Genomic DNA, 55978 nt, shown 5'->3' on the forward strand with positions numbered 1-55978 from the left:
CCCGGCTTTGTGGCTGGATATTATCTGGCCACTCAAGGGAGAAAAGAGTAGAATGCGCGGTCCAAAATGCACGACCCATAGCACTAACTAGAGCGCCATGAGCAAAAAACTTCATATCAAAACCTGGGGCTGTCAGATGAACGAATACGATTCATCCAAGATGGCCGATCTGCTGGATGCCAGCCACGGCTACCAGCTTACCGAAGAAGCAGATCAAGCCGATGTACTGTTGCTTAACACCTGCTCCATTCGCGAGAAGGCCCAGGAGAAGGTCTTTCATCAGCTCGGGCGCTGGCGTCCGCTTAAAGAAGCCAACCCCAAGCTGGTGATTGGCGTGGGTGGCTGTGTGGCCTCTCAGGAAGGGGACGCCATTCGCGCCCGCGCACCTTTTGTGGACATTGTATTCGGCCCGCAAACCCTGCACCGGCTGCCAACCATGATCAAATCCGTGCTGGAAGGACGCGGTGCCCAAGTGGATGTCGAGTTTCCCGAAATCGAAAAGTTCGACAATCTGCCCGAGCCCAAAGCTGAAGGCGCAACTGCCTTTGTCTCCATCATGGAAGGCTGTTCCAAATATTGCTCCTTCTGCGTGGTGCCTTATACCCGCGGCGAGGAAGTCAGCCGCCCGCTGGACGATGTTCTCTATGAAATTGCCCAGCTTGCCGAACAGGGTGTACGGGAAGTCAACCTGCTCGGCCAGAACGTGAACGCCTACCGGGGCGACACCTTTGATGGTGAAATCTGCACTTTTGCCGAACTGCTGCGGCTGGTCGCCGCCATCGACGGTATCGACCGTATCCGCTACACCACCAGCCATCCCATTGAGTTCACCGACGACATTATCGAGGTGTACAAGGACACCCCGGAGGTGGTCAGCTTCCTGCATCTGCCGGTGCAAAGTGGTTCGGATCGCATTCTTACCCTGATGAAGCGCCCGCACACTGCCCTTGAGTACAAGTCCAAGATCCGCCGGCTGCGGGCTGCTCGCCCCGATATCACCATCAGCTCCGACTTTATTGTGGGCTTCCCCGGTGAAGAGGCAGACGACTTTGAAAAGACCATGAAACTCATTGAGGACGTGGGCTTTGATATGAGCTTCAGCTTTATTTACAGCCCGCGCCCCGGTACCCCGGCCGCCGATCTGCCCGATGATATCTCGATGGATGAGAAAAAAGAGCGGCTGTATCGCTTGCAGAGCACCATTAATAACCAGGCTCAGCTGATCAGCCGGCAGATGCTCGGCTCCACCCAGCGTATCCTGGTAGAAGGCCCGTCCAAGCTGAACCCCATGGAACTGCGTGGCCGCACCGAAAACAACCGGGTGGTAAACTTTGAAGGCCCGCACAGCCTGATTGGCGGCTTTGCTGATGTGGAGATCACCGAAGTGATGCCTCACAGCCTGCGGGGTAAATTCCTGCACGGTGAAGACGGCATGGATCTGCGAACCCAAGTGTCTCCCCAGAGCATTCTGGCCCGCCGTCCCGATGGCGTGCCCGACAACACCGGTGTGGCAACCTTCACCCCTTAACAGCAGCCGTAAGCTATCGGCTTAAGCGGTAAGGCAGACAGTATTGACTGCCATCACCGGGCTTTGTCCAGACCATATCATCATATTCAGTTATGATGATGGACAAACCCGGTGATGTCATCAGACTACCGATAGCACTCCAGCAGGAGTGTGTTTGTTTTAGCGTCAAGCTTACGGCTTACAGCTTAGAGCTTTTTTGGCAACAGGAGTTACCTTGACAGCCAACGTCACTCATCTGGATCTTGAACTGCAACCCGCCGACGGCCAACGCCTGGCCAGCCTGTGCGGCCCCTTTGACGACAACGTCAAACAGCTGGAACGTCGTCTGGGGGTGGAAATCAATCACCGTGATGAGCATTTTCAGATTGTCGGCCCGGAACGTCTGGCCCGGGTAGCCAACGACATCATCACCCGCCTCTATGTGGAAACCCAGTCGATCAAGGGACAGCCTGTGCCCGATATTACGCCGGAGCACATTCATCTGGCCATCAAGGAAAGCCAGGTACTGGAACAGGACGACGAGGAAGAAGCCAGCAGCGGCTATCGCTACGGCAAGGAAGTGGTGATCAAGACCAAGCGGGGTCTGATAAAGCCCCGCAGCCCGAATCAGGCGCACTATGTGGCCCATATTCTCAGCCACGACATCACCTTTGGTATTGGCCCGGCCGGTACCGGTAAAACCTACCTGGCGGTGGCGGCGGCGGTCGACGCGCTGGAGCGTCAGGAAATACGCCGCATTCTGCTCACCCGCCCGGCAGTGGAAGCGGGCGAAAAGCTCGGTTTTCTGCCCGGTGACCTGAGCCAGAAGGTGGATCCTTATCTGCGTCCGCTTTACGACGCCCTGTTTGAAATGCTGGGCTTTGAGCGGGTGGAGAAGCTGATTGAGCGCAATGTGATTGAAGTGGCCCCGCTGGCCTATATGCGTGGCCGCACCCTGAATGACGCCTTTGTGATCCTGGATGAAAGCCAGAACACCACGGTGGAGCAGATGAAAATGTTCCTTACCCGTATCGGCTTTAATTCCAAGGCCGTGATCACCGGCGATATCACTCAGATTGACCTGCCACGCAATGCACGCTCCGGTCTGCGCCATGCCATTGAGGTACTGAGCGGCGTCGAAGGACTGTCGTTTAACTTCTTCCGTGCCGAAGACGTGGTCCGTCACCCGGTAGTGGCCCGCATTGTACGTGCCTATGAGGCCTTTGATGACGCACAGAAACGTCAACAGGAGAGCAACAAGCCCCTCCATGGAGAGTCGCAATCATGACCCTGTGGCTGGATCTGCAAATCGCCTGTGATGAGGCCCCCGGCCTGCCGGCAGAACAGGATATTGAAACCTGGCTTGCCGCGGCCCTTGACGGTGAACGCGATGAAACCGAAGTGACCGTACGCCTGGTGGATGAGGCCGAAAGCCAGGAGCTTAATCGGGACTACCGCGGCAAGGACAAACCCACCAACGTGCTGTCGTTTCCCTTTGAAGCGCCCCCCGGCGTGGAGCTGCCGCTACTTGGCGATCTGGTGATCTGTCGTCAGGTCGTGGAGCGGGAAGCAGCCGAGCAAAACAAGCCCTTGCAGTCCCATTGGGCCCATATGGTGGTACATGGTTGCTTGCATTTACTCGGGTTTGACCATATTAAGGATGATGAAGCCGACATCATGGAAGCCAGAGAGATCCGTATTCTGGCCCGGCTGGGCATGGATAACCCCTATCAAGACGACGAAGGTTAACAAGTGAGCGACGACAATTCACACTCAGACAACGGTTCGTCCGCAAAGAAAAACTGGCTTGAACGACTGGGCCAGATGTTTCAGGGCGAACCGAAGAACCGGGAAGAACTGGTTGAAGTGATCATGGACGCAGGTGAACGGGATCTTATCGATCAGGACACCAAAGACATGATTGAAGGCGTACTGGAAGTCAGCGAGCTCAGGGTTCGTGACATTATGATACCCCGCTCCCAGATGGTAACGGTGGAGAAGTCCCAACCGGTTTCCAGCTTCCTGCCCATGATTATCGAATCGACGCATTCCCGCTTTCCGGTGGTGAATGAAGACAAGGATCATATCGAAGGCATTCTGCTGGCCAAGGATCTGCTGCCTTACGGCTTTGGCCTGACCGCAGAAGACTTTTCCATCGATAAGATATTACGCCCGGCGGTCGTGGTGCCCGAGAGCAAGCGCCTCGACAAACTGCTGAAGGAATTTCGCGAAGAACGCTATCACATGGCCATTGTGGTGGATGAGTTCGGCGGTGTTTCCGGCCTGGTCACCATTGAGGATATTCTCGAGCTTATTGTCGGCGATATTGAAGATGAGTTCGACGCTGAAGAAAGCGCCGAAATCCGTCAGATCAGCAAACGGGTGTTCTCGGTCGCGGCGCTCACCGACATTGAAGACTTCAACGATTTCTTCAATACCGATTTCAGCGACGAAGAAGCCGACACCGTGGGGGGCCTGGTCATGCATGCCTTTGGTCACCTGCCCGGCAAGGGCGAACAGCTGGAACTGGGTGGGTTTGTATTCAAGGTCGCTCATGCCGACCGTCGACGTCTGCTGCAATTACAGGTTAAGATACCGGACAATCAGGAAACCTCCTCTTCGGAACCGGTATAAGTGCTTAAACTGCTGCCAATATTCGGGGCCCTGCTTTGCGGGGCCCTTGGCGTTCTGGCCTTCAGCCCCTTTGACTTCTGGCCTCTGGCCCTGGTGTCACTGACCGGCCTGTTCGCCCTGACGCATCACTGTTCGCCCGCCAGCGCGGCCCGTCGTGGTTTTGTCTGGAGTCTGGGTCTCTATCTGCCCGGCCTGTGGTGGATCCACAACAGCATGACGATATTCGGCGGCCTGCCGCTGCCGGTTGCCTTTGTGCTGGTGGCATTACTCGCTGCCTATCTCAGTCTTTATACCTCGCTGGCACTCTGGCTGTCACACCGTCTGGTGGCCTCTCCCCGGGCCCGGCTGTTGTGGGTACTGCCGGTATTGCTGATTGCTGCCGACTGGCTGCGGGGTTGGGTGCTCACCGGCTTTCCCTGGTTGTGGTTTGGCTATTCTCAGCTCGATGGCCCGCTGGCGGGCCTGGCACCGGTGTTTGGGGTGCAGGGGATCAGCTGGCTGCTAACCTTTACTGCTGCCGTACTGTGGTGGCTGGGGCGCGAACGGCGCTGGCGTGCAGCCCTCTTTGCCAGCCTGCTCTGGGTTCTCAGCGTGGCCAGCCAGCAACTGCAGTGGGTCTCCCCCACTCAGCTCTTACGGGTGGCACTGATACAGGGCAATATCGAACAGTCATTAAAATGGATTCCGGGCCAGCTGGAGCTGAGCCTGAAGCGTTACCTGGATCTGACCCGCCCGGCAGTAAATGCCGATGTGGTGATCTGGCCCGAGTCGGCGCTGCCAGCCTCGGAGCAGCAACTCGCCCCCTGGCTGAAACAGGTGGATCAGCTCATGTTTGAGCGAGGCCAGAGCCTGATTACCGGCCTGGTATCACGCCCCGAGGACGGCGAAGTTTATAACGCCGTCCTCGGTCTTGGCAGTGGCCAATACCAGACCGGCCAGAGCAACCGTTACTACAAGCAACAACTGGTCCCCATCGGCGAGTTTGTACCCTTTGGTAATCTGCTGCGACCGCTGGCCCCCTTTTTTAACCTGCCCATGTCGTCTTTTTCCCGGGGTGAGGCCGGCCAGCCCGACCTGCACGCCGCCGGACAGAATATGAGTGTGGCCATCTGCTATGAAGTTGCTTTTCCCGGACTGGTACGCGACAACATGAAACCGGATACCGACTTCCTGCTCACCGTCTCCAACGACACCTGGTTTGGCCGCTCCATTGGCCCCTGGCAACATCAGCAAATTGCCCGCATGCGCGCGCTGGAGCTGGGCAGGCCCATGATAAGGGCCACCAATAACGGCGTCACGCTGGTCACTGATGAAAAGGGCCGTATCAGCGCCAGCCTGCCACAATTTGAACAGGGGGTACTGACCACGGAGGTCATTGGCATGAGTGGCCTGACCCCTTATGCCCGTTTTGGCAACGGCCCTTTGCTGGGGGTACTGGTCCTCAGTCTGCTGATCGCGCTGCGCTGCCGCCAGCCGGAAACCCGGCTGGCCATGGCACAACGACAACTATTTAAATAATCCGGTTCCGGCCCCCGGCCGGACTTTCCGGGCGGCAAGCCTGACAACGCTCATCACCGCCACGGAAAGAAGTGGCTCGTCTCTGTTCAGGGCGTGAGCGGATGGCGAATAAAGGTATGGTGGTTACACTCCAGACAGGTGCTCAACACCTCAGGGTGGGTAACTTCATGACGATGAGCACACAGGGCACAGTCGTAAAGACCGGGACCCACGACTTCGCCGGCCTGATATTCACCATGGTGAGCCAGATCTTCGCCCAGCTCCTGCCATTCCAGCTGACTTTTATCGGTCATTCCTGACAGCCAGCCCCATACGGTTTCACTGATACGCCGGTAAAACAGACTATCTCTAAAACTGCCTTTTTCCTCGCCAAACGCAGCAAGATCCCGTTTTACGTATTCGGCAATCAGTGCCAGTTCATCCTTGGTCAGGTCGCCGGCGGCTTCCATATAAGCCTGGGTTTTTTCCACCGCCTCACGCAGCGTGGTGTTTTCAGCCATTTCCCACTGGCGCTGCAGCTCTTCTACAAAGGCGTCGTACCCTTTTTTATGCTTATCTTCTTTCTCGCTCATGACAGTGTCCTCACAGTCAGTGCCGGGGCCGTGCTATTGTTGCCGGCTACCCCCTAAGGTATTCTATGCCGATTTATCGCTGGTGTTACCACTCATTTACGGAGCCGGACGTCATAATGCAAGAGCAATACAACCCCCAGAATATCGAACCCCAGGTGCAACGTCACTGGGACGAACAGCAGACCTTCAAGGCCACAGAACAAGCCGGCAAAGACAAGTTTTATTGCCTGTCAATGTTCCCCTACCCTTCTGGTCAGCTACATATGGGGCACGTCCGTAACTACACCATAGGCGACGTTATTTCCCGCTATCAACGACTTCAGGGCAAAAACGTGCTCCAGCCCATTGGTTGGGACGCCTTTGGTCTGCCCGCCGAAAACGCCGCCATCAACAACAAGACGGCTCCGGCCCCCTGGACCTACGAAAACATCGACTACATGAAAAACCAGCTCAAGCGATTGGGTTTTGGTTACGACTGGAACCGTGAGCTGGCTACCTGCACCCCGGAATATTACCGCTGGGAACAATGGTTTTTCACCAAGCTGTATGAAAAAGGTCTGGTATACAAAAAGACCTCTTCCGTTAACTGGTGCCCCAACGATGAAACCGTGCTCGCCAACGAACAGGTCGATGACGGTTGTTGCTGGCGCTGCGACACCCCGGTTGAGCAAAAAGAAATTCCTCAGTGGTTTATCAAGATCACCGACTACGCCGACGAGCTGCTGCGCGATATCGATGAGCTGGAAGGCTGGCCCGAGCAGGTGAAAACCATGCAGCGCAACTGGATTGGTCGCAGTGAAGGTGTGACCCTGCGCTTTGATGTGGCCGGCAGCGACGACAGCTTTGAGGTTTACACCACCCGTCCGGACACCCTGTTTGGCGTGACCTATGTAGGAATTGCAGCCGGCCACCCGCTGGCCGCTAAAGCCGCCGAAAACAATCCGGAGCTGGCTGCCTTTATCGACGACTGCAAACACAACAAGGTCGCCGAAGCCGAGATGGCCACCATGGAGAAAAAAGGCATGGCCACCGGCCTGATGGCAGTACACCCGCTGACCGGCAAGCAGGTCCCGGTGTGGGTCGCCAACTTTGTGCTGATGGACTACGGCTCCGGCGCCGTGATGGCAGTACCCGCCCACGATCAGCGCGACTATGAGTTCGCCGGCAAATATGGCCTCGACATCGTTCCGGTGATCAAGCCCGCCGATGGCAGCGAGCTGGATGTAAGCAACGACGCTTACACCGAAAAAGGAGTGCTTTTTGACTCCGGTGAATTTAACGACATGAACTTTGAGCAGGCGTTTGACGCCATTGCCGCCACTCTGGAAAAGAAAGGCCTCGGCAATAAAACCGTGAACTTCCGCCTGCGTGACTGGGGCGTAAGCCGCCAGCGCTACTGGGGTGCACCCATTCCCATGCTCAACCTGGAAGACGGCTCCGTGGTCGGAGCCCCCGAAGACACTCTGCCGGTAGTGCTGCCGGAAGACGTGGTGATGGATGGCATTCAGAGCCCGATCAAGGCCGATCCGGAATGGGCCAAAACCACTTATAACGGCCAGCCGGCCCTGCGTGAAACCGACACCTTCGACACCTTTATGGAGTCATCCTGGTATTATGCCCGCTACTGCAGCCCGAACTACGACCAGGGCATGCTTGATGTAGAAAAGGCCAACTACTGGCTGCCGGTGGATCAGTACATCGGCGGCATCGAACACGCCTGTATGCACCTGCTGTACGCCCGTTTCTTCCACAAGCTGCTGCGTGACACCGGACTGGTCGAATCTGACGAGCCGTTCAAGCGTCTGCTGTGTCAGGGCATGGTTCTGGCCGATGCCTTCTATTATAACGACGACAAAGGTGGCCGGGTCTGGGTAAGCCCGCTGGACGTGACCGTTGAACGGGACGAAAAAGGCCGGATCAAAAAAGCCGTGGACGCCAAAGGGCGCAAGCTTGTGCACACCGGCATGACCAAGATGTCCAAGTCCAAGAACAACGGTATCGATCCCCAGGTCATGGTCGACAAGTACGGTGCCGATACCGTGCGCCTGTTTATGATGTTTGCTTCTCCCGCCGACATGACACTGGAGTGGTCCGACTCCGGTGTGGAAGGTGCCCAGCGTTTCCTCAAGAGGGTATGGAAGCTGGTATTTGAGCACCAATCCCACGGCACTGCACCTGCACCGGACTTGGCCAGCCTTAATGCCGCCCAGAAGACCCTGCGCCGGGAAGTACACAAAACCATCAGCAAGGTGAGCGATGACATCGGCCGCCGACAGACCTTCAACACCGCCATAGCCGCCATTATGGAGCTGCTTAACCATCTGGCAAAAGTGGACATGAGCGATGACCAGAACCGCGCCCTGCTGCAGGAAGCGCTGGAAGCCGTGGTGGTGATGCTGCACCCGATTGTGCCCCACACCTGCTTTGAGCTGTGGCGCGCCCTGGGCCACAAGGATATCGATCACGCCGCCTGGCCAGAGGTTGATGCTGATGCCCTGGTGGAAGACGAGAAGCTGGTCGTCGTACAGGTAAACGGCAAGGTGCGTGGCAAGATCACCGTGCCAGCCAATGCCGATAAGGATGCCGTAGAAGCTGCTGGCAAGGCCGATGAAAACGTGGCTCGCCATCTTGACGGTAAGACGGTGCGCAAGGTTATCTATGTGCCTGGCAAGCTGCTGAATATCGTGGCGAACTAACCGCCATGGTCGTCACCCCGCCTGCGCGGAGGTGACGACCATGAAAGCGCCGTGACGGTCCCAGAACCGGCACGGCGCTTTCATCTGTTTCGGCTTATGGCTTAACGCTGTTTTTAAGGAGTAGTTATGCTCTCTCGAATCAAGGCCATCGTACTGTTGTCACTGACCCTGATACTGGCCGGTTGTGGCTTTCAGTTGCGGGGTGGTGAGAATCTGCCGCCGGAGCTGCAGCGACTGGTACTGAACGGGGATGATAAAACCCAGTTTTACCGACTGGTGTCGGCCCGTCTGCTGCGAGCCGATGTAGTGCTGGTTGAAAACGATGGCGACACTCCCGTCCTGACCATTACCGGGGTCGCTCAGGGCAACACCACTGCCTCGGTTAAACCATCAGGCGATGCGCTGGAATACGCCATGCGATTTGGCACTCGTTTTACCCTGGACATGCCCGATGAGCCGCGCCAGGTATTTAACGTGGCCTTTAACCGCAGCTTTCTCGACAAGTCGGCTCAGGCACTGGCGTCCAGCCGGGAACAACAACAACTGCGCGAGCAGATGGAACATGAAGCCGCCGAACAGATTGTGCGGCAACTGAGCCGTCTGTCGTTCTGATGCGTCTTTATCCCGAACAACTGGGCAAACACATAAAAGCAGGGCTGGCGCCCTGCTATTTCGTTTATGGTGACGAACCTTTACTCAAGCAGGAAGCGCTGGATGAACTACGCCGGGCTGCCCGGGCACAAGGTTTTGATGAACGCCACAAGTTCGACGCCGACGAGGGCCTTGACTGGGATTCCATTTTCGATGCCAGCCAGAGCCTGAGTTTATTCAGCAGCCGGCAGATCATCGAGCTGGTACTACCGGAGAAACTGGACAGAACCGCGTCTGACCGGCTCAGAGAGCTGCTGCAACAGTGCCATGCTGATCTGCTGTTACTGATAAGTGGCCCCCGCCTGAATCAGCAACAGCAGAAAACCGCCTGGTACAAGGCACTGGCAGAAGCCGGGCCGGTGGTACCGGTATTTACCCCTGACGCCCGCCATCTGGCCCGCTGGCTGGAGCTGCGTCTGCGCCGTCATCAGCTGTCCGCCGAGCCTGATGCCCTTCACTGGCTGACACTGGCCTTTGAAGGCAACCTGCTGGCCGCTGCCGGCGAGATCGAAAAACTGGCGCTGCTTGATTTGCCCCAGCCACTGACCCTGGCAGAGCTACAACAACAGGTTCAACCCCATTATCATTTCAATCCCTTTCAACTGCTGGATCCGCTGTTACAAGGCAAGGTAAAACGAGGCTGCCGCATCCTGCAGCAATTACGCCAGGAAGGGATTGAAGCAGGCATGCTGTGCTACCTGCTGAGCAAAGAGCTTAACACCCTGCAACAGCTTCAGGCCGCCATGGCAGACGGCCAGTCCTTTCAGCTGGCCGCCGGCAAGCTGCATGTGTGGTCCAGCCGACAGCCATTGATGCAGGCCGCCTTAAACCGGCTGCGGGGGCCTAAAATAGCCGCGTTATCCCGCATGCTGGCTGCCGCCGATGCCGCCGTGGCTACCTTTGATGACGACAACGCCTGGCGCTGGCTGCAAGCCCTGTGCGTTGGTTTTCTCGACGATAAAGAACCCGTAATATTGCCATGACTGCACCCATCGGATTACTGGGGGGAACCTTTGACCCCATTCATATTGCTCATTTGCGCACCGCCATTCAGGCCAGAGAGCAACTGGGCCTGAGTGAAGTCAGACTGATGCCCAATCATATTCCTCCTCACCGCGCCACCCCCGACAGCGCTCCGGAGCACCGTCTGGCAATGACCCGGCTGGCGGCGGCGGCAACACCGGGGCTGACAGTGGACCAACGGGAGCTTAACCGAATCACTCCCTCCTATACGGTAGACACCCTGATTGAGCTGCGTGCCGAGTTGGGCCCCTCTCGGCCACTGTGTTTTATTATGGGCATGGACTCCTTGTGCAGTCTGGATAAATGGCACCGTTGGCAGGAACTGCTTGACTACGCCCACCTGGTGGTCAGCCACCGCCCGGGCTGGACGCCCGAACTGAACCCCACCCTGGCCGCTCTGTATAACAACCATGGCACACAAGACAGAGAAGCCCTGCACCTGGTTTCCGGCGGCCATATCTTTCTGCTCGATAACCCCGAGCTTGAGGTATCGTCCACCCAGATACGGGATTACATCCGGCGTGGGAACAATCCGCAATATTTATTGCCGGATGCGGTGGCGAACTATATTCGACAACAAGGACTCTATAGCGGCAGCATGGTATAATTTACGGTTATTTCATTAAGGAGAATTCGCTCTTGCAAGACAAAGAAATGTACGACTTCATCGTCGACAAACTGGATGATCTAAAGGCCCGTGACATTCGGGTACTGGATGTCACCGATAAATCCACCATCACCGACTGCATGATTATCTGTTCCGGCAACTCCAGCCGCCACGTCAATTCCATTGCCGATCACCTGGCTACCGAGGCCAAGCATGCCGGTCTGAGCCTGCTGGGTATTGAGGGCCAGGATGCCGGTGAATGGGTGCTGGTTGATCTGGGCGATGCCATTGTGCACGTGATGCAGGAAGAAACCCGCGACTTTTATCAGCTGGAAAAACTCTGGGGTGGCAACACCGTCGGAGCCATGGCCGGATGAAGCTGCAGTTGGTGGCGGTCGGCACAAAAATGCCGGCCTGGGTAACCACAGGCTTTCAGGAATATCAGCGTCGCTTTCCCCGGGATATGCCGCTGGAACTGATCGAGATTACCGCCGGTAAGCGAGGCAAAAATGCCGATATTGACCGCATTCTGCATAAAGAAGGCGAACAGATGCTGGCCGCCATCAACAAATCGGCCCGCATTGTGACTCTGGATATTCCCGGCAAGCCCTGGACCACGGAGCAACTGGCAGAGCAACTGACTCGCTGGCAACAGGATGGCCGCGATGTCGCCATCCTGATTGGCGGTCCGGAAGGACTGGCACCGGCCTGTAAAGCGGCCGCCGAGCAAAGCTGGTCGCTTTCACCCCTGACCTTGCCACACCCCCTGGTAAGGGTTTTGGCTGCGGAAAGCCTCTACCGAGCCTGGAGCATCAACAACAACCATCCGTACCACCGGGAGTAAACCGTGGCCAGATCCCGGGTAAAAATGCGCGACCATGTCGCCGAGTCTTCTCTGCACTGGCGGCGTACCCTGGTGTCGTTTATCGCCATTGTCTTGCTGATGGCGGGATTGTTTACCAATCTTTATCACCTGCAGGTCAATGAGCATCAGAGCTACCAGACCCGCTCCAACGACAACCGCATCAAGGTAGTGCCTATCGCTCCTACCCGGGGGCTGATTTACGACCGGAATGGCGTACTGCTGGCAGAAAACCGGCCTATTTACAGCCTGGAAATCACACCGGAAAAGTCCGCCGACCTGGAAGCCACAGTCGATGAGCTGATAGTCCTGCTGAACCTGGATCCGGCACTGAAAGAACGCTTCTTTCATGATGTGCAGCGTAACCGCCGTTTTAACCCGGTGGTACTGGTCAGTCGCCTGGATGAGGACCAGGTAGCCCGCTTCAGCATTAACCAGCACAAATTCCCCGGAGCCTCCATTGAGGCTTACCTGAAGCGCTTTTACCCCTACCGGGATACGTTGACCCACGTGCTGGGCTACATGGCCAAAATTAACGACCGGGACGTAGAGCGGCTGAAGGAAGACAACAAGCTGGCCAACTACGCCGCCACCAGGGATATCGGCAAGCTGGGGGTTGAGCGCTATTACGAAGACTTGCTGCATGGCCATGCCGGCTTTCAGGAAGTCGAAGTCAACAACCGCGGCCGGGTGATCCGCACCCTGCGCTATGAGCCGCCGGTGCCAGGCAGCGATATTTACCTGAACCTGGATATCCGACTGCAGCAACAGGCCCAGACATTGCTGGCGGAAAAACGGGGGGCCATTGTGATGATGACGCCTGAAGATGGCCAGGTACGCGCACTGGTATCCAACCCCAGCTATGATCCCAACCTGTTTGTACACGGCATCAGCAGCCCCGACTACAAAGCGCTGCTGCAAAACCCCGATCGGCCGCTGATCAACCGTGCCAGCCAGGGCATTTATGCGCCCGCTTCCACGGTGAAACCCATGCTGTCGATCATGGCTCTGAATGAAGGGGCCATCACCCCCTCAACCCGCTTTTTTGGCGGACCCTATTTCCAGATCCCCAACACCAAGCGTAAATTCCGCGACTGGCGACGCTGGGGCCATGGCTGGATGGACGTCTACAGGGCCATTGAAATTTCTGCCGATACTTTCTTTTATGACATCGCCTACCGGCTCGGCATTGATACCATGAATGATTACATGACCCGCTTTGGCTTTGGGCAGAACTCGGGTATCGATCTGCACGAAGAAGCGACCGGCACCATGCCATCCCGGGACTGGAAACAACGCCGCCACAAGCAGCCCTGGTATCAGGGCGATACCATTTCCGTCGGCATCGGCCAGGGTTACTGGACGGCGACACCACTGCAACTGGCCCGGGCCACCTCCATCATGGTGGATCATGGCGATACCGTACATCCACGTCTGCTGAACGCCATTGTTATCAATAATAAAAAGGTCGAGATGCCGATCAGCCACGGTGAGCCAATCACCCTGAAGCAGGATAATCACTGGAACGTGGCCCTTACCGGCATGTGGCGCGTCATCAACGGCAAGGAAGGCACGGCACGCCGCGCCTTTGCCAAGACACCCTATGTCGCCGGGGGCAAATCAGGTACCGCCCAGGTGTTCAGCCTGGCGGAAAACCAGCAATACGACCACAAAAGCCTGCGCGAACACCTGCGCGACAATGCCCTGTTTATCGGGTTTGCGCCCTATGACAACCCGGAAGCCGTGGTCTCGGTGGTACTGGAGAACGCCGGCGGCGGCAGCTCTCAGGCCGCCCCTCTGGCCAGGGCCATGCTGGACGCCTTCCTGCTGCCCGATACCTCCACTACCGATGAGGAAGTCATCGCCCATGAATAAGCACCGTCGCACCCTGGGGGAACGCCTGCATCTGGACTGGCCACTGCTGGCCGGTGTGCTGCTCTTGCTGTGCTCAAGCCTGGTTATCCTTTACTCCGCCAGCGGTGAGGATCTGCATACGGTTACCCGTCAGTGCATGCACATTGGCTTATCCCTTACCGTTATGGTGGTGCTGGCTCAGTTTCCTCCGGGTTTTTATGCCCGCTGGGCACCACCGGTCTTTATTGCCGGGGTCATTTTGCTGGTGCTGGTACTGGTTGTGGGGGATGTCGGTAAAGGGGCTCAGCGTTGGCTGGAGGTAGGTTCCTTTCGCTTTCAGCCTTCGGAAGCCTTAAAACTGGCCATGCCCATCACCATCGCCGCCTATATCAGCCGTTATCCTCTACCTCCCAGCCTGCTGCATGTGGGCGTGGCGTTTGCTCTGGTGCTGGTGCCAACCCTGCTGATAGCCAAACAGCCTGATCTGGGTACCTCTCTGCTGGTGGCCGCATCGGGCTTGTTTGTGATCTTTCTTGCCGGTCTGCCCTGGCGTCTAATCCTGCTGGCACTGGCCGGAATGGCGGCCTTTTTACCGGCACTCTGGTATTTCCTGATGCACGATTATCAGAAACGACGGGTGCTGACTCTGCTGAACCCCGAAAGCGACCCGCTGGGTGCCGGATATCATATTATTCAGTCAAAGATTGCCATTGGTTCCGGGGGCATTTGGGGCAAGGGCTGGCTGCACGGCACTCAGTCTCAGCTGGAGTTTTTACCCGAGCGCCATACCGACTTTATTTTTGCCGTCCTGGCTGAAGAGTTCGGCTTGGTGGGAGTCACGCTGCTGATCCTGTTATATCTGTTTGTGATCGGCCGTGGCCTGCAGATTTCGGTGCAAGCTCAGGGCGCCTTCCCCCGGTTGCTGGCCGGCGCAGTGACGCTCACCTTTTTCGTGTATGTCTTCGTGAATATCGGCATGGTCAGCGGCCTCCTGCCGGTCGTGGGGGTTCCGCTGCCACTTATCAGTTATGGCGGTACCTCCATGGTGACACTGATGGCCGGATTTGGCATTCTCATGTCCGTATGTACTCACAAACGCCTGTTGGCAAAATAACAAACAAGGAACCAAGCAATGCGCCTCGCTCTTCTTTCAGCGGCAGTGTGGTTATCAACGTCTGTGTCGGCGGCTCCGACCGTCACCGAGCAGCAGCAATGGCTGGAGGAGCTGGCCGGTAAATTTGAGCTGAGTCAGGACGCGCTGAATCAGGCCATTGCCGGAGCGACCTATCAGCAATCCATTATCGATGCCATGACCCGTCCCGCCGAGGCCAAGCCCTGGCACGATTACCGCCCTATTTTTCTCACCGATAAACGCATTGAGCAGGGTGTAGCGTTCTGGAAGGAACATGAAGCACTGCTGGCCCGGGCCGAGCAGGAACTGCAGGTACCGGCCCAGATTATCGCTGCCATTATCGGGGTGGAGACCTACTACGGCTCCCATATGGGAACACACAAAGTACTCGACGCACTCTACACCCTGGGTTTTCACTACCCGCCCCGGGGTACCTTTTTCCGTTCCGAACTGGGCCATTATCTGAAACTGGCCGAGCAGCAGGAATGGTCTCTGGATGAACAGAAAGGCTCTTATGCCGGCGCCATGGGCATGGGTCAGTTTATCTCCTCCAGCTACCGGCATTATGCGGTGGACTTTAACGACGACGGCCATATCAACCTGTTTGAAGCCACCGACGCCATCGGCAGCGTGGCCAATTATTTTCATGAGCACAAATGGCAGTTTGGTGATCCCGTTGTTCACAAGGCCAGTGTCGCCGACACCGACGCGGCCGATGCCCTGGTCTCTTCCGCTCTGGAACTGAAGCACAGCTGGGCCGAGCTGGCCGCGGCAGGCATAACCACCGAGGATGAGCTCGCAGCAGACACACCGGTTAAATTAGTGAAACTCGACGGTGCAGACGGCCCCGAATATTGGGTGGTACGCCATAACTTTTATGTAATTACCCGTTATAATCGCAGCCCGCTCTATGCCATGGCGGTGTATCAATTGAGTGAAGAGATCAGGCAGGCCTATGAACAACAACGCTAACCTTCTGCGGACAAGACTGCTGCTGCCTCTGGCTGCTGCACTGGTGCTGGCAGCCTGCAGCAGCCAGCCCGATGCTCCCGAACCTTCCGAGCAGGCGCAGGACGACAGTTACGACCGGGAAACTGCCGGCGGCCGTTACTCTCTGCGCCAGGACAAGGCTCCGGGAGAAATGCCAGACATGTCTCACGTCAAGGATGCGAAGCCCCGTTTTGAGCCATACAGTCGTCAGGGCAACAAAAACTACAATGTCTGGGGCCAGGACTATGAAGTATGGCGTGACGTGGAAAACTACCGGGATGAAGGCATGGCATCCTGGTATGGTGCCAAGTTCCACGGCTATCACACCTCAAACGGTGAGGTATATGACATGTATACCATGACAGCAGCTCACAAGAACCTGCCGTTACCGTCTTTTGTAAAGGTGACCAACACCGACAACGGCAAGCAGGTCATTGTGCGGGTGAATGACCGCGGGCCCTTTCACGGTGGCCGCATTATCGATCTGTCTTATGCCGCGGCCTGGAAACTCGGCATGCTGGGCAAGGGCACGGCGCCTGTGAAAGTAGAGCTGATCAAAACAGTCCCCACCAAAGCAGAAGCGCGCCAGGCTGACAAGGCCGCCGGCCGCCATATTCAGTTGCTGGCCACCCGTTCCGGCGACAAGGCAAGAGCGCTTGCCGCCCGTCTGAGCAAAGAGTATGGTTTCCCGGCACGGGTAGAACAGCGTTCCGAATGGTATCGTCTGCAGATGGGACCCATTCCAGCCACCCAGACAGACAATATTCTTGCCCGTTTGGTTGCTGAAGGATTTGAACAGGCATACCTCCTGAACTAAATAACCCGATTTTCATCTTAAAACGGCAATCAACGCCATTCATTATTTAAACAAAAGGTCTGATTTACCTTATGCGTACGGTCAATACTCTGCCTACTCTTGCCATTGCCGGCCTGATGTCTTTTGCCGCACAGGCACAAAACACCATTTCCATGATCCCCGAACCCCCGGCCATTGCCGCCAAGGCCTATGTCCTGATGGACTATGCCAGCGGCCAGGTACTGGTGGCAGAAAATGCCGATCAGAAGCTGCCGCCGGCCAGTCTGACCAAAATGCTCACTTCCTACGTACTGGGTCAGGCCCTGGAAGAGGGCAAAGTCAAACGAGATGACATGGTGACGATCAGTGAAGCCGCCTGGGCCCAGAACTTTCCCGGCTCTTCGGTCATGTTTCTCGAAGTTGGCAAGGAAGTCAGCGTTGATGACCTTAACCGGGGCATTATTATTCAGTCCGGCAACGACGCCTCCGTCGCGATCGCCGAGCACCTGGCCGGCAGCGTCAATTCTTTTGCCGACCTGATGAACTCCTGGGCGGCCCGCCTTGGCATGAATGACAGCCACTTTGTGACACCTCATGGCCTGCACAGCGATGAGATGTACACCACCGCCCGGGACATGGCCAAGCTGGGTCAGGCGCTGATCCGCGATGTGCCCGAGGAGTATGCCATCTATGCCGAGAAATCATTTACCTACAATGGCATCACTCAGCACAACCGTAACTCCCTGCTGTGGGATCAGTCCCTGAGCGTGGACGGAATTAAAACCGGCCACGTCAATGCCGTAGGCTATAACCTGGTATCGTCAGCCACCAAAGACGAGATGCGCCTGATTGCCGTCATCATGGGTGCCGAGAGTGAGCGTACCCGGTCGGCTGAAAGCAAAAAGCTGCTGACCTATGGTTTCCGCTTTTACCAGACGCTGACTCCCTATGAAGCGGGTAGCAAACTGGTGGATCAGCAAATATGGATGGGTGACAAAAACACCGTCGCGCTGGGCGTGAACAAGCCGGTCGCGGTCACTATACCCCGCGGCCAGGCCCAGAACCTGCAGGCCGACTTCACCCTGGATCAGGCGCTGAAGGCACCGCTGGCGAAGGACGAACAGGTAGGTACCCTGCATCTGAAACTGGGTGACAAAGAAGTGGCCACCGTTCCTCTGGTCGCCCTTGAAGACATTGAACAGGGTGGCCTGTTCAGCCGTCTTATTGATTACATTACCCTGCTGATCCAGGGTCTGTTCAAATAACATGAACTCAGGGGCCGAGCTGTACCGGCCCCTTCCCTGCCTGATTTCCCCCACCTGGAAGTTGCCGGTTTCGGATTAACCGTTTTTATGTTAGAAATGCGACATGGGTTGTGAAAATTTACACCATTCCCAATTGAATACTGCTGTTTCAAAGGTTGCCATGAATACCAAATTTGATGAGTTGCTTGAGTTTCCCTGCCGTTTTCCATTCAAGATTCTGGGCCTGGCCGATGAGCGCCTGCCCGATCTGGTCGTGGAAGTGCTGCAGCAGCACGCCCCCGGCGACTACAGTCCCAAGGTGCGTCCCAGCAGCAAGGGCAATTACCATTCTGTCAGCGTGAATGTCATGGTGCAGAGCAAAGAACACGTTGAACTGCTTTATACTGAGCTTGGCAATATCGAGCTGGTTAAATACGTGCTCTGAGGACACTTCATGCAGCAGGACAAACTCACCATCCGCAACTGGGGACTGGCGTCTTACGAGCATGTCTGGCATACAATGCAGAATTTCACCGACATGCGCGATCAAAGTACCGGTGATGAATTCTGGCTGGTTGAGCACCTTCCGGTGTTTACCCAGGGGCAGGCAGGCAAGGCCGAACACGTACTGAACGCCGGTGATATTCCGGTGGTTCAGGCAGACCGAGGTGGTCAGGTCACCTACCATGGTCCCGGTCAGCTGGTGCTTTATCTGCTGCTTGATGTTCGCCGCAAAAAACTCGGCGTACGCAACCTGGTGACGGCCATGGAAGAATCCATTGTTGCATTGCTGAAAGAATATAACGTCGAGGCCTATGCCAAACCCGATGCACCGGGCGTTTACGTGGGCGACAGCAAGGTTGCTTCTCTTGGCCTGCGGGTTCGGCGGGGCTGCTCCTTTCACGGCCTGGCGCTGAACGTCAACATGGATCTGAGCCCGTTTCTGCGCATTAACCCTTGTGGTTATGCCGGTATGGCTATGACCCAATGCAGCACCTTGGGTGGCCCTCAGACCCTCGACGAAGCCCAGTCCCGCCTGGTGCCCCTGCTGGCCAGCCGGCTGGGCTATCAACATCTCTATTACACCACAGAGAAAGTATCATTATGAGTAAACCCGTACGCGTCGAACCCGGCGTAAAACTGCGCGACGCCGACAAAATGGCCCTGATCCCGGTCAAGTTCATGCCAGAGCAAGAAGAAGAAGTGCTGCGCAAGCCGGAGTGGATGAAGATCAAGCTTCCTCCCAGTAACCAGCGCATACAGGGTCTCAAAAACATCATGCGCGAGAACAACCTGCACTCGGTATGTGAAGAAGCATCCTGCCCCAACCTGGCAGAATGCTTTAACCACGGCACCGCCACCTTTATGATCCTGGGTGCCATCTGTACTCGCCGCTGCCCCTTCTGCGATGTAGCCCATGGCCGCCCGCTGCCGGTTGATCCGGAAGAGCCCGCCAAACTGGCCAAAACCATCAGGGAACTGGGCCTGAAATATGTGGTGATTACCTCGGTAGACCGGGACGATCTGCGCGATGGCGGTGCCCAGCACTTTGCCGACTGTATCAAGGCCATTCGCGAGCAAAGCCCGAATACCAAAATTGAAATTCTGACCCCGGATTTTCGTGGCCGTATGGACACCGCGCTGGAGATCCTCAAGGATACGCCGCCGGATGTGTTCAACCACAACCTGGAAACCGCGCCACGCCTGTACCGGGTAGCCCGCCCCGGAGCCGACTATAAGTGGTCACTGGAGCTGCTGCGCCGCTTTAAAGAAATACACCCACAGGTAGCCACCAAGTCCGGTCTGATGATGGGCCTTGGCGAAACCAATGAAGAAATCGTGGAAGTGCTCAAGGATCTGCGCGAGCACAATGTCACCATGCTGACGCTGGGCCAGTATCTGCAGCCCAGCCGTCACCATCTGCCGGTGAAGCGCTATGTGCCGCCCGCCGAGTTCGATGAGCTGAAAGACGTTGCCGACAGCATCGGTTTTACCCATGCCGCCTGCGGCCCCTTTGTGCGCTCGTCCTACCATGCCGATCTTCAGGCACAAGGCGTGGAAGTGAAGTAAGCCTTCCCCATTAAAAAAGGAGCCTTGCGGCTCCTTTTTTTGTGCCTGGCTCACGCCTGCCGTCGGGCAGCCACGGCCTCGGCCAGCTGTGCCAGCATCCGCTCGGTGTCTTCCCAGCCGATACAGGCGTCGGTAATGCTCTGACCGTAAGTCAGCTCACCATCGTCCTGCAGATCCTGACGCCCTTCCACCAGGTGGCTTTCTACCATTACCCCCATGATGGCCTGCTGACCGGCAGCGAGCTGGCTGCATACATCTTCCGCCACCACCATCTGGCGCTGATATTGTTTGCTGCTGTTGGCATGGCTGAAATCGATCATCAGCTTTTGCGCCAGACCGGCTTTCTTCAGCCCTTCACATACCGCAGCCACATGAGCCGCACTGTAATTCGGCTCCTTGCCGCCGCGCAGAATGATGTGGCAGTCCGGATTACCGGCGGTAGAAACGATCGCCGAGTGGCCATATTTGGTGACGGACAAAAAGTGGTGCGAGGCACTGGCAGCACCAATGGCATCGGCTGCCACCTTGATGGTGCCGTCGGTACCGTTCTTGAAGCCGACCGGACACGACAACCCGGAAGCCAGTTCACGATGCACCTGTGACTCGGTAGTACGGGCACCAATTGCTCCCCAGCTCATCAAGTCTGCCAGATATTGCGGCGTGATCATGTCGAGGAACTCGCTGGCAGTGGGCATGCCCATGTCGTTCAGATCCAGCAGCAACTTGCGGCCGATGCGCAAGCCGTCATTGATCTGGAAGCTGTTGTCGAGATAGGGATCATTGATCAGCCCTTTCCAGCCAACGGTGGTGCGTGGTTTTTCAAAATAGACCCGCATCACCACTTCAAGCGTATCCGCATAGCGTTCACGCAGGACCTTCAGCCGCTGACCATACTCAATGGCCGCCTGAGTGTTATGGATAGAGCAGGGCCCGACCACGACCAGCAGACGATCGTCCTGCCCGGCAAGAATACGGTGAATGGCCTCGCGGGATTCAAATACCGTCGCCGAGGCAGTATCGGTGGCCGGATATTTCTCCAGCACCGCCACCGGCGGTAACAGTTCTTTGATTTCATTAATGCGGATATCGTCGGTCTGAAAATGCATGAGCAACCCTGCTTATTCTACTGGTGAGCACCCTGGCTCGAATTTAACAATCTGCTTTTCAATCTATCCCGAGCAGGGACCGGCTGTAAACGCCCTATTGCGCCTCAGTCCCGTTCATTTAAAAGAAAACACCGATGAAACTGATAAAAAAGAACAATTAGCACCACATTTAGGAATGGTTATCATTTAAATGTAACCCTATTCAAGACCCAGGAGCCCACCATGAACAAAACCCTGACCTTCGCACTGGTGCACTTTACCGTGGCATTCAGTGTGGCCTGGCTGCTTTCAGGCAGTCTGCTGGTAGGTGGCCTGATCGCGCTGGTTGAACCCCTGATTAATACGGTGGCTTATTTTTTTCATGAGAAGGCCTGGCAACACCTTGATAAGGTGAGACTGGACAAAACCGGTGAGCTAGTGTGAACATGCCTGTCATCCTACTGTTATAGAGAAAACCGGCATGAGTTATCCCCTCACCGAACAAGACAAGACCACTGTGCTGCAACTGAACGACAATGAGCGCTTTAATCATTTCGTTAACCGGGTGTGTGAGCAGGACGAAATCTGGATCCTCACCGACGAGCACGGCTGCATGATGCTGACTACGGACGACGATGAAGACTGCATTCCGGTATGGCCCCACGCCGATTACGCCCGGGACTGGGCCAAAGGTGACTGGCAGAACTGCACCCCCGAGGCCATCAGCCTGAACGTGTGGCTGAAGCGCTGGGTACCCGGCATGACCGACGATGAACTGCTGGTCGCCGTTTTCCCAACCCCCGATGAAACCGGCGTGGTGGTCGATCCGCATGAACTGAAAGATGCCCTCGACCGTAAAAAATCCCAGGGGCGGCGTAACTGATGCAAATATGGGTAGATGCGGATGCCTGTCCCAAAGTAATCCGCGATATTCTGCTGCGCGCCGCCGAACGTACCAGCACGCCCCTTGTGCTGGTCGCCAATCATGCGTTGCCCGTACCGGCCTCCAGGCAGGTACGCCAGTTGCAGGTTGCGAAGGGCTTTGACGTGGCTGATAACGAAATCGTACAACGCCTTGAGCCTGGCGATTTGCTTATTACCGCTGATATTCCCCTGGCAGCCGAAGCCCTGGACAAGGGGGCAGAAGTACTGAGTCCCCGGGGCGAACGCTTTGACAAGGGCACTATCCGCGCGAAGCTGACCATGCGCGATTTTATGGATACCCTGCGCGCCAGTGGTGTACAGACCGGCGGCCCGCCCACGCTCAGCCAGGCCGATCGCCAGGCCTTTGCCAACCAGCTCGACCGGCTGTTGCGTTAACCAAAGCTGTCAGCCATAAGCTGTCAGCGATAAGAAACACATTTTGTCTGTATTGCTGCGACTTTGTCTTTCGGATCCAGCAGCCTGACAATGTATTCGCGTTAACTGCACTTATGCTCCCGGCACGTACAGACTATCTAGTCTTACAGCTTAAAGCTGACGGCTTACAGCTCAAAAAAGAGGTAATACCATGTTCAAACCCCTGTTTATAACCCTTGCTGCTCTGGTGCTGAGCGCCTGTGCCAGCCTCAGCCAGTACAGCATTTCAGAAAGCGAGCTGGAAAAGGCGCTTTATACTCAACTGGAACAACAGGCGCCACGCTTTACCCAGGGACTGGTAGAAACCCGCATCGACGATCTCAATCTCACCATAGGTCCGGATAACCGCCAGGTAATTCGCCTTGATATTCGCGGTGAAACCGCCATCAATGCCATAGTGGCACGCTTTCCGGCCATGCTGGATCTGCAGGTCGAAGGCCGGCCGGTTTATGACCGGCAAAAGAACGCCATTTTTATCCGGGAACTCAGCCTGCTGAACAGCAAGGTGAACGCGTTCGGTTATCAGGGAGAAGTGGGTGCGGCCTCAGCAGGCATGATGCAGCTGGTGCGCGCCGTGCTTGAAAACCAGCCGGTATACCGGCTTGATGATGGCCGTTACAGCTGGCTGAGCAACGTTCCCGTCGCCATGGATATCGCGCCGGGCCGGTTGGTCTTCAGCCCCCGTTTCAACGATTGAACCCCGCGTGAATGAGGCTGGCTTAATATATGGCTCCTGGCCTACAATGGCGGAGATTATATAAACCAAGTGCCGTCGGCAGGCAGGTGATCTATTAGCGCATCGGTTTTAATGGTGTTTGTACCCACCTTTTTCTTTGTGTCCATCACGCCGGGTATGTGCATGACCCTGGCGTTATCTCTGGGCATGACGGTGGGTGTTAAGCGCACCCTGTGGATGATGCTGGGCGAGTTGGCCGGCGTCGGCCTGGTCGCCTGCCTGGCCGTTGTGGGGGTCGCTGCTCTGATGCTGCAATACCCTCAGCTGTTTTTGCTGCTTAAATATGGCGGCGGCCTTTATCTGGCCTGGCTCGGCATTCAGTTATGGCGCTCCCGGGGCAAACTGGCGTTAAATCCGCTGAATACCGGCCCCCGCCACATTCCTGCCTTTACCCTGGTCAGCCAAGGCTTTGTCACCGCCATTGCCAACCCGAAAGGATGGGCATTTTTTATTGCCCTGTTACCTCCTTTCATCGACAATCAGGCCCCGCTGGCCGGTCAGCTTACCGGGCTGGTGGCCATTATTCTGTCACTGGAGTTTATTTGCTTGCTGCTGTACGCCAGTGGCGGCCGCACCCTGAGCCGGGTGCTGCAGCAAAAGGGCAAGGTCAGGCTGATGAACCGTATTGCCGGCAGCCTGATGCTGGGTGTGGCGCTATGGCTGGTATTGGGCTGAAGCGGGGCCGTCTGGCCATTTTACTGGTACTGCTGATCGGCATTCTGTGCCTGGGTCAGCGCATTGGTATGATGAGCTATTGCCTGGAACAGCCGCAAGTCACTCACACTGACGATACCAGCGGCCAGGACAACCACGAACGCTGTTCACTGTCGGAGCAATTACTCACCAAGTTCTGGGATCATCCCGACAGCTTGCTGCTGGGCCTGATTACCCTGTTGTGCTGGTGGCTGACCCCGCCCCGCCGTCATGGCCGCCGACGTGTTCCTCCCCCCGAGCCAGTGCCCGAATACCGGCGTCACCTGCTGCTGTGTGTATTTCGGGAATGACAGTCAACGTAAGTCTTTCTTATATTTTGCGTTGATCACCCGGAGACCATTAAACGTGTATAAATTCTTTTCATTGTGTTTACTGCTGCTTGCCACGCTGTCTGTTCAGGCTGCCGACACCGGCTGGCTGCAATCTCCCGAGCACCCGCCGGTACAAGTACGTCTGGTGCAGAACGGCCCGCTGGACAACAGCTCCGGTCAGTATGCTGCGCTGTTGCAGGTACGCCTGGCCGACGACTGGAAAACCTACTGGCGTTCCCCCGGTGAAGGTGGCATTGCGCCCAGACTCGACTGGCAGAGTTCCGACAATATCCGGGCCTTTGACTGGCGCTGGCCCCTGCCCGACCGCTTTCATCTGCTGGGGATAGAAACGCAGGGCTATCAGCATGATGTCAACTTTCCGGTTTACATCACCCCGGAAAACCCGGAAACACCGGCGACCTTTAACGCCACCCTCACCTTGCCCAGCTGTACCACCATTTGCGTGCTGACCGAGTATTCACTGTCGCTGCCGCTGCAGGCTGATCTCGCCCTCGATGAAACCGTTAACCATCACTTTCAGCAGGCGCTGTCGCAGGTGCCCCGCCCGGCCACCCGGGTACAGGCCGGTGACTGGCAATGGGATGAGGCCAAAGAACTGGTCTCTATCACCCTGAGCAACGAAGCAGGCTGGCAGGATCCTCAGATATTTATCGACGATACCGATACCGCCGTCTTCAGCCAGCCCGTGATCACCACCAACGGGAGTCACCTTGAGGCACGCTTTACCGTCAGCAGCTGGGATCCGGCGCTGAACCTCGACGGCGAAGCCCTGATTGTAACGGTAGCCGATGAAAGCCTGGCCGAGGAACTGAGCGAGCCGGTTGCCCAAGGCACACTCGCCGCCACGGCCAGTGCCCAGCCCGGCCTGCTGATGGTGCTGGGCTACGCTCTGCTGGGCGGACTGATCCTGAACATCATGCCCTGTGTGTTGCCGGTACTGGGGCTTAAGCTGAATACTTTGCTGCTGGGCGAACGCAGCCGTGCCCAGGTACGCCGGCCGCTGCTGCTGTCGGCGGCAGGTATCATGCTGTCGTTCTGGGGGCTGGCGGCCTTTATGCTGGCACTGACCTGGTCCGGCGCGCAGCTGGGCTGGGGCATTCAGTTTCAGCAGCCGGGGTTTATCGGTTTTATGCTGGCAATCACGGCACTGTTTTCCCTCAACCTGTTCGGGTTATTTGAGATTCACCTGCCAAGCAGACTCAGCACCTGGCTGGCTACCCGTCCGGGTGGTGGCAACAGCAGCCATCTGCTGCAGGGCATGTTTGCAACGCTCTTGGCCACGCCCTGCAGCGCCCCTTTTCTGGGTACGGCTGTGGCCGCAGCACTGGCCTCCTCACCGCTGGTATTAATTGCCATCTTTACCGGACTGGGGCTTGGCATGGCCTTGCCCTGGCTGTTATTGGCGGCATTTCCCGGCTTTGTACGCTTTATGCCACGACCCGGCCCCTGGATGGTCAAGGTGAAGTGGCTGTTTGGTCTTATGCTGCTGGCTACCAGCCTGTGGCTGCTGTCACTGCTGTCTGCCACGCTGGGCAGCACGCTTAGCCTGCTGCTGGCAACGCTGCTGGTGATCTTACCGCTATGGTCGCTGCTGCGCCGTCATGGCATGCGCGCCTTGGTATTTGGCCTTGCGGGCATCAGCCTGACCGGTGCCGTTCTGGGAGGCGTGGCCCTGCTCACTCAGGAACGCTGGGTTACCCCGGCCAAGCCCGAGCTGCCCTGGCAGCCACTGGATGTGGCCCGCATAGAGCAGGAAGTGGCCGCCGGCAACAGAGTGTTTGTGGACATTACCGCCGACTGGTGCATCACCTGCCAGGCCAACAAGGTGGGTGTCATCCAGCGGGATCCGGTATACAGCGTGCTGGAGCAGGATAACGTGGTGCTGATGCAGGGAGACTGGACCCGCCCCAATGCGGAAATAACCGACTATCTGCGCGCCCATGGCCGGGCGGGCATTCCCTTTAACCAGGTGTTTGGCCCGGGCTTGCCAAGCGGCCGTGATCTGGAAGTGCTGCTGACCAGTGACAAGGTCATTTCCGCACTGGAGGCAGCCCAATGAGCCGCTTTAAACGTCTGCTGGGTTACGGCTTTGCTCTGTTACTAGTGATGACAGCGGTGGATTTGTGGCGCAGCCGGGATCTGCCCGCCTCCGCTGACGTCCTGGATGGGCTGATCACGCTGGAAGGCCAGGCCGTAGATCTGGCGGCCCAGAGCCAGAACGAGCCGGTGCTGCTCTATGTCTGGGCCAGCTGGTGTGGTGTGTGCCGGCTGGTCTCGCCCATGGTGAACATGGTACCGGGTCCGGTGATGAGCATTGCCATTGCCTCGGGCAGCCAGCAGAAGGTGCGTGCCTACGTGCAGGAAAAGGGCTATGACTTTCCGGTGATTAACGATGAGCACAACCGGCTGGCCAGGCACCTTGGCATTGGCGTCACCCCCACTCTGATGGTCGTGCACAAAGGAGAACTGAGCATGGCTACCACCGGCTTTACCACCCTGCCGGGCATGATGCTACGCCGCTGGCTGGTTCAGTTCGGGGCCTGATAAGAAACAGCCCTGTATTTCCGCACGGGTGGAAATACAGGGCATCATGCCGAAGAGTCACGATAACACTGCGTCTGCAGATACACGAAGCCCCGTCTGCACGGGGATATGGCCTTCCTTCAGGGGGAGACTAATTTAAAACAGTACCCGCCGGCCCCTAAGGCATTCCCGACAGGTGGGCTCGCCCATCAGTGACCCCAGATCTTCCGGCGCACAGCGCTTTCCGCAATGGCTGCACTCATGAAATGATTTCAGCCGCAATGCAATACATTCCTCCACCAGCGCCAGTAACTGCTCCAGACTGCCGGAGCGGTCGTCAACCATGCCACGTGAGCTGGGTTTGGTCGTCTGCATATCATGATGTCGCCATTCCATGGCCGGCAACAGGACTTCTGCCCTGTCGTGCTGAAACGAGACAATTACCAGAACAGGATCACCGATAAACAGGCTCTGCGCCCCCTGCACCGGATAATTCAGATGCTTAATCAGGTGCTGACGCCAGGACTCCAGCGTGGGCGATAATGGCATCGCCAGCAACAGGGCATCCAGCAACTTGGACGGCATAATATTCCTCTCCCCTCGCAACAAGAATCCGGCCCCTGAAGCGGGGCCGGCTGTTACTGACGGATCAGGTAATCCGCCAGCCCCACCCACTTATAACTGGTCAACTCTTCCAGCCCCATGGGACCACGGGCATGCAGTTTCTGGGTGGATACCGCCACCTCGGCACCCAGGCCGAACTGGGCACCGTCGGTAAAGCGGGTCGATGCATTCACATACACCGCCGCCGACGGCGCACCATTCACAAAGCGCTCGGCATTGACCAGGCTGTTGGTCAGAATGGCATCAGAATGACTGGCATTAAAAGTACGCAGATGCGACAGGGCCGCTTCCACATCGATCACCAGCCTGACACCCAGGGTCAGGCTCAGCCACTCGGTGTCAAAGTCGTTATCGCCGGCGGCACGGACATCGGCAGGGCCGTCTTTCAACAGCGGCAGTGAATGCTCACAGGCCACCAGCTGCACGCCTTTTTCGGCCATGCGGGCACTCAGGGCAGGCAACAACTCGTCTGCCACCGCTTCGTGCACCAGCAGGGTATCAAGAGCATTACAGGCACTGGGTCTGTGGGTCTTGGCATTGTCGATCACTTCAATGGCCCGGGTCAGATCGGCGCTGTCATCCACATAGGTGTGGCTGATGCCGAACCCGCCAATAATCACCGGAATGGTGGCCTGCTCCTTGCAGAGCTGGTGCAGACCGGGGCCACCGCGGGGAATGATCATGTCGACATACTGGTCCAGCTTGAGTAAGCCGCTGACCCATTCCCGGCCCGGCTCGCCGATATACTGCACGCAGGACTCGGACAGCTCACAGGCCGCCAGTGCCAGCCGGATCACCTTCACCAGCTCCTGGTTGGTGTGAAAGGTTTCCCGGCCACCACGTAAAATACTGGCATTACCGGTTTTCAGACACAGGGCAGCAATATCGATGGTAACGTTGGGACGAGCTTCGTAAATGACACCCACCACCCCCAGCGGCACCCGACGGCGGGACAAACGCATGCCATTTTCCAGCACCCGGGACTCCAGTTCGGCCCCTACCGGATCCGGCAGCCGCACCACATTGCGCACATCGTCGGCAATTGCCTTCAGGCGAGCAGGGTTCAGCATCAGCCGGTCGAGCATGGCCTCACCAATGCCGTTGTCCCGGGCCGCATCCAGATCCTTCGCGTTGGCGGCAAGAATGGCCTCGGCGTTGGCTTCAAGTGCCTCGGCCATGGCCATCAAGGCGGCATTTTTAGTTTGCGTACTGGCTTCGGCCAGCTGGTAAGAGGCACTGCGGGCGGCGCAGCCCATTTGTTGCAAATCCATGATATCTCCTACAAAAGCACCAGATCATCGCGGTGAATGGCAACGCTGCCGTAGCCATACCCCAGCAGGGTTTCAATCTGGTCTGAATGTTGTCCTTTAATACGCTCCAGATCCTGAGCGTCGTAGCGGCAGATGCCCCGGGCCAGCTCCCGGCCGTCCGGATTGACGATACGCACTGCCTCGCCCCGGCGGAACCGTCCTTCCACCCGCACTATGCCCTTGGGCAGCAAGCTGGATCCCTTGTCCAAGACCGCGCTGACCGCACCGGCGTCAATATGAATTTCACCGTGGGGCGGCGGCCCGGCCAGGATCCAGCGCTTACGGCTTTCCAGCGGTGTCGCCAACGCCGGAAAACGGGTACCCACCCGGTCACCGGCAGCCAGCCGGCCCACGACCTCAGGAACCTGGCCGGTGGCAATCACCACGTCCACCCCGGCGCGACGGGCGACATCGGCGGCCTGCAGCTTGGTAGCCATGCCGCCGGTGCCCAGCCCGCTCACACTGCCGCCGGCCAGTTTGCGCAGGGTATCATCGATGGTCTGCACTTCCTCAATCAGCTGAGCGTCGGGGTTGTTGCGGGGATCGGCGGTAAACAGTCCCCGTTGATCGGTCAGCAGAATCAGCAGATCCGCCTCAGCCAGAATAGCAGCCCGGGCAGACAGGTTATCGTTATCCCCCACCTTGATCTCATTAGTGGCCACCGCATCGTTTTCATTGATCACGGGGATAATCCGATGATCCAACAAGGCCCGCAGGCTGTCCCGGGCGTTGAGGTATCGCTCTCTGTCTTCCAGGTCGGCCCGGGTCAGCAGCAGCTGACCAACATGCAGGCCATAGATATTGAACAGTGACTGCCAGGTCTGGATCAACTGCGTCTGCCCTACCGCCGCCAGCATCTGTTTATTGGCCATAGTTCCGGCCAGCTCGGGAAAGCCCAGATGTTCACGCCCCGCAGCAATGGCTGCCGAGGTCACCACAATAATACGGTGGCCGGCACGATGAAGGCTGGCGCACTGACGCACCAGCTCCACCATATGTGCCTTGTCGAGATGACGAGTGCCGCCGGTGAGTACACTGGTACCCAGTTTTACAACAATGGTTTTGCCTTTCATGGAACGCCCTGCGGCTCCTTTACAACACAGCAATGCCGGCAGACGCCGGCAATCATTATACGAAAAGACGGATTTCTGCGGTCTGGCCGCAAAAAATCAGGCGGGGCTCAGCAGATGCTTGTCACCAAGCTCCGGTGCCGGGCCGGCACTGAAAGAGAGATCATCAAGGCAGACAGCCAGCTTGTCGTAGAAATCGCGCAGGGTTCGGGCAATTTCTTCTTCATGCTTGCGAGGAATTTCCCGCTCCTGCCATTCACCTTCGCCACCAAAGTGGCCCAGGCGATAGTAAAATTCAAAATGTTGGTCACTTCTGGGCACAAGCTCCAGCCACCAACCCCAGAATTCACGTTTTTCCGGCTCCACCTTGGCGCTGACGCAGACCGCCAGACAATCAAAGAAGTAACCGTTCTGACTCGACTGCTCACTACGCAGATAAGGGCCTATGGCCGCAAACAGACGTAACAGCTTCTGATGACTCACCGCTTCAGTACTCATAACCACCTCCCTGGTAACTGGCCTATATGTAACGCTTTTTCACTCAAGAATAAAGGTTGCACGCCCCTGATGAGCAAAAAAGTAGCAACGCTGTCTTGCTTCGGGTTTACAGATGGTCTAGCAACCAGTCCCGGGTTCGTACCAAAGCGGTTTCATACACCTCCACCAATGGCTGTTTGTCCAGCACCAGCGCTTTGCCATTGCGGCTGGCTCCGGCCAGCGCCTGTATTTCCGGCTCGGGACACAGAAAATCCCGGCGATGACCAATACTGAGTAACGGCACAGGGGTTTTATGCCCCATCAGTCCCTGGGTTTTCAAGGAAAGTCCCCGACAATGCTGATACACACTTTCCCAGTCATTACTTACCATGCCCAGCCGGTTGGCGATACTGTCTCTCAGCATGGCCGGAGCCCGCATAAAACGGTCCCGCTCACTGAAGAACAGATTGGCAGCCCCGGCAATACAGACCACGGCTCGCAACCGGAATGGCTCCAGGCTTGCCAGCCTGGCCGCCACATTGCCGCCCATACGAACTCCCAGCATGGCTACCCGACGTTCATCAACCCAAGGGATCTCCGGCACGTAGCGCAACACCGCCTGATGCAACCGGCTGCTATCCTGAACCAGTGGCCAGTGCGATGAATAACCCACTCCGGGCATGTCCACAGTCAGCATGGCAATCCCCGCCGGGGCCAGGTAACGCTGGTAAAAATGCCAGAAATCGAGCTGCAGACTGTCGAGGCTGCCACTGACCATCACCAGAGGCAGTGGCCGGTCATTCGCAGGCAGGTGTAAATAGCCCTGTACTTCTTTGCCATTAAAAGGAATGCGCAGTTCTTTTAACGGCACCGGCAGCAGCCTGCCCGCTTCGCGGTAGGCCTGATTGGCCAGCAGCTGGGCCTGCAGCGCCAGCCGGTCCCCTTTCAGGTGCGGGTAGCTGGCCAGAGAAAAATAACGGGCAGCCTCCAGAAAACGCTGCTGAGCCTGGCCGCAGTCACTGCTTTGCTGTGCTTTTTTTTGCGCCTCAGCTCCCAGCCGACTCCACTCAAAGACCCAGTTACCCGGTCCATAATCGGCCACGGTATCCAGCCAGCCTTCCACACTGCGCCGGCCGCTGGCCATCGCCATTCGTGCATAAGTGGCTTCTATCTCAATGCTATCGATACCCAACCAGTGCCAGAATGCCCGTTTTTGCAACCGGTAAAAAGCGGGCAGATCAGCGCCGTCGACATAGGGAGCCGGCTCCTGGTCTATAACGGAACGGCGTCCGGCAAAGGTAATGGTGGACGTTTCTGGGGCATGATGTACGGCGGAAAACAGCCGCTCACTCAAATTGCTTTGCTGGCTAGTCATCAGAACTCCGGCCTCAGCCAATAAAAAAGGCTCCGAAGAGCCTTTTTATCATGCCTGTTCCTGTTCGCACAGCGGCGTAACAAAAGTGACACTCATATCCCAGGGCTGTTCAATCCAGGTGTCCTGGCCGACGCTCACTTCAAAGTCATCAACCAGCGGCTCACCCTTGGGCTTGGCAAATACAGTAATAAACCTGGCTTTGGGGTACAGCTCGCGAATGACCCTGGCGGTGTTGCCGGTGTCCACCAGATCGTCAACGATCAAAAAGCCTTCACCGTCACCGTTCACCTGCTTGAGCACCTGCAGATCATTACGCTGCTGGTTGTGGTCATAGCTGGAAATGCACAGGGTATCAACATGGCGAATTCCCAGCTCACGCGCCATGATGGCGGCAGGAACCAGACCGCCACGGCTGACGGCAATAATTCCCTTCCACTGGCTGGCGGGCAACTGACGGGCAGCCAGTTTGCGCGCTTCGCGTTGAAAAGAGTCCCAGGTGACAACGAATTTGTTGGACATAAAAAAAGAACCTTTGGGTGTTGGCTTTAAAACAGAATGGCCACCCGTAACCCCGTCATAACGGGCCTTTGGGTAAACAATGGGCATATTATAGAGATCACGCCCATTCTTGACCAGCTAAACAGTTTTTAGCTGAAGATCATACCACCACAGGATTAGACTAAAGTAGCGGTCGACCAGATCTCATTTCCTCCAAATGTATACATACCACACAAATATTAAGCACTAGAGTAGGACAAGCACGGACTGCAACAATAACCTGATAAAGGAACCGAATGTGAACTGGCTTCGCTCACTGACTATTGCCAAACGGCTCTATCTCAATCTGTTACTGCTTTCCGCCGGAATACTGGGCGTTACACTGCTGATGCTCTGGTTCTTCTATCAGGGTCTGATCGAGGAAAAACGGACTCAGACCATGTACCAGGTACAGCAAGCCAGCAGCCTGGTCAGTCATTACTATGCCCAACAGCAGAATGGCCAGCTATCCGAACTCGAAGCCAGACAGCAGGCCATAACCGCGATCGCCGGTCTGCGCTATGGCAACGATGATTATTTCTGGATCAACGATCATCACCCCCGCATGATCCTGCACCCCATGAAGCCAGAGCTAAACGGTGATGATCTCAGCGGCTTTGAAGATCCCGACGGCAAACGGCTGTTTGTGGAAATGGTGCGCCAGGTCGAACTGGCCGGCCGGGGGTTTGTGCACTACCTCTGGCCCAAACCCGGACTCAAAGAACCGGTGCCAAAAATATCTTATGTGCAGTTATTTGAGCCCTGGGGATGGATTATTGGCACCGGCATTTATATCGACGACGTGGAAAACCAGCTGACGGCGCTGGCCGGCAAGGTCATGCTGATGATGCTCGGACTGGGCGCACTGGCAGTGCTGGTCGCCATTGTACTTATCCGCAGCATTCTTAACCCGGTTGGTCAGACCGTTAATGCCCTGCGGGATATTTCTCACGGCGAAGCGGATTTGCGCCGCCGGCTGGATGAAAGCGGCCGTGACGAAATCACTCAGCTCAGCCAGAGTTTCAACCAGTTCTGTATCCGCCTTGGCGAGACCATTCGCCGGCTGTCCCCGATCAGTCATGAGGTGGCCGAAGCATCGGGCAGATTGTCGGACATCGTGCGCCATAACCGCCGGGTATCCGAACAGCAATCGGCAGAAACCGAGCAAGTGGCCACGGCCATGCAGGAAATGCTGGCCACCAGCAGCGAAGTAGCCAGCTCTGCCGGACAGGCGGCCAGTGCCAGCCGTGAGTCCTCTCTTGCTGCCGAACAGGGCTCACAGCAAGTCAGCCATACTTGCGAGCATTCATCATCTCTGGTGGATGAGTTGAGTCAGGCCCAGCACCGGCTGGGGGCTCTGACCGAACGAACCAAGGAGATCGGCACCGTGCTGGAAGTTATCCGCACTATTGCCGAGCAGACCAATCTGCTGGCCCTGAATGCCGCCATTGAAGCCGCCCGGGCCGGTGAGCAGGGCCGGGGTTTTGCCGTGGTGGCCGACGAGGTCCGTGAGCTGGCCACCCGCACCCAAAGTTCCACCAATGAGATTGAGCAAATTATTCACGGGCTGCAGCAGGAATCGGACGACACCGTCACCCGCATGCAAACCCTGATGCAGCGGGCAGAACAAACCCGGGGCAGCGCCGTTCAGGCAGGCGAAGCGCTGGCCACCATTACCGGGCACATGCAACTGATTAATGACATGAATAATCAGATTGCGACCGCTGCCGAACAACAGCGTCAGACCACAGAAGAAATGAGTCGCAACCTGTGCCGGCTGAGCGAGCTGGCCGAAGAGGTTCGCCACAAAACCCATGAAACCGACAGCGCCGGTGAGGCTCTGCTCAACCTGGGACGGCGTCTGTCAGCAGAAGTTGACGGTTTTAAGGCCTGAACTCCCGAAGTTTTGAGCCCGGCAATGGATAACACCGGCGCTGGCAGGGTAAGCTTGAACTCTTGTTTTCCTTGCCGGTGATTTCATGACTTCCATTCGCACTCTGGCCCCGGAAACACTCTGGGGCTTTTTTGACACCATTTGCAGTATTCCGCACCCCTCCGGCCACGAGGCCGCCTTACGCAGCTGGATAAGCAACTGGGCTGATGGCCAGGGGCTGCCTGTACTGCAGGATGAGGTGGGCAACCTGATCATTAAAAAGCCGGCCAGCCCGGGGATGGAAAACCGTAAAGGTGTGGTGCTGCAGGCACACCTGGACATGGTGCCTCAGGCCAATGCCGGCACCGAACACGACTTTACTCAGGACCCGATCCGTCCCCGGATTGACGGCGACTGGGTGTGTGCCAGCGGAACCACGCTGGGAGCAGACAACGGGATTGGCATGGCCGCCTGCCTGGCAGTGCTGGCCGATCCGGCGCTGATCCACGGCCCTCTGGAGGTCCTGCTGACCGTGGATGAAGAAAGTGGCATGACCGGTGCCTTTGGCCTGCAACCCGGCTGGCTTGAAGGGGAAATTCTGCTGAACACCGATTCGGAGCAAGACGGTGATGTCTATATAGGCTGTGCCGGCGGCGTGGACGCCAACATCACCCTTCCCTATCAGGCCGAGCCAGTGCCCGCCGGATACCAGGCCTTTCTGCTGACCATTTCCGGCCTGCGCGGCGGCCACTCCGGCATCAATATTCATGAAGGCCGGGCCAGTGCCAACAAGCTGCTGGCCGAGCTGATGCATCAGGTTACCGAACATACCGATGCACGGCTGGCATCCCTGAGTGGTGGCACCCTGCGCAATGCCATTGCCCGTGAAGCTGCAGCCCTGCTGGTGGTACCCGCGAGCGACAGCGAGCGGCTACAGGAGCTGCTGGTAACGCATCAGCAACACTATTCCACCGAGTTTGCCGGGGTAGATGATTTTATTCGCCTCGAGCTGAATGCCGCCGAATTGCCTGCCCGGGTCATGAGCCGGGTCATGCAACAAAAGCTGACCCGCGCCATGCTGGCCTGCCCTCATGGTGTCATGGCCATGAGCCGAGACATGCCGGACGTCACCCAGACGTCGACCAACCTGGGGGTGATTGAAACCCGGGATGACCACGTGCATGTGCAATGCCTGATCCGCTCTCTCAACAATGCCGGCCGCGACCGGGTGGCAGCCATGACCGCCGCCGTGTTTGAACTGGCCGGCGCCACTGTGGCCTTCGATGGCGCTTATCCGGGCTGGCAACCCAACCCGGACTCACCGATCATGAAGCTGGTGCTGGATACACATCATGAGGTATTCGGTGCCCTGCCAGCGGTCAAGGTCATCCATGCCGGGCTGGAGTGCGGCCTGCTGGGTAATGTTTATCCGCACTGGGACATGGTGTCTTTCGGCCCTACCATTCAGGGAGCACATTCGCCGGACGAGCGGGTCAACATAACAGCGGTAGCCCGTTTCTGGCAGCTTCTGATCCGGGTACTGGAGCAAACACCCGAGCGCGTCAGTTGACGACAAAAAGCCCGTACCGGGACATGTTCAGCCTACCGTTTTTCGCTTATGATCCGGCCAGTATCCTTATGGAGGTGCGTGATGAAAACAACATCCCTGTTACTGCTGAGCGCGCTGGTGGCCACACCGGTACTGGCCGACAATATTCTCAGCCGGGCCGTCGACTTTGGCCGCGAGCTGCTCGACGAAACCCGCAAGCTGGCCCCCGGAATACAGAACGATCACAGTTCCCATGTCCGTCAGCAACATCGCGCCCATCCTGACGATGGCCGCGACAGCCCGGCTCTGGAGCCGGGACAAATGCCCGCTGACGAGCCCCCCCCCACTCAGGCAGGCTCCCCTGCTGCCGTGGTAGGCAACTCGCAACCGGCGTCTACCCCCCCACCAAGCAACCAGGGCTGGTTTGTAGAAGAAGATCATATGAAATGAGCAGGAGCCGGGTTCCCGGCTCCCTGATTTCACTCGCCCCATTCAAGCCCGAGCTGCACACCGCTGTCTTCGCCCGCGAGCTCCAGGCTCATACCGACCAGTCTTACCCCACGGCCTCCGGCCCTTGTCCAGGCCTGCTCACAGAGTTTCAGTGCCGAGCCGAGCTCCGGCACTGTAGTACGCCGTGATAATGTGGTTTGCTCAAAGTCTTCAAACTTGAGTTTGATACACAAACCGCAGACCGCCCGCCGGTTCAGTCGCCGCAACAATTCGGGCCAGAGCCGCTGCAATACTTCCTGCCCCTGTTCCACCGCATAAATATCCGCTGCCAGGGTGGTTTCCACCCCCACCGATTTGCGCACCCGGTTGACCTGTACCGGCCGCTCGTCAATGCCTTGCGCCCGCTGCCATAACAGATGCCCGAATTTTCCGAAACGGCGCACCAGCATGTCTTCGCCGGCATCCACCGCCTGGGCACAGGTATGTAGCCCCATGGCGGCCAGCTTCTCTGCCGTCTTTTTCCCCACCCCGGGAATGTGACTGAGCGTCAGCCCGCAGACATAATCCGCCACCTTTGCCGGCGGCAGCACAAACAGCCCGTCAGGCTTGTTTTCCTCCGAGGCGATTTTGGCCAGAAACTTGTTGGGGGCCACGCCCGCTGACGCCGTCAGTTGCAGCTCGTCGCGAATGGCCCGGCGGATATCTTCCGCGATCAGGGTAGCACTGCCGCCAAACAACGGGCTGCCGCTCACATCCAGATAGGCTTCGTCGAGGGAAAGGGGCTCTACCCGCTCGGTGTAACGATGAAAAATGACACGTATTTGCTGCGAAACCCGCTTGTATTCCGCCATATTACCGGGGATCAACAATAATCCGGGACACAGCCGCAGCGCCTGATGGCTGGGCATGGCCGAGCGCACACCATACTGGCGGGCCGGATAGTTACAGGTGGCAATCACCCCTCGCCGGCTGGCGCTGCCGCCAATAGCCAGCGGAATATCCCGCCATTCCGGATGGTCCCGCATCTCCACCGCGGCGAAAAAGCAGTCCATGTCCACATGAATGATTTTGCGCATTAGCCGAAACTGGATAAACAGACAGTAGTTAGATACTAACCCGTGCGCGATGCGGCGGAAAGCGCCAATTGGGCGTATAAAAAGGGAAAAGCAGAAGGGAAAGTCGGCACCGGTAGCTCATGGGCTGTCGGTGCCGGAACGATCAGATAATGCGGTTTTCTTCCAGCATTTTGCGGCGGGCTTCTTCCTTGGCCATTTTCTTTTTACGGTTGTCACAGGGGTCAGGACAGTCACAGGCTTTTTCCACGCCAATGCCCCCCAGACCTCCGCAGGATCCGGAAATGGTTTTGCGCTGAATAATATAACCGATGGCCATGGCGGCAACCACCAGGGCAAAGACTCCGAAGGTAATCAGAAAATACAGCATATCAACCTCTTAGGTACTTCTCGAAGGCGCTGGACATATCTACCCTGAAACCATCATCCGTCTTGGTTAGCAGGTAAACCGCCAGCCCGTTCTGCTCGGCATAGGCCAGTGCCTCGTCGGTGCCCATCACCGTCAGCGCTGTTGCCAGGGCGTCCGCCATCATACAGGACGGATGGATCACTGTCACCGATGCCAGCCGGTGGGTAATCGGCTTGCCGGTAGCCGGATTGATAGTATGGGAAATGCGCTTACCATCCAGCTCATAGTAATTACGGTAGTCGCCTGAGGTCGCCACACTGGTATTGGCCAGGGCCACCACCTGTTGCACCATGCTTTCACCCTGGCCGGGTTTTTCCACCGCAATACGCCAGTCCTGTCCGTGTGCATTCAGACCACTGGTCCTTACTTCACCACCAATTTCCACCAGATGGTTGGTCAGGCCCTGCTCACTCAGGTATTCCGACACCACATCTACGCCAAAGCCCTTGGCAATGGACGACAGGTCGACATAAAGCCCGGGCAGGGATTTTTGCAGATAGTCACCATCAGCTTTGGTGATCACCGACAGGTGAGCCAGACCGGTCTCAGCCTTGATCTCGGCCAGTTGCTCGGCACTCGGTATATGCGTTGGCCGGGCGTCGGGACCAAAGCCCCACAGGTTGACCAGAGGGCCGACGGTCACGTCAAGGGCATCGTTGCTGTCCCGCCCCAGTTGCAACGCGGCAGTCACCACCTTGGCGGTATCGCTTGATACCTTAAAGGGAGCCTCGCCCCGATACTGGTTAAAACGGCTCAGCTCGGAGTGTTCACGATAAGTGGACATTTGATCATTGACCAATTCCAGCCGGCGGTCGATTTCAGCCTGCAATACCTCGGCCTGGCTGTCACCGGCACCCACTACTTTAACAGAATAGTAAGTACCCATGGTGTTGCCGGTCAGGTGCAGCTGAGCAGCAATATCGTCTGCCGGCCGGCAGGCCGCCAATAAAAAGGCCAGCCCCAAAGGGGCCAGCCAGTTGATTACGCGAATCATCATTTATGATTAACCACCAAAGTCATCCAGCATGATGTTTTCGTCTTCAACGCCCAGGTTCTTGAGCATGTTGATAACGGCCGCGTTCATCACGGGCGGTCCACACATGTAGAATTCACAATCTTCAGGCGCGTCGTGATCCTTCAGATAGTTCTCGAACAGTACATTGTGGATGAAGCCGGTGTAACCGTCCCAGTTATCATCGGGTTGCGGATCACTCAGTGCCACGTGCCACTGGAAGTTCTCGCACTGCTCCTGCAGACCGTCAAAGTCTTCCACGTAGAACATTTCTCGCTTGGAGCGAGCACCGTACCAGAAGCTGATTTTACGCTTGGAGTTCAGACGCTTGAGCTGGTCGAAGATGTGTGAACGCATCGGGGCCATACCGGCACCACCACCGATAAACACCATTTCAGCATCGGTGTCCTTGGCGAAGAACTCACCGAAGGGACCGGAAATAGTGGCTTTATCACCGGCCTTCAGCGACCAGATGTAGGAAGACATCTTGCCGGGAGGGGCAGTCCAGTTGCTGGGCGGCGGCGTGGCAATCCGCACGTTCAGCATAATGATGCCTTCTTCTTCCGGATAGTTGGCCATGGAGTAGGCACGAATGGTTTCTTCGTCTACCTTGGACTCCAGTTCAAAGATCTTGAACTTGTCCCAGTCTTCACGGTATTCCTCGGGCACGTCGAAGTCTTTGTACTTCACATGGTGAGCCGGCGCTTCAATCTGAATATAACCACCAGCACGGAAAGGCACGCTTTCGCCGTTGGGGATCTTCAGCTTGAGTTCTTTAATGAAGGTGGCCTTGTTATCGTTAGAAATAACTTCACAATCCCACTTCTTGATACCGAATACTTCTTCCGGCAGCTCGATCTTCATGTCCTGCTTGACGTTCACCTGACAGGACAGACGCTCGCCGTGGCGGGCTTCGCCCTTGGAGATATGATCCAGCTCGGTCGGCAGAATTTCACCGCCACCGTCCAGTACGCGCACACGGCACTGGCCACAGGAACCACCGCCACCACAGGCAGAAGATACAAAGATACCGTTGGCCGCCAGGGCACCCAGCAATTTAACACCGGCACCGGATGTGATCGCCTTGTCGGGATCGTCATTGATGCTGATAGTCACATCCCCTTCCGCGACGAGCTTGGACTTGGCAAACAGAATGATGCTTACCAGGGCCAGCACGATCACGGTGAACATGACCACGCCTAGAATGATTTCCATCGTTTATTCCTTTTCCGTCACTGGGTTTACAGAGAAATGCCAGAGAAAGACATGAAGCCAAGGGCCATCAGGCCTGCGGAAATAAAGGTGATCCCCAGGCCACGCAGACCCGCGGGCACATCCGCATACTTCATCTTCTCACGCAAACCGGCCAGCAACACGATGGCCAGCATCCAGCCCACACCGGAACCAAAACCGTAGACGATGGACTCGCCGAAGTTATAGTCCCGTTGAACCATGAACGACACGCCACCAAAGATGGCACAGTTCACGGTGATCAGCGGCAGGAAGATGCCCAGGGCGTTGTATAGTGCCGGGAAGAACTTGTCCAGGGTCATTTCCAGGATCTGCACCAGCGCCGCGATTACCCCGATAAAGGTAATGAAGTTCAGGAAGCTCAGATCCACGCCTTCAGCCATGGCACCGTCTTTCAGAATGAAGTTGTAGATCAGGTTATTCACCGGTACCGCAATGGTCAGTACCACAATAACCGCTACACCCAGGCCAAAAGACGTTTTTACCTTTTTGGATACCGCCAGAAAGGTACACATACCCAGGAAGAAGGCCAGCGCCAGGTTCTCAATGAACACGGCACGAACAAACAGACTCAGATAATGTTCCATCGTTTACTCCTTGGCCTCCACCTGCTCGGGGCGGAAGGTACGCAGTACCCAGATAAAGCCACCAATGATAAAGAAGGCGCTCGGCGGCAGCAGCAGCAGACCGTTGGCCTGATACCAGCCACCGTTTTTGATCAGCGGCAGGATTTCGATGCCAAACCAGGTACCGGAGCCGAACAGCTCACGTACGGTAGCCACTACCAGCAGGATCAGGCCATAGCCCAGGCCATTACCGATACCGTCCAGGAAGGACATCATGGGCGGGCTCTTCATGGCGTAGGCTTCGGCACGACCCATTACGATACAGTTGGTAATGATCAGGCCAACAAATACCGACAACTGCTTGGAGATGTCATAGGCATAGGCTTTCAGGATCTGGTCAACCACAATTACCAGAGAAGCGATGATCGCCATCTGGGCAATAATCCGTACCGAGTTGGGGATCTGGTTGCGGATAAGCGAGATAAACAGGTTGGAAAACGCTGTTACCGCAATTACCGCCAGCGACATAACGAATGCCGTCTGCATCTGCGAAGTCACCGCCAGGGCAGAACAGATACCCAGCACCTGAAGGGCGATGGGGTTGTTGCCAATGATGGGACCGAACAGAACCTTTTTCATTTCAGCTTTATCAGCCATTGTTCAGTTCTCCTTCACGAACCTTGGCCAGGAAAGGACCAAAGCCCTTGTCACCCAACCAGAATTCAAAGGTTTTTTGCACACCGTCGGAGGTCAGCGTAGCACCGGACAGGCCATCTACACTGGAGGGAGCACCCTGAGGAGCACCGCCTTTCACCACTTTCAGTGCCGGCTCGCCATTTTCGTTATACAGTTTCTTGCCGACGAACTGGGCACGCCAGTTGGGGTTTTCCACTTCACCGCCGAGCCCGGGAGTTTCACCCTGCTCGTAGTAAGTGATGCCCTTGATGGTGTTGCCATCGGGTGCTACTGCCACAAAAGCGTACATGGTGGACCACAGGCCCTGACCGTGTACCGGCAGAATGATGCTGTCCAGGTTACCGTTTTCATCTTTGGCCAGGTAAACCGGGGCCAGATTGGCACGGCGGCGAATGCCGGCCGGGTCTTCTTCCGACGCCAGCTTGATGCTGGTGGCCGGATCCTTGGCGGCATTACGCTGGTTGTAACCGGCAACAGCCTGTTCGGAAAGCTCACCGCTGTCCAGGTCGACCAGACGGGCGTCAATGAAGCGGTCGTAGGTTTCCGCAACATTGTCCCGGCCCAGGCCGGCTACGTCCACGATATTGGTCTGCACGTCCAGCGCCTGGTTGCGCTGCTGGATCGGCTTCAACGATACGGCAGCACCGGATACGATGATGGAGCAGACCAGGCACAGGCCGCCGACAACGGCAAAGGTTCTGCCGATAGTTTCTTTCTTAGCCACGGGCCAGCCTCCGTTTGATGTTTGCCTGAACCACGAAGTGATCGAACAGGGGGGCGAACAGGTTGGCGAACAGAATGGCCAGCATCATGCCTTCAGGGAAGGCCGGGTTGACCACACGGATCAGTACCACCATGACGCCGATCAGCGCGCCGTACCACCACTTGCCCTTATTGGTAAAGGAAGCAGATACCGGGTCGGTCGCCATGAACATCATGCCGAAAGCAAAACCACCCAGCACCAGGTGCCAGTACCAGGGCATGGAGAACATGGCATTGGTGTCGGAACCAATCAGATTGAACAGGGTCGCGGTGGCCACCATACCGATCATCACACCGGCCACAATACGCCAGGAGGCAATGCCCAGATAAATGATGAACAGGCCGCCGATCAAAATGGCCAGGGTAGACACTTCACCGATGGAGCCCTGAATGTTACCAATAAAGGCGTCCATCCAGCTGATGGCAGTGCCGGAATTGACATCCATCAGGGCAGCCTGACCGCCTGCAGCCCATTGGCCCAGAGCAGTGGCACCGGAGAAGCCGTCTACGGCAGTCCATACGGTGTCGCCGGAAATTTCAGCCGGATAGGCGAAGAACAGGAAGGCACGACCCGCCAGTGCCGGGTTAAGGAAGTTTTTGCCGGTACCGCCAAAAATTTCCTTGGCCATGACCACACCAAAGGTGATACCCAGCGCCGCCTGCCACAGGGGCAGAGTGGCAGGGACGATCAGGGCAAACAGCACGGAAGTCACAAAGAAGCCTTCGTTCACTTCGTGCTTGCGCACGCTTGCGAACAGCACTTCCCAGAAACCACCGACCGCAAATACGGTCAGATAGATGGGCAGGAAGTAGGTAGCACCCAGCAGCATTTTACTGCCCCAGCCGGCCCCTTCGCCCAGGGTTGCCCCCAGGCCGCTGGCCAGGCTGTAACGCCAGTTTCCGTCAATCACTCCAGCCAGATCGGCAGGGCTGTACATGCTGGTGAGGGCCGCAATAGCCTGGCCACCGGCGTTGTACATACCAAAGAACATGGCCGGAAAAGTGGCCATCCACACCATGATCATGATGCGCTTCAGGTCGATGCTGTCACGTACATGGGAGGATTTACGGGTAACCATACCCGGGGTGTAAAGTACGGTAGCAACCGCTTCGTACAGGGCATAAAACTTTTCATATTTGCCGCCCGGCTCGAAGTGATGCTCCATATTTTCCAGAGTCTGCTTCAAACTCATTTTATTAGCCCTCCAGCTCAATCTTGGTCAGGCACTCACGCAACACCTGGCCGTAATCGTATTTGCCAGGGCAAACATAGGTGCACAGCGCCAGATCTTCTTCATCCAGCTCCAGGCAGCCCAGGCTCTGGGCGCTGTCGGTATCACCGGACAGCAGATCACGCAGCAACAGGGTTGGCAGAATATCCAGCGGCATAATGCGCTCATAGTTACCGATCGGCACCATGGCACGGGAAGAGCCGTTAGTCGTGGTGGTCAGGTCAAACAACTTGCCTTTGGCCAGGTGTCCCAGGTAAGCGCGGGTTACCGAGAACTTGTTGGAACCCGGAGACAACCAGCCCATAAATTCCTTTTCACGGCCTTCTTTCAGCACAGAGACCTGCAGGTGGTAGCGACCCAGGTAGGCATGAGGACCATTGGCGGTGACGCCGGACAGTACCGAACCGGAAATAACACGGTTTTCACCATCCTGCAGTTCACCACTGGTCAGCTCTTCCAGAGAAGCGCCGATGCGAGTACGCAGCAGACGGGGCTTGTTCACCACAGGGCCACCCAGCGCCACCACGCGATCGGTACACAGTTCACCGGTGGTGAACAGCTTACCGAAGGCAATCACATCCTGGTAATTGATATACCAGACGACCTTGCCAGGTACGACAGGATCAATAAAGTGAATGTGGGTACCGGGCAAACCGGCCGGGTGCACGCCACTGAACACATGCTCTTTCACGCTGGCGGCAGAGGCTTGAGGCAGGCTGCCTTCACCCTTGCACACGTGTACCTGACCGTCAGTCAGGCGGCACAGCAGCTGCAGACCATCGGTAAATGCCTGAGCATTTTCCTTAATGACCAGCTCGGCATTGGCACTGAGCGGGTTGGTATCCATGGCGGTAACGAAGATGGAGCGCGGGGTGGAGTCCAGCGCCGGCACCTTGCTGTAAGGGCGGGTTCTGAGCGCAGTCCACATGCCGGATTCAACCAGCTGCTGCTGCACAGTTTCACGTTCCAGTTTGGCCAGTTCGGCAGAGTTGTAGCTTTTAAAAGTAATCTGCTCTTCGCTGTCATCAACAGCAATCACGACGGACTGCAATACGCGCTTGGCACCACGGTTGATTTCGACCACGGTACCGGCGGCAGGAGCTGTGAATTTAACGCCAGGGTTCTTTTTGTCTTCAAACAGAACCTGACCTTTTTTGACGCGATCCTCTACCTTGACGTGCATGGTAGGGCGCATACCCACATACTCCTCGCCCAGCGTAGCGACGCGCTTGATGGAGGGACCATCGTAGATTACTTGCTCTGGTGCCCCGGCAATTGGGAGGTCCAGTCCTTTTTTAATTGTAATCATACTCACTTGCACTACTTGTTAGGGGAAGACAGGTACTTGCCATGAAATACATGACAACATGCTGATGAGTCGCTACCGGCATGTTGGCATCGCCCTGACAACAGCACGACTACACTCCGGTAACATCCAGCCCGATTTAAAAGGCGCGTAATTCTAGCACTTTTACGACAACGGCTGCCATGGCAATTGCTAAAAATTACCGCCGCAGTCAGTTAAACCGGCTTGTGCAATTATTCACCAAGCAAAAATAAGGCCATGATTTTCAAGGCGGAATCATGCTTTAGTCGCATGAAGGGCTAAAATGGAAGCAGTTTCCAGACACGCTTGACTGATTAACAAATTTGCTCATTGCAAATAACAGTCACCTATACCGAAACGCCTGCCTTGCCCATGCAATTAGGACTGGCCGGCACGCCACCGCGCTCACGCCATTCGGCCGGGGTCAGCGTATGCAACGCCAGGGCATGTACACCACCGGCGAGCTCCTCGGCCAGCAGGCTGTTAAGCGTACGATGACGGGCCAGCAGCCGCTGCCCTTCAAAGGCTTCGCTCACCACCACCAGCTTAAAATGGGTCTCAGAGCCGGGCTCAACCCGGTGCATATAGCTCTCGTTAATCACTTCCAGATGCTCTGGTGACAACGCCTGTTTTACTTTTTGCTCAATGATGTCTTGTACCGACATAATAATCTCCCGAGTGTTCAGAACAGATAACAGGACCGGACAGCGGCCCCTTTCACGCCTGGCGAGCAGATCGCCGGAATGTGAGGTTGATACGCACACCTTGTGTCCGGACCATTTTAGGCAGAGCGTGCCGCCAATGATGCTGCATTTCTCCGGCCATCACCAGCAAACTGCCGTGCTCCAGCCACAGCTCCTGCTGTTCACCGCTGTGATGCCGTAACAAAAACCGCCGGGTCGCTCCCAGGCTCACCGAGGCGATCGTCGGATTCCGCCCCAGCTCCGGCTCGTCGTCCGCATGCCAGCCCATGCTGTCGTTGCCATTGCGATAGAGATTAAGCAGCACTCCATCAAAGGGCTGACCACAGATCGACTCAAGGCGCTCCGCCATGGCTTTTACCAGCGGGTGCCAGGGGACGGGAGCGCGCTCCCGGCCGGAATAGCGATAAGCCCACTCCCCCATCCAGCAGGACAAGCGGGGCTCGTTCACTTCCCGGCCAAACATCGTCAGCCGGTGCTGCTGCCAGGGGATATCGCGGCTTAACTGTGCCAGCCAGTAATCCGCCTCACCGGCAAAGGCATCCGGCCACCATAACAGGCACCCCTGATTCAACGTGAGCCACTCAGGCGATGACCATAGCTGCATGCTGATTTTCCCCTCCAAGCTGCTAAAATGCCGCCCTTTGCACTTATCAGGCGTGACCTCATGAATCATCACTTTCCTCTGCCCGGCGGCGGCGAGCTCGAGCTGCACCGTTATCCCCGTCAGGCCCGCCACGGCCTGCAGGCCTGGGAGGCTGCAGACGAATATATCATGAACGAGCTGGCCGCTCTGGAATGGGACCGGAGCGCTCCTCTGGTAATTCTCAACGATGCCTTTGGTGCCCTCACGCTTGGCCTGCACCAATACCGCCCTTATACGGTAACCGACTCATGCATCGCCGGCCTGGCCTTGGCTGACAACGCCGCCGGCAACGGGCTTGAGCCTGACTGGACGCTGCTCACCAGCCTGGATGAACTGCCTGCCGCTCCCGGCCTTATTCTGATAAAACTGCCTAAAACCAATGCCATGCTGGAGCACCAGCTCGCTGCCATCAGCCGGGTAGCGGGCCCGGGCACCCTGATTATGGCCGGTGCCAAGGTCCGGGACGTGCACAGCTCCACCCTCAAACTGTTTGAGCAATATCTCGGTCCCACCCGCACCAGTCTGGCCTGGAAAAAAGCCCGCCTGATCTTCGCACAGCGGGATGCCGCTATTGCCCCCTCGCCCGCTCCCGCTCCCCTGAGCTGGCGGCTGGAAGGCAGCGACTTCACCATTAATAACCACGCCAGTGTATTCTCCCGCGCCAGCCTGGATATTGGTGCCCGCTTTATGCTGGAGCACCTGCCCGCCAGTCATCCGGGCCGGATCATTGATCTCGGCTGCGGTAATGGCGTGCTCGGGCTGATGGCTCTGGTGCGCAACCCTGAAGCCACCGTGACCTTTGTGGATGAATCCCATATGGCGGTGGCCAGTGCCCGGCTCAATGTGGAGCAAAACCTGCCCGATGCCATGGACCGCGCCCGCTTTATGGTCAATAACTGCCTCGATGGTATGGGTCCGGACAGTGCCGATCTGGTGCTGTGCAACCCGCCCTTTCATCAGCAGCAAGCCATTACCGATCATATTGCCTGGCAAATGATGACCGATGCCCGCCGGGTGCTGCGCCGGGGTGGTGAACTGCTGCTGGTGGGCAACCGTCATCTCGACTACCACCAGAAGCTCAAACGACTATTCGGCAATCAGCGAGTAGTGGCATCCAACCGCAAATTCGTTATTCTGAACGCCATTCGCACCGCCTGAAGGAACTATTCATGAATCGCATCAAATGGTTGACCATTCCCTTACTGGCTCTGGGCCTGACTGCCTGCGCCAGCTATTACCCCATCGCGGTCAATGTCAATCCGACACCGGCAAACGCTGACGCCGGCATCTATCGCGGCCAGACCCTGGCACTGTCGAGCGCGGACAAGCGCAGCAATGATTTCATTATTCAGATTGAACAGAAAGACAAATCGCCGGTGGTAGTAGGTGCAGCCAACAACCTCAGCCTGCAGCTGGAGCAGGCCCTGGCACAGGGTTTTAGCACCCAGGGTGCCTTTATCGAGCAAGGTGCCTCTACCCGGGCTACCCTGGAGCTGCAGGAAGTGCTGTCCCGGGTTATCCGTGGCCATATCAGCTATGACGTAGTACAAAAGGTGCGGGTAGAACTGGTGCTGGAACGGGACGGTCAGCGCATTACCAAACAATATCGCCGCAGCGCCCAGCAGGAGTTCCCCGGCCGCCTGCATCCGGAGCTGGACAAAGTAACTGATGCATTGGATCGCCAGCTGGGGCTGATGGTACAGGACATTCTCGCCGATCGTGACGTACAGAGCTTTATTCACGGCAACTGACACCATACGGTCGGATAACTAACGGAAAAGAACGAATGAAAAACGTGTTATTACTGCTGGCAGGCCTGCTGTCTGCTACCTCGGCCCTTGCCGGCCCTAAAGTTGAACTGGTTACCAGCCTGGGCAACCTGGAAATAGAACTGAATGAAGAAGCCGCGCCCAAAACCGTGGCCAATTTTTTACGTTATGTCGATGATGGCAGCTATAAAGGCACCCTGTTCCACCGGCTGATCCCGGGCTTTGTGGTACAGGGAGGTGGTTTTGATAGCGATTATGAACGCCTGCCCACCTATGATCCGGTACAGAACGAGTCGGGCAACGGCCTGTCGAACGCCGCTGGCACCATTGCCATGGCCCGCACTCAGGATCCCCACAGCGCCACCCGTCAGTTTTACATTAATCTGGGTAACAACACCTCACTGGACGGCGGCCGCCGTGCCGGTTACACCGTGTTCGGCAAAGTGGTAAAAGGGGAAGAGGTACTTGAACGCATGTCCCTGGTACCCACTGGTATGAGCCTGCAACTGCGAGCCCGGGACGTACCCGAAACGCCCATTATCCTGGAGCAGGTCCGCCGCCTGCCGGAGGACTGATCCATTCGTGTTCAATCCATGAAGTGGCAGCAAAGCCTGTCGCTCTACACCGAGCGACGGGTACTGGTTATGCTGGCACTGGGGTTTTCTTCCGGGCTGCCACTGCTGCTGGTATTTGGCACTCTGTCGTTCTGGCTGCGGGAAGCCGGGGTCAGCCGGACCAGCATTGGTTTTTTCAGCTGGGTGGCGCTGGCCTATGGCGTGAAATGGCTGTGGTCGCCACTGGTAGATCGCATGCCGTTGCCGCTGCTGTCCCGGTTAATGGGACGGCGGCGCAGCTGGATGCTGTTTTCCCAGCTGGTTATCATGGCGGCGCTGGCGGGCATGGCTGTGTCCGATCCCACCGCTAACCTCACCCAGCTGGCACTGTTCGCCCTGGCTGTGGCTTTTGCCTCCGCTACCCAGGATATCGTCATCGACGCCTATCGCATTGAGTCGGCACCTGAGCGTCTGCAGGGTGCCCTGGCTGCCGCCTACATGACCGGCTACCGGCTGGCGATGATCATGGCCGGTGCCGGTGCCCTGGCCATTGCAGCCTGGGCCGGCTCGGATACCGGATACGACATGGGTGGCTGGCGTATTGCCTATCTGGCCATGGCGGGCTGCATGGTGGTGGGTGTGATAACCTGTTTACTGCTGCATGAGCCCAACGTGGATCTGAGCGAACAGCAACGCGTTCAGCATGAACACAAACAGCAACTGATCAGCCACGGCTGGCCCCGCTGGCTGGCTGGGCTGGCCGCCTTTGGGAAAAGCGCTGTGGTATCGCCCTTTGCGGACTTTTTCCGGCGGTATGGCTGGAATGCCCTGCTGATATTAGGGCTGATCGCCAGCTACCGGATTGCCGATGTGGTGATGGGGGTCATGGCTAACCCCTTCTACGTGGACATGGGCTTTTCCAAAACCGAAATAGCCACTGTCACCAAAGTGTATGGCGTAATTATGACCCTGGCCGGTGCCGCCCTGGGGGGCGTACTGGTAGGACGCTTCGGCACATTACGCATTCTGATGCTGGGTGCCCTGCTCACCGCCGGCACCAACCTGTTGTTTGCCCTCATGAGCCAGATGGGACCGGATGTACGTTTGCTGACGGTCATTATCTCGCTGGATAACCTGAGTGCCGGCATTGCCACCGCCGCCTTTGTCACCTATTTGTCGAGCCTGACCAACGTCGCCTTTTCCGCCACCCAGTACGCCCTGTTCAGCTCGGTGATGCTGCTGCTGCCCAAGTTTATGGCCGGCTTCTCGGGCCTGGCTGTGGACAGTATGGGATATGCCGTCTTCTTCACGGGCACCGCCGCCATCGGCCTGCCTGTGCTGGTGCTGATCGCCATGGTTACCCGGCGAGTACCGGGCAAGTTGTAAGCCCCAGAAAACGAATCGTGACTCCCGCGCAGGAACGTCACCTACGAAGGGACGCCCCGCGAAGGCGGAGGTCCATGCCTGCCTGCAGCATCAATATGGTTTCTGAAACCGTGCACCATGCTCTGGATGCCCGCCTGCCCGGGCATGACGGGTAGTGGGACGGGGGTCCAGTGCAGGCGGCCGAGGAGCCTGGTTTAATCCCGGAAGTTGTTGAACTGCAGCGGTTGCTCCTGCTCTTCGGCACGCAGAAAGGCAATTACCTGTTGCAGGTCATCCCGCTTTTTACCGGTTACCCGCAGTTGTTCACCCTGAATGGACGCCTGCACCTTGATTTTGCTGTCCTTAATTTTCTTTACCAGTTTTTTGGCCAGTGCAGTATCAATGCCTTGAAGAAAGCTCATTTCCTGCACATGCCGTTTGCCCGAACGAACAATGCTGCCCGCATCCAGCACGCGCACGTCTATGCCCCGCTTGATCAGGGCGCCCCGCAGCATGTCCCGCATTTGCTGCAGCTGCAGCTCTGCATCAGCCGCCAGCTTTACCTTGTTGTCATTCAGTTCAAAACTGGCTTCCACACCACGAAAATCATAGCGGGTGGTCAACTCGCGATTGGCGTTTTCAACGGCGTTTCGTACTTCGTTCATTTCCACTTCGGAAACAATGTCAAAAGAGGGCATGAAAGCTCCTTGAGTTGGTGCCGAAACCACTGGCAACGGCTGCGGTTCACGGCTAACGTATGGGATCAATAACGCAGGATAATATCAAAAATCAGGGAGATAATGATGCGTGAGTGGACCATTCTGGGAGCTGGCGCTTTGGGCTGCACCTTTGCGGCACTGCTGAACGAACAGCAAAGGCCGGTGTCGCTGATATTAAGCGAGCGCCACCGCCGGCACTTTAATCCAGCCTTTGAGTTTATTGCTCTTAATGAACGCCGCCGGCTGGTAAGCCCTCACTACCGCTTTGCCGACCAGGCTGCAGCGACTGAGTGCCTGCTGGTGATGACCAAGGCCTATCAGGTGCTGCCCGCCCTTAAAAGCCTGCACAACCTGCCCCGGCATGTGCCGGTGATCTTGCTGCATAACGGCATGGGCGTTGCCGAACAAGTCGCCAGCCTGCTGCCTCATAATCCTTTACTGGCAGGCGTTACCAGCCATGGCGCACTGCGCGAGGGCCCCTGGCAAATTCGCCATACCGGCAAGGGAGAAACCTGGCTGGGGCCGCTCAATGAACAGGGCAAGGCATTTTCTCACCTGCTTGCTCCACTGAGTGCGGCGCTGGGACATGCCGGGTGGAGTGAGGACATACTCTCACTGCAGCACCGAAAACTCGCCATTAATGCGGTGATCAACCCGCTGACCGCCTGTCATCATATTCGTAACGGCCAGCTGGCCGAGCCCCGCTTTGCCGATGTACTGGCCACACTCGGTGAAGAAGTGCACAGAGTGCTGAGCCGGCTTGGGGAAAGCGACACCCCGGAGCAATACCAGCGGCGGCTGAACAGCGTTATTGAGCTGACCGCCACCAACTATTCTTCCATGCATCAGGATCTGGCCCATGGCCGGCCCACCGAAATTGACTACATCACCGGATATCTGCTGAAGCACGCCGGTGATCTGCCTGTGCCGGTATGCCAGCAATTGTATAACGAAGTAAAAAAGCAGGGCGGGTGAGCGAACCTGACTACCATCCGTCATGTCCGCGCAGGCGGACATCCAGGGTGTGGTGCACTGCCCCTGGCATTAGTGCTGCAAGCCATATGGACTCCCGCCTGCGCGGGAGTGACACACCTTTTCGGGAATGACGTACCTTTTCGAGAATACTGTTCCTCTGCAGGGGCCCTTCCTGAGCAGGAATGGCCTTCCTCCGACGGACACTCAGGATTAAGGCTTATACACCTTCACGTTGTCAAAGCCCTGCTCTTTCAGGTGAATGGCCTGCAGCCGGCTCATCACGCCACGGGCGCAATACAGCAGATAGGTTTTATTCTGGTCCAGTTCACCAAACTGGTGAGCCAGGCGGAAAAACGGCAGGTGAACCACCTGATGACCGTCCACCTCCAGCGGAGACTGCTCTTCCTCTTCCGGCGCACGGATATCGAGGATCACCTCTTGTTCAGTGACCTGTTCGCTCACTTCCACCTCCGGTACCTCCCATACCTTGCCCAGATCACGCACATCTTCCACAAAGGAGGCCTGCACCGCCGTGTTGAGCACATCAAAGTCGAAGTTGGCTTCTTCTTCCTCAACCTTGCTCAGCACCGCCTTGATGGTGGGCTTTTGCGAAATCACGCCGCAATATTCCGGCATTTTCTCTGCATAGGAAGCGGTGCCAATGGCCCGCGCCTGATCGATGATATCCTGCTTATCGGTAGCAATTAACGGCCGCAGGATCAGGGTGTCGGTCACCCGGTCGATCACGTTAAGGTTGGTCACGGTCTGGCTCGAGACCTGTCCCATGGATTCACCGGTAACCAGGGCATTTATGGCCAGGCGTTCGGCCACGGCGGCACCGGCACGCATCATCATGCGCTTGAGCACCACGCCCATGTGGCCTTTGTCGATCTTCTCAAGGATCTCCGCCACCACCCCCTCAAAGGGCACGGAGATAAACTTGACCCGGTGCGAGGCACCGTATTTTTTCCACAAAAAATGCACCACTTCGCGCACGCCGGCCTCGTGCTCGCGGCCACCCAGATTAAAAAAGCAGTAATGAACCCGGCTGCCCCGTTTAATGAACTGGTAAGACGAAACCCCCGAGTCGTAGCCGCCCGACATCAGGCTGAGCACGCTCTCCTGAGTAGCAATGGGGTAACCGCCCATGCCGCCATGCTGCTTGCTCACCAGATAAAGCCGGTCGTCGTCCAGCTCCAGGTTGATCTGCACATCGGGCTGCTTGAGTTTGACCCCGCCAGTCTCACAACGCTGGTTAATGCCACCGCCCACATAGCGCTCTACATCCAGCGAACTGAACTCCTGCTTGCCCCGACGCTTGGCACGCACACAAAACGTTTTGCCCGCCAGCTTGTCGCCGAACATGGCCTGAGTGTGCTCAAGAATATCGTCAAGGGAGCTGACCTTGAACTCCACCACTTCCAGAAATGACTGAATGCCCGGGATGCAGCCAAGAGCCTCAATCAGCAGCTGACGGCTGGCGTCGTCATGATTGTTGCTGCGCACGACCATTTTGTCCCAGTCCACCCGCACCTTGATGGTTTCATCCAGTGGCTTGAGGGTATTACGAATATTGCCCGAGAGGATCTTGCTCATGCGCTGGCGCACCGACTTGCTCTTGATGGTCATTTCAGGATGAAGCTTGATAATAAATTTCATAATTTCGGTACGCTCGGACAACACATAAAAAAGAAAGCCCGGCATTATACACGTGCCGGGCTGATGGTTAAAAGAAAAGCAGATCAGGGCGCGTTGGGCGGCACCGCTTCAACCGGTTCGGTATAAACGGGCTTACCCTGGGAAATGGTGATCTCCACCCGCCGGTTAAGGCGACGATGTTCAGGCGTATCGTTGGTCGCCAGGGGCCTGGTGTCGGCCAGTCCCATCACCACCATGCGACTGTCGTCAAACCCTTCGGTGCGTCTGAGCTGATCCGCCACGGCCAATGCCCGCTGGGTAGACAGCTCCCAGTTGGAACTGAACAACTCATAACCGCTGCCAATATCATCGGAGTGCCCCGATACCAGGATCTCACCGGGTACGTCTTTCACCAGGGTGCCAATCTGCCGGATCACCGGCCAGAACTTGGGCTGCAAAAACGCCGAGCCGGCAGGGAAAGAGGCATTTTCACGAATGCGGATCACCACCTGCTGGCCCAGCGCCTCAATTTCAATCGCATCCTGCTCAATGGCACTGCTCAGCTCCTCGGCCATGGCCTGAGCCAGACTGATGGCTTCGGCACTGGTCTGCTCAGGCTGCTGGCTGCCGCTCATATTGCCGTCTTCCCGGCCCTGACCCGAGGCCCGGTCCGACTCGCCGGGCTGAAAATCGAGCTCAGCCAGGGTAGAGTCGGTCGTGTGCTGCATGATGGTATTAATAGGGGTAGGCTCTGGTTGCCCGGGCCGAAACTCGAGCGCAATGACCGAAGTGCCCTTGGGTATGTCCGACACTTCAATCTGGTTCTGAACCCCGAAGGCGTATTTCATACTGCCGGCAATCTGCTTGAACTTAAGCACGTCCATTTCGGCAAACGCCAGCAACAGCACAAAAAAGCTCATTAAGATGGTGGCCAGATCCGCAAAGGTGGCCATCCAGGCAGGAGCCCCCGCCGGTTGTGGCTTGTTCTTTTTGGCCACTACTCCTCCTTGGTGCGCTTGTTCTCTGCCAGATAATTCTCAAGCAGCCCCTGCAGCACGCGAGGGTTCTGGCCATCCTGAATACCCAGCACCGCATCCATAATCAGGGTCCGGTTTAGCCGTTCCTCTTCCGAACGTAAGTCCAGTTTGTCGGCAATGGGCAATGCGATCATGTTGGCCAGCATGGCACCATAAAGGGTGGTCAGCAGGGCAATGGCCATGGCCGGACCAATGGCCTTGGGGTCATCCATATTGGCCAGCATGGCCACCAGGCCAATCAAGGTCCCGATCATGCCCATGGCCGGTGCCACATCTCCCAGGGCGCGAAAAATTTTGGCACCCTGCTCCTGACGCTCGGAGTTAAGGTCAATATCTTTTTCCAGGGCGGCCTTTACCACCGCCTGATCGTGACCATCCACCAGCATATTGACGGCTTTTTGCAGAAAGGGGTTGGTAATCTCGGCTTCTTCCAGCGCCAGAAAGCCCCCCTTGCGGGCCGCATCGGCCAGCTGAACCACGCGCTCGATCAGATCTTCAGGCTTCTCCAGCTTGAACATAAACGCCTTGCCGGCCACCTTGGCGGCACCGAGAAACTGACCCAGATTAAACTTCATCATGACGACAAACAGCGAGCCCACAAACACAATGAAGATGGACGGCACATCCACGTACATGGTGATGCTGCCTCCCAAAACCATTGCCATGGCGATAAAGGCCAGTCCGCCAATCAGTCCAATGAGTGTTGCCAAATCCAAAATGGGAGTCCTCTTGTATTAGTGCAGGCAAAAACGACTCAATCTTACCCCGTTGCGGTGATGATTGTCGCCGGTGTTGTTATCGGCACCAGGCAAAAATATTTAACGACAAAGCACTTCCATTACTGAAAGTTGCTAATCCTTCGCCAAAATCTGAACAGCGGTGTTACTATTGGCCCAATTTTGCAAGTGATTGAACAGGGGATGCCCGTGGCTGCCAAAAAACCGGAAAACATGGACTTTGAAAGCGCTCTCGCCGAACTGGAAGGCCTGGTGGATCAGCTGGAGCAGGGCGAGCTGAGCCTGGAGCAGGCGCTTAAATCATTTGAACGGGGCGTACAGCTGGTGCGTGCCGGCCAGCAGCGGCTGAACCAGGCCGAACAGCAGGTAAAAATTCTGATGAAAGACGGCGATACCCTGGCCGATTTCACCCCGGCGGAGAACGAAGCGTGATCAGCCAGTGGCAACAACAATATGGTGAGCGCATTGACGCCGCCCTGCAGCAGGCACTGGCACGGCTTGCTCCCCTTTCCCCCGGTCTGCGCGATGCCATGGAATACGGCCTTACCCAGGGGGGTAAACGGGTACGCCCCATGCTGGTATACGTCACCGCCGGCCTGACCGGCAATGCTGACTCTGCCGCCACCGATGCCGCTGCCGCTGCCATTGAATGCATTCATGCCTATTCGCTGATCCACGACGATCTGCCGGCCATGGACGATGATGATCTTCGCCGGGGACGGCCGACCGTACACAAGGCCTTTGACGAAGCCACCGCCATTCTGGCCGGAGATGCTCTGCAAACCCTGGCGTTTGAACTGCTGAGCGACGCTGCCGGCAGCCTGCCCGCCGAACGTAAACTGCAACTGGTGCGGGAACTGGCATTTGCCAGCGGCTATGGCGGCATGTGCGGTGGCCAGGCGCTGGATATTTATCATGAAGGCCGGCAGGTAGAAGCCGCCACGCTGGAAACCATTCACCGGCACAAAACCGGTGCACTGATCCGTGCCGCCGTGCGCATGGGCGCACTGTGCTCTCCCACCATCCAGACCACAGAACTGGCTGCGCTCAGCCGTTATGCCGAGGCCATTGGCCTGGCGTTTCAGGTGCAGGACGATATTCTCGACATTACCGCCAGCACTGAGACCCTGGGCAAAACCCAGGGCAAGGATCTGGAGCAACAAAAAAGCACCTACCCTGCCCTGCTGGGCCTGCACGGTGCCCGGGAACTGGCCGACCGCCTGCATCAAGACGCCCTCGCCGCCCTGAGCGGCCTTTCTTACAATACCGACACTCTGGAAGCGTTCGCCCACTATATCGTGCAGCGCGAATACTAAATAACGATAAGCCTATGAGTCTG

General features: G+C 57.0%; 62 protein-coding genes (1 of these 62 only partly in view). 39 read left to right on the top strand and 23 right to left on the bottom strand.

Features of this window, described 5'->3' with window-relative positions; translation table 11 throughout:
• Nucleotides 1-97 precede the first annotated feature (97 nt).
• The 5 genes from miaB (at nt 98) to lnt (ending at nt 5659) form a co-directional block, all read left to right on the top strand.
• A complete protein-coding gene (miaB, locus tag B6S09_RS01670; protein ID WP_094276752.1) occupies nt 98-1528 on the top strand; it encodes a tRNA (N6-isopentenyl adenosine(37)-C2)-methylthiotransferase MiaB in 1431 nt (476 codons plus the stop codon).
• A gap of 214 nt (nt 1529-1742) precedes the next feature.
• Complete coding sequence (locus B6S09_RS01675) at nt 1743-2795, top strand: PhoH family protein (protein ID WP_094276753.1); 1053 nt, start codon at nt 1743-1745, stop codon at nt 2793-2795.
• Nucleotides 2792-3256: an rRNA maturation RNase YbeY gene (gene ybeY / locus B6S09_RS01680; protein ID WP_094276754.1), complete on the top strand. Its 465-nt coding sequence runs from the start codon at nt 2792-2794 to the stop codon at nt 3254-3256. Before B6S09_RS01675 ends, ybeY begins: the two co-directional genes overlap by 4 nt.
• 3 nt (nt 3257-3259) lie before the next feature.
• Nucleotides 3260-4141, top strand: coding sequence for a CNNM family magnesium/cobalt transport protein CorC (corC, locus tag B6S09_RS01685; protein WP_094276755.1), 882 nt, complete (start codon nt 3260-3262; stop codon nt 4139-4141).
• Entirely contained in the window at nt 4142-5659 is a 1518-nt protein-coding gene (gene lnt / locus B6S09_RS01690) for an apolipoprotein N-acyltransferase (RefSeq protein WP_094276756.1), read from the top strand.
• Nucleotides 5660-5745: 86 nt separating this feature from the next.
• Here the strand turns inward: lnt and B6S09_RS01695 are convergent, their stop codons facing one another.
• Nucleotides 5746-6231, bottom strand: a complete 486-nt coding sequence (locus B6S09_RS01695) for a zinc ribbon-containing protein (protein ID WP_094276757.1) — start codon at nt 6229-6231, stop codon at nt 5746-5748.
• A 116-nt stretch (nt 6232-6347) separates the two neighbouring features.
• Here B6S09_RS01695 and leuS point away from each other — a divergent pair, with 116 nt between their 5' ends.
• The 14 genes from leuS to lipA all read left to right on the top strand — a co-directional run bounded on the left by leuS (nt 6348) and on the right by lipA (nt 20156).
• Complete coding sequence (gene leuS, locus B6S09_RS01700; protein WP_094276758.1) at nt 6348-8927, top strand: leucine--tRNA ligase; 2580 nt, start codon at nt 6348-6350, stop codon at nt 8925-8927.
• 126 nt (nt 8928-9053) lie between these two features.
• Nucleotides 9054-9539, top strand: a complete 486-nt coding sequence (locus tag B6S09_RS01705) for an LPS-assembly lipoprotein LptE (RefSeq protein WP_094276759.1) — start codon at nt 9054-9056, stop codon at nt 9537-9539.
• Nucleotides 9539-10561 carry a DNA polymerase III subunit delta gene (holA, locus tag B6S09_RS01710; protein WP_094276760.1) on the top strand — a complete coding sequence of 341 codons (1023 nt, stop codon included), beginning with the start codon at nt 9539-9541 and terminating at the stop codon, nt 10559-10561. Before B6S09_RS01705 ends, holA begins: the two co-directional genes overlap by 1 nt.
• On the top strand, nt 10558-11208 hold the full coding sequence (nadD, locus tag B6S09_RS01715; RefSeq protein WP_094276761.1) for a nicotinate-nucleotide adenylyltransferase: 651 nt from the start codon (nt 10558-10560) through the stop codon (nt 11206-11208). The genes holA and nadD overlap by 4 nt, the downstream gene beginning before the upstream one ends.
• 47 nt (nt 11209-11255) lie before the next feature.
• The gene (rsfS, locus tag B6S09_RS01720) at nt 11256-11585 is read left to right on the top strand and encodes a ribosome silencing factor (protein ID WP_417605379.1); all 330 of its coding nucleotides are present in this window, start codon (nt 11256-11258) and stop codon (nt 11583-11585) included.
• Nucleotides 11582-12052, top strand: a complete 471-nt coding sequence (rlmH, locus tag B6S09_RS01725) for a 23S rRNA (pseudouridine(1915)-N(3))-methyltransferase RlmH (protein WP_094276763.1) — start codon at nt 11582-11584, stop codon at nt 12050-12052. The genes rsfS and rlmH overlap by 4 nt, the downstream gene beginning before the upstream one ends.
• A gap of 3 nt (nt 12053-12055) precedes the next feature.
• The gene (gene mrdA, locus B6S09_RS01730; RefSeq protein WP_094276764.1) at nt 12056-13945 is read left to right on the top strand and encodes a penicillin-binding protein 2; all 1890 of its coding nucleotides are present in this window, start codon (nt 12056-12058) and stop codon (nt 13943-13945) included.
• Entirely contained in the window at nt 13938-15038 is a 1101-nt protein-coding gene (rodA, locus tag B6S09_RS01735; protein ID WP_094276765.1) for a rod shape-determining protein RodA, read from the top strand. Before mrdA ends, rodA begins: the two co-directional genes overlap by 8 nt.
• Before the next feature lie 18 nt (nt 15039-15056).
• Nucleotides 15057-16028 (top strand): lytic murein transglycosylase B, encoded by a 972-nt coding sequence (gene mltB, locus B6S09_RS01740; protein WP_094276766.1) that lies wholly within the window; start codon nt 15057-15059, stop codon nt 16026-16028.
• A complete protein-coding gene (locus tag B6S09_RS01745) occupies nt 16012-16863 on the top strand; it encodes a septal ring lytic transglycosylase RlpA family protein (RefSeq protein ID WP_094276767.1) in 852 nt (283 codons plus the stop codon). Before mltB ends, B6S09_RS01745 begins: the two co-directional genes overlap by 17 nt.
• 71 nt (nt 16864-16934) lie before the next feature.
• Complete coding sequence (locus B6S09_RS01750; protein WP_094276768.1) at nt 16935-18107, top strand: D-alanyl-D-alanine carboxypeptidase family protein; 1173 nt, start codon at nt 16935-16937, stop codon at nt 18105-18107.
• Nucleotides 18108-18267: 160 nt separating this feature from the next.
• Complete coding sequence (gene ybeD, locus B6S09_RS01755; protein ID WP_094276769.1) at nt 18268-18531, top strand: DUF493 family protein YbeD; 264 nt, start codon at nt 18268-18270, stop codon at nt 18529-18531.
• 9 nt (nt 18532-18540) lie between these two features.
• The gene (lipB, locus tag B6S09_RS01760) at nt 18541-19194 is read left to right on the top strand and encodes a lipoyl(octanoyl) transferase LipB (RefSeq protein WP_094276770.1); all 654 of its coding nucleotides are present in this window, start codon (nt 18541-18543) and stop codon (nt 19192-19194) included.
• Nucleotides 19191-20156, top strand: a complete 966-nt coding sequence (gene lipA / locus B6S09_RS01765; RefSeq protein WP_094276771.1) for a lipoyl synthase — start codon at nt 19191-19193, stop codon at nt 20154-20156. The genes lipB and lipA overlap by 4 nt, the downstream gene beginning before the upstream one ends.
• Before the next feature lie 50 nt (nt 20157-20206).
• On the opposite strand, the gene aroG is transcribed toward lipA, so the two are convergent.
• A complete protein-coding gene (gene aroG / locus B6S09_RS01770; protein ID WP_094276772.1) occupies nt 20207-21262 on the bottom strand; it encodes a 3-deoxy-7-phosphoheptulonate synthase AroG in 1056 nt (351 codons plus the stop codon).
• On the opposite strand from aroG, the gene B6S09_RS18270 reads away from it, so the two are divergent.
• The 9 genes from B6S09_RS18270 to B6S09_RS01810 all read left to right on the top strand — a co-directional run bounded on the left by B6S09_RS18270 (nt 21261) and on the right by B6S09_RS01810 (nt 26926).
• A complete protein-coding gene (locus tag B6S09_RS18270; RefSeq protein WP_134113943.1) occupies nt 21261-21452 on the top strand; it encodes a hypothetical protein in 192 nt (63 codons plus the stop codon). The two genes, aroG and B6S09_RS18270, sit on opposite strands and share 2 nt — an antisense overlap.
• 32 nt (nt 21453-21484) lie before the next feature.
• Nucleotides 21485-21685 carry a DUF2061 domain-containing protein gene (locus B6S09_RS01775; protein ID WP_094276773.1) on the top strand — a complete coding sequence of 67 codons (201 nt, stop codon included), beginning with the start codon at nt 21485-21487 and terminating at the stop codon, nt 21683-21685.
• A 37-nt stretch (nt 21686-21722) separates the two neighbouring features.
• Entirely contained in the window at nt 21723-22124 is a 402-nt protein-coding gene (locus B6S09_RS01780; protein ID WP_094276774.1) for a DUF2750 domain-containing protein, read from the top strand.
• Nucleotides 22124-22561, top strand: a complete 438-nt coding sequence (locus tag B6S09_RS01785; RefSeq protein WP_094276775.1) for a YaiI/YqxD family protein — start codon at nt 22124-22126, stop codon at nt 22559-22561. The genes B6S09_RS01780 and B6S09_RS01785 overlap by 1 nt, the downstream gene beginning before the upstream one ends.
• 190 nt (nt 22562-22751) lie before the next feature.
• The gene (locus B6S09_RS01790) at nt 22752-23297 is read left to right on the top strand and encodes a YceB family lipoprotein (protein WP_094276776.1); all 546 of its coding nucleotides are present in this window, start codon (nt 22752-22754) and stop codon (nt 23295-23297) included.
• 111 nt (nt 23298-23408) lie between these two features.
• Nucleotides 23409-24011, top strand: coding sequence for a LysE family translocator (locus B6S09_RS01795; protein ID WP_094276777.1), 603 nt, complete (start codon nt 23409-23411; stop codon nt 24009-24011).
• Entirely contained in the window at nt 23993-24340 is a 348-nt protein-coding gene (locus B6S09_RS01800) for a hypothetical protein (protein WP_094276778.1), read from the top strand. The genes B6S09_RS01795 and B6S09_RS01800 overlap by 19 nt, the downstream gene beginning before the upstream one ends.
• A 55-nt stretch (nt 24341-24395) precedes the next feature.
• Nucleotides 24396-26441, top strand: a complete 2046-nt coding sequence (locus B6S09_RS01805) for a protein-disulfide reductase DsbD family protein (RefSeq protein WP_243832744.1) — start codon at nt 24396-24398, stop codon at nt 26439-26441.
• The gene (locus tag B6S09_RS01810; protein WP_094276779.1) at nt 26438-26926 is read left to right on the top strand and encodes a protein disulfide oxidoreductase; all 489 of its coding nucleotides are present in this window, start codon (nt 26438-26440) and stop codon (nt 26924-26926) included. Before B6S09_RS01805 ends, B6S09_RS01810 begins: the two co-directional genes overlap by 4 nt.
• A 135-nt stretch (nt 26927-27061) precedes the next feature.
• Here the strand turns inward: B6S09_RS01810 and B6S09_RS01815 are convergent, their stop codons facing one another.
• The 6 genes from B6S09_RS01815 to gpt form a co-directional block, all read right to left on the bottom strand.
• Nucleotides 27062-27490, bottom strand: coding sequence for a hypothetical protein (locus B6S09_RS01815; protein ID WP_094276780.1), 429 nt, complete (start codon nt 27488-27490; stop codon nt 27062-27064).
• A gap of 53 nt (nt 27491-27543) precedes the next feature.
• A complete protein-coding gene (locus tag B6S09_RS01820; protein WP_094276781.1) occupies nt 27544-28800 on the bottom strand; it encodes a glutamate-5-semialdehyde dehydrogenase in 1257 nt (418 codons plus the stop codon).
• A gap of 8 nt (nt 28801-28808) precedes the next feature.
• Nucleotides 28809-29912 (bottom strand): glutamate 5-kinase, encoded by a 1104-nt coding sequence (gene proB, locus B6S09_RS01825; protein WP_094276782.1) that lies wholly within the window; start codon nt 29910-29912, stop codon nt 28809-28811.
• 96 nt (nt 29913-30008) lie between these two features.
• Complete coding sequence (gene crl / locus B6S09_RS01830) at nt 30009-30407, bottom strand: sigma factor-binding protein Crl (RefSeq protein ID WP_094276783.1); 399 nt, start codon at nt 30405-30407, stop codon at nt 30009-30011.
• Between the two features lie 106 nt (nt 30408-30513).
• Complete coding sequence (gene frsA / locus B6S09_RS01835; protein WP_166670255.1) at nt 30514-31764, bottom strand: esterase FrsA; 1251 nt, start codon at nt 31762-31764, stop codon at nt 30514-30516.
• A 45-nt stretch (nt 31765-31809) separates the two neighbouring features.
• A complete protein-coding gene (gene gpt / locus B6S09_RS01840) occupies nt 31810-32280 on the bottom strand; it encodes a xanthine phosphoribosyltransferase (RefSeq protein WP_094276785.1) in 471 nt (156 codons plus the stop codon).
• 277 nt (nt 32281-32557) lie between these two features.
• Between gpt and B6S09_RS01845 the strand changes: the two genes are divergently transcribed.
• The 3 genes from B6S09_RS01845 to B6S09_RS01855 all read left to right on the top strand — a co-directional run bounded on the left by B6S09_RS01845 (nt 32558) and on the right by B6S09_RS01855 (nt 36170).
• Complete coding sequence (locus B6S09_RS01845) at nt 32558-34192, top strand: methyl-accepting chemotaxis protein (protein WP_094276786.1); 1635 nt, start codon at nt 32558-32560, stop codon at nt 34190-34192.
• Between the two features lie 85 nt (nt 34193-34277).
• Nucleotides 34278-35741 carry an aminoacyl-histidine dipeptidase gene (locus tag B6S09_RS01850; protein WP_094276787.1) on the top strand — a complete coding sequence of 488 codons (1464 nt, stop codon included), beginning with the start codon at nt 34278-34280 and terminating at the stop codon, nt 35739-35741.
• A gap of 81 nt (nt 35742-35822) precedes the next feature.
• Nucleotides 35823-36170, top strand: a complete 348-nt coding sequence (locus B6S09_RS01855) for a hypothetical protein (protein ID WP_094276788.1) — start codon at nt 35823-35825, stop codon at nt 36168-36170.
• 29 nt (nt 36171-36199) lie between these two features.
• On the opposite strand, the gene dinB is transcribed toward B6S09_RS01855, so the two are convergent.
• The 11 genes from dinB to B6S09_RS01910 all read right to left on the bottom strand — a co-directional run bounded on the left by dinB (nt 36200) and on the right by B6S09_RS01910 (nt 45806).
• Entirely contained in the window at nt 36200-37246 is a 1047-nt protein-coding gene (gene dinB / locus B6S09_RS01860; RefSeq protein WP_094276789.1) for a DNA polymerase IV, read from the bottom strand.
• Between the two features lie 142 nt (nt 37247-37388).
• Complete coding sequence (nqrM, locus tag B6S09_RS01865; RefSeq protein ID WP_094276790.1) at nt 37389-37613, bottom strand: (Na+)-NQR maturation NqrM; 225 nt, start codon at nt 37611-37613, stop codon at nt 37389-37391.
• Between the two features lies 1 nt (nt 37614).
• Nucleotides 37615-38649 (bottom strand): FAD:protein FMN transferase, encoded by a 1035-nt coding sequence (locus B6S09_RS01870; RefSeq protein WP_094276791.1) that lies wholly within the window; start codon nt 38647-38649, stop codon nt 37615-37617.
• 6 nt (nt 38650-38655) lie between these two features.
• On the bottom strand, nt 38656-39879 hold the full coding sequence (nqrF, locus tag B6S09_RS01875) for an NADH:ubiquinone reductase (Na(+)-transporting) subunit F (RefSeq protein WP_094276792.1): 1224 nt from the start codon (nt 39877-39879) through the stop codon (nt 38656-38658).
• A 26-nt stretch (nt 39880-39905) separates the two neighbouring features.
• Entirely contained in the window at nt 39906-40502 is a 597-nt protein-coding gene (gene nqrE / locus B6S09_RS01880) for an NADH:ubiquinone reductase (Na(+)-transporting) subunit E (protein WP_094276793.1), read from the bottom strand.
• A 3-nt stretch (nt 40503-40505) separates the two neighbouring features.
• A complete protein-coding gene (locus B6S09_RS01885) occupies nt 40506-41138 on the bottom strand; it encodes an NADH:ubiquinone reductase (Na(+)-transporting) subunit D (protein WP_094276794.1) in 633 nt (210 codons plus the stop codon).
• Complete coding sequence (locus B6S09_RS01890) at nt 41131-41901, bottom strand: Na(+)-translocating NADH-quinone reductase subunit C (protein ID WP_094276795.1); 771 nt, start codon at nt 41899-41901, stop codon at nt 41131-41133. The genes B6S09_RS01885 and B6S09_RS01890 overlap by 8 nt, the downstream gene beginning before the upstream one ends.
• A complete protein-coding gene (locus B6S09_RS01895; protein ID WP_094276796.1) occupies nt 41894-43132 on the bottom strand; it encodes an NADH:ubiquinone reductase (Na(+)-transporting) subunit B in 1239 nt (412 codons plus the stop codon). The genes B6S09_RS01890 and B6S09_RS01895 overlap by 8 nt, the downstream gene beginning before the upstream one ends.
• Nucleotides 43133-43136: 4 nt before the next feature.
• Nucleotides 43137-44480, bottom strand: coding sequence for a Na(+)-translocating NADH-quinone reductase subunit A (locus B6S09_RS01900; RefSeq protein WP_094276797.1), 1344 nt, complete (start codon nt 44478-44480; stop codon nt 43137-43139).
• A 365-nt stretch (nt 44481-44845) separates the two neighbouring features.
• Nucleotides 44846-45163: a BolA family protein gene (locus B6S09_RS01905; protein WP_094276798.1), complete on the bottom strand. Its 318-nt coding sequence runs from the start codon at nt 45161-45163 to the stop codon at nt 44846-44848.
• A 52-nt stretch (nt 45164-45215) separates the two neighbouring features.
• Nucleotides 45216-45806, bottom strand: coding sequence for an alpha-ketoglutarate-dependent dioxygenase AlkB family protein (locus B6S09_RS01910; RefSeq protein WP_094276839.1), 591 nt, complete (start codon nt 45804-45806; stop codon nt 45216-45218).
• Between the two features lie 60 nt (nt 45807-45866).
• Between B6S09_RS01910 and B6S09_RS01915 the strand changes: the two genes are divergently transcribed.
• Genes B6S09_RS01915 through B6S09_RS01930 form a run of 4 tightly spaced genes read left to right on the top strand, consistent with a single transcriptional unit; the run spans nt 45867 to nt 49554 of the window.
• Nucleotides 45867-47003, top strand: coding sequence for a methyltransferase (locus B6S09_RS01915; RefSeq protein WP_094276799.1), 1137 nt, complete (start codon nt 45867-45869; stop codon nt 47001-47003).
• 11 nt (nt 47004-47014) lie between these two features.
• Nucleotides 47015-47596 (top strand): YajG family lipoprotein, encoded by a 582-nt coding sequence (locus tag B6S09_RS01920; RefSeq protein ID WP_094276800.1) that lies wholly within the window; start codon nt 47015-47017, stop codon nt 47594-47596.
• 35 nt (nt 47597-47631) lie between these two features.
• The gene (locus B6S09_RS01925; protein WP_094276801.1) at nt 47632-48189 is read left to right on the top strand and encodes a peptidylprolyl isomerase; all 558 of its coding nucleotides are present in this window, start codon (nt 47632-47634) and stop codon (nt 48187-48189) included.
• An 18-nt stretch (nt 48190-48207) separates the two neighbouring features.
• Nucleotides 48208-49554: an AmpG family muropeptide MFS transporter gene (locus B6S09_RS01930; protein WP_094276802.1), complete on the top strand. Its 1347-nt coding sequence runs from the start codon at nt 48208-48210 to the stop codon at nt 49552-49554.
• 194 nt (nt 49555-49748) lie between these two features.
• Here B6S09_RS01930 and B6S09_RS01935 read toward each other — a convergent pair whose 3' ends face one another.
• The gene (locus B6S09_RS01935) at nt 49749-50231 is read right to left on the bottom strand and encodes a YajQ family cyclic di-GMP-binding protein (protein ID WP_094276803.1); all 483 of its coding nucleotides are present in this window, start codon (nt 50229-50231) and stop codon (nt 49749-49751) included.
• Between the two features lie 102 nt (nt 50232-50333).
• Between B6S09_RS01935 and B6S09_RS01940 the strand changes: the two genes are divergently transcribed.
• The gene (locus B6S09_RS01940; RefSeq protein WP_094276804.1) at nt 50334-51227 is read left to right on the top strand and encodes a ketopantoate reductase family protein; all 894 of its coding nucleotides are present in this window, start codon (nt 50334-50336) and stop codon (nt 51225-51227) included.
• 210 nt (nt 51228-51437) lie between these two features.
• On the opposite strand, the gene thiI is transcribed toward B6S09_RS01940, so the two are convergent.
• The 3 genes from thiI to pomA all read right to left on the bottom strand — a co-directional run bounded on the left by thiI (nt 51438) and on the right by pomA (nt 54618).
• Nucleotides 51438-52886, bottom strand: coding sequence for a tRNA uracil 4-sulfurtransferase ThiI (gene thiI / locus B6S09_RS01945; RefSeq protein WP_094276840.1), 1449 nt, complete (start codon nt 52884-52886; stop codon nt 51438-51440).
• Between the two features lie 83 nt (nt 52887-52969).
• Nucleotides 52970-53863, bottom strand: coding sequence for a flagellar motor protein MotB (locus B6S09_RS01950; protein WP_094276805.1), 894 nt, complete (start codon nt 53861-53863; stop codon nt 52970-52972).
• Nucleotides 53863-54618 carry a flagellar motor protein PomA gene (gene pomA, locus B6S09_RS01955; protein ID WP_094276806.1) on the bottom strand — a complete coding sequence of 252 codons (756 nt, stop codon included), beginning with the start codon at nt 54616-54618 and terminating at the stop codon, nt 53863-53865. Before pomA ends, B6S09_RS01950 begins: the two co-directional genes overlap by 1 nt.
• Before the next feature lie 210 nt (nt 54619-54828).
• Between pomA and xseB the strand changes: the two genes are divergently transcribed.
• The 3 genes in view from xseB to dxs are tightly spaced (at most 14 nt apart) and all read left to right on the top strand, a layout consistent with a single transcriptional unit that may run on beyond the window.
• Entirely contained in the window at nt 54829-55071 is a 243-nt protein-coding gene (gene xseB / locus B6S09_RS01960) for an exodeoxyribonuclease VII small subunit (RefSeq protein ID WP_166670245.1), read from the top strand.
• Nucleotides 55068-55955 carry a (2E,6E)-farnesyl diphosphate synthase gene (ispA, locus tag B6S09_RS01965; protein ID WP_094276808.1) on the top strand — a complete coding sequence of 296 codons (888 nt, stop codon included), beginning with the start codon at nt 55068-55070 and terminating at the stop codon, nt 55953-55955. The genes xseB and ispA overlap by 4 nt, the downstream gene beginning before the upstream one ends.
• 14 nt (nt 55956-55969) lie before the next feature.
• Nucleotides 55970-55978 carry the 5' portion of a 1-deoxy-D-xylulose-5-phosphate synthase gene (gene dxs / locus B6S09_RS01970; protein WP_094276809.1) on the top strand. It continues 1857 nt past the right edge of the window, so 9 of the gene's 1866 nt are visible here — the first part of the coding sequence; its start codon is at nt 55970-55972; its stop codon lies beyond the right edge, outside the window.

The sequence above is a fragment of the Oceanimonas baumannii genome, assembly GCF_002245495.1.
Classification (GTDB): domain Bacteria; phylum Pseudomonadota; class Gammaproteobacteria; order Enterobacterales; family Aeromonadaceae; genus Oceanimonas; species Oceanimonas baumannii.

What these genes read in the sequence shown, in the direction of transcription:
- B6S09_RS01695 (WP_094276757.1), bottom strand. Translation starts at nt 6,231, where the DNA reads ATGAGCGAGAAAGAAGATAAGCATAAAAAAGGGTACGACGCCTTTGTA.
- B6S09_RS01910 (WP_094276839.1), bottom strand. Translation starts at nt 45,806, where the DNA reads ATGCAGCTATGGTCATCGCCTGAGTGGCTCACGTTGAATCAGGGGTGC.
- B6S09_RS01800 (WP_094276778.1), top strand. Translation starts at nt 23,993, where the DNA reads ATGGCTGGTATTGGGCTGAAGCGGGGCCGTCTGGCCATTTTACTGGTA.
- B6S09_RS01745 (WP_094276767.1), top strand. Translation starts at nt 16,012, where the DNA reads ATGAACAACAACGCTAACCTTCTGCGGACAAGACTGCTGCTGCCTCTG.
- ybeY (WP_094276754.1), top strand. Translation starts at nt 2,792, where the DNA reads ATGACCCTGTGGCTGGATCTGCAAATCGCCTGTGATGAGGCCCCCGGC.
- B6S09_RS01930 (WP_094276802.1), top strand. Translation starts at nt 48,208, where the DNA reads ATGAAGTGGCAGCAAAGCCTGTCGCTCTACACCGAGCGACGGGTACTG.
- B6S09_RS01900 (WP_094276797.1), bottom strand. Translation starts at nt 44,480, where the DNA reads ATGATTACAATTAAAAAAGGACTGGACCTCCCAATTGCCGGGGCACCA.
- B6S09_RS01915 (WP_094276799.1), top strand. Translation starts at nt 45,867, where the DNA reads ATGAATCATCACTTTCCTCTGCCCGGCGGCGGCGAGCTCGAGCTGCAC.
- miaB (WP_094276752.1), top strand. Translation starts at nt 98, where the DNA reads ATGAGCAAAAAACTTCATATCAAAACCTGGGGCTGTCAGATGAACGAA.
- B6S09_RS01775 (WP_094276773.1), top strand. Translation starts at nt 21,485, where the DNA reads ATGAACAAAACCCTGACCTTCGCACTGGTGCACTTTACCGTGGCATTC.
- B6S09_RS01905 (WP_094276798.1), bottom strand. Translation starts at nt 45,163, where the DNA reads ATGTCGGTACAAGACATCATTGAGCAAAAAGTAAAACAGGCGTTGTCA.
- rsfS (WP_417605379.1), top strand. Translation starts at nt 11,256, where the DNA reads ATGTACGACTTCATCGTCGACAAACTGGATGATCTAAAGGCCCGTGAC.
- B6S09_RS01750 (WP_094276768.1), top strand. Translation starts at nt 16,935, where the DNA reads ATGCGTACGGTCAATACTCTGCCTACTCTTGCCATTGCCGGCCTGATG.
- dinB (WP_094276789.1), bottom strand. Translation starts at nt 37,246, where the DNA reads ATGCGCAAAATCATTCATGTGGACATGGACTGCTTTTTCGCCGCGGTG.
- thiI (WP_094276840.1), bottom strand. Translation starts at nt 52,886, where the DNA reads ATGAAATTTATTATCAAGCTTCATCCTGAAATGACCATCAAGAGCAAG.
- B6S09_RS01820 (WP_094276781.1), bottom strand. Translation starts at nt 28,800, where the DNA reads ATGGATTTGCAACAAATGGGCTGCGCCGCCCGCAGTGCCTCTTACCAG.
- B6S09_RS18270 (WP_134113943.1), top strand. Translation starts at nt 21,261, where the DNA reads ATGAGCAACCCTGCTTATTCTACTGGTGAGCACCCTGGCTCGAATTTA.
- B6S09_RS01780 (WP_094276774.1), top strand. Translation starts at nt 21,723, where the DNA reads ATGAGTTATCCCCTCACCGAACAAGACAAGACCACTGTGCTGCAACTG.
- lipB (WP_094276770.1), top strand. Translation starts at nt 18,541, where the DNA reads ATGCAGCAGGACAAACTCACCATCCGCAACTGGGGACTGGCGTCTTAC.
- B6S09_RS01790 (WP_094276776.1), top strand. Translation starts at nt 22,752, where the DNA reads ATGTTCAAACCCCTGTTTATAACCCTTGCTGCTCTGGTGCTGAGCGCC.
- proB (WP_094276782.1), bottom strand. Translation starts at nt 29,912, where the DNA reads ATGAAAGGCAAAACCATTGTTGTAAAACTGGGTACCAGTGTACTCACC.
- B6S09_RS01795 (WP_094276777.1), top strand. Translation starts at nt 23,409, where the DNA reads ATGGTGTTTGTACCCACCTTTTTCTTTGTGTCCATCACGCCGGGTATG.
- nqrF (WP_094276792.1), bottom strand. Translation starts at nt 39,879, where the DNA reads ATGGAAATCATTCTAGGCGTGGTCATGTTCACCGTGATCGTGCTGGCC.
- mltB (WP_094276766.1), top strand. Translation starts at nt 15,057, where the DNA reads ATGCGCCTCGCTCTTCTTTCAGCGGCAGTGTGGTTATCAACGTCTGTG.
- lipA (WP_094276771.1), top strand. Translation starts at nt 19,191, where the DNA reads ATGAGTAAACCCGTACGCGTCGAACCCGGCGTAAAACTGCGCGACGCC.
- B6S09_RS01815 (WP_094276780.1), bottom strand. Translation starts at nt 27,490, where the DNA reads ATGCCGTCCAAGTTGCTGGATGCCCTGTTGCTGGCGATGCCATTATCG.
- B6S09_RS01870 (WP_094276791.1), bottom strand. Translation starts at nt 38,649, where the DNA reads ATGATGATTCGCGTAATCAACTGGCTGGCCCCTTTGGGGCTGGCCTTT.
- aroG (WP_094276772.1), bottom strand. Translation starts at nt 21,262, where the DNA reads ATGCATTTTCAGACCGACGATATCCGCATTAATGAAATCAAAGAACTG.
- B6S09_RS01935 (WP_094276803.1), bottom strand. Translation starts at nt 50,231, where the DNA reads ATGCCCTCTTTTGACATTGTTTCCGAAGTGGAAATGAACGAAGTACGA.
- B6S09_RS01940 (WP_094276804.1), top strand. Translation starts at nt 50,334, where the DNA reads ATGATGCGTGAGTGGACCATTCTGGGAGCTGGCGCTTTGGGCTGCACC.
- leuS (WP_094276758.1), top strand. Translation starts at nt 6,348, where the DNA reads ATGCAAGAGCAATACAACCCCCAGAATATCGAACCCCAGGTGCAACGT.
- B6S09_RS01885 (WP_094276794.1), bottom strand. Translation starts at nt 41,138, where the DNA reads ATGGCTGATAAAGCTGAAATGAAAAAGGTTCTGTTCGGTCCCATCATT.
- gpt (WP_094276785.1), bottom strand. Translation starts at nt 32,280, where the DNA reads ATGTCCAACAAATTCGTTGTCACCTGGGACTCTTTTCAACGCGAAGCG.
- nqrE (WP_094276793.1), bottom strand. Translation starts at nt 40,502, where the DNA reads ATGGAACATTATCTGAGTCTGTTTGTTCGTGCCGTGTTCATTGAGAAC.
- B6S09_RS01850 (WP_094276787.1), top strand. Translation starts at nt 34,278, where the DNA reads ATGACTTCCATTCGCACTCTGGCCCCGGAAACACTCTGGGGCTTTTTT.
- B6S09_RS01925 (WP_094276801.1), top strand. Translation starts at nt 47,632, where the DNA reads ATGAAAAACGTGTTATTACTGCTGGCAGGCCTGCTGTCTGCTACCTCG.
- B6S09_RS01920 (WP_094276800.1), top strand. Translation starts at nt 47,015, where the DNA reads ATGAATCGCATCAAATGGTTGACCATTCCCTTACTGGCTCTGGGCCTG.
- rodA (WP_094276765.1), top strand. Translation starts at nt 13,938, where the DNA reads ATGAATAAGCACCGTCGCACCCTGGGGGAACGCCTGCATCTGGACTGG.
- B6S09_RS01810 (WP_094276779.1), top strand. Translation starts at nt 26,438, where the DNA reads ATGAGCCGCTTTAAACGTCTGCTGGGTTACGGCTTTGCTCTGTTACTA.
- nqrM (WP_094276790.1), bottom strand. Translation starts at nt 37,613, where the DNA reads ATGCTGTATTTTCTGATTACCTTCGGAGTCTTTGCCCTGGTGGTTGCC.
- holA (WP_094276760.1), top strand. Translation starts at nt 9,539, where the DNA reads ATGCGTCTTTATCCCGAACAACTGGGCAAACACATAAAAGCAGGGCTG.
- B6S09_RS01855 (WP_094276788.1), top strand. Translation starts at nt 35,823, where the DNA reads ATGAAAACAACATCCCTGTTACTGCTGAGCGCGCTGGTGGCCACACCG.
- B6S09_RS01705 (WP_094276759.1), top strand. Translation starts at nt 9,054, where the DNA reads ATGCTCTCTCGAATCAAGGCCATCGTACTGTTGTCACTGACCCTGATA.
- B6S09_RS01895 (WP_094276796.1), bottom strand. Translation starts at nt 43,132, where the DNA reads ATGAGTTTGAAGCAGACTCTGGAAAATATGGAGCATCACTTCGAGCCG.
- crl (WP_094276783.1), bottom strand. Translation starts at nt 30,407, where the DNA reads ATGAGTACTGAAGCGGTGAGTCATCAGAAGCTGTTACGTCTGTTTGCG.
- ybeD (WP_094276769.1), top strand. Translation starts at nt 18,268, where the DNA reads ATGAATACCAAATTTGATGAGTTGCTTGAGTTTCCCTGCCGTTTTCCA.
- rlmH (WP_094276763.1), top strand. Translation starts at nt 11,582, where the DNA reads ATGAAGCTGCAGTTGGTGGCGGTCGGCACAAAAATGCCGGCCTGGGTA.
- nadD (WP_094276761.1), top strand. Translation starts at nt 10,558, where the DNA reads ATGACTGCACCCATCGGATTACTGGGGGGAACCTTTGACCCCATTCAT.
- B6S09_RS01785 (WP_094276775.1), top strand. Translation starts at nt 22,124, where the DNA reads ATGCAAATATGGGTAGATGCGGATGCCTGTCCCAAAGTAATCCGCGAT.